Here is a 55882-nt window from a genome sequence, read left to right on the forward strand (position 1 = left end):
TCTCCAGCGCCGGATAGATGTCGCCCGCCGCGATCTGCTGCGGTACGCCGCCGACCTTGGCGATGATCGTGCCGGCAAAGCCGCCGACCCGGAATTTCAGCCCTTTGAGATCGTCGATCGACTTGATCTCCTTCCGGAACCAGCCACCCATCTGCGCGCCGGTGGATCCGGTCGGAATGCCGATGGCGTTGTATTCCTTCAGCAGGTTGTTGATCAGGTCCTGGCCGCCGCCCCACTGCAGCCATGAAATATGCTGGCGCGTGTTCAAGCCGAACGGCAGCGACGTGCCGAACGTGAAGGCGGGGTTCTTGCCCCAGTAATAATACAGCGCGGTGTTGCCCATCTCCACCGTTCCGTTGGCGACGGCGTCGAGCACCTGCAGGCCCGGCACGATCTCGCCGGCGGCGAATGGCTGGATCTGGAAACGATTGTCGGTGATCTCGGCAACGCGCTTGGCGAAATACTCGCAGCCGCCGTAGAGCGTATCCAGCGCCTTCGGCCAGCTCGCGGCGTATCGCCATTTGATCTCGGGCATCGACTGCGCGATCGCCGGCGCAGCGACGGCACTGGCGGCGAGGCCCAATCCGCCTGCCGTCAGGAATTTACGACGTTCCATGCGCTTCCCTCCGTTAAGTCGATGCTTCGACCAGGGACCGATCTTGGTGTCGTCTTGTCTTCGTCGACGCTCGACGTTGTCTGTTGAGACGTTGTGGCGTTTCCGAACGGCCCTTGCGGGCACTCGAAGATGGAATTCCGATCGTTGCGGTTCCGCGGCGAGGATGACCGGGCGCTTCGCCGGAATCAAGTCTCATGGGCGCCTCGCAGGTGCGAACGCCGGCCTGACGCAAGTCGGGCCTGCAAGCGATCTGCTATTCGGTCATTCAAAAACTAGGGAGGCTCGCGCATGACGGGCAAGAAAATCGTGGTCGCCGGAGCGAGCGGTCTCGTCGGCAATGCCGCGTTGCGACACTTCGGCGTCTCGGGCGGGTGCGATGTCATTGCCCTGTCCCGGCGGAAGCCGCGCGACCTCTACGGTGCCCGTCATGTACCGATCGACCTGACCAGCGCAGCGGATTGCGGGCGTGCCGCCTCGGAACTGAGCGGCGCAACGCATCTGATCTACGCCGCGCTCTACGAGGCGCCGCAGCTCGTCGACGGCTGGCGCGACCCGCAGCAAATCAAGACCAACGATTTGATGCTGCGCAATTTGATGGGTGCGCTCGAGCCTGTGGCGCCCGGCCTCAGGCACGTCGCCCTGCTGCAGGGCACCAAGGCCTATGGTGTCCACGTTCGCCCCTTGACCGTGCCGGCCCGCGAAGGCCGCTCCGAAATGTACGAGCAGCCCAACTTCTACTGGGCGCAGGAAAACTTCTTGCGCGACCTCCAAACCGGCAAGGCTTGGCATTGGAGCATCCTGCGGCCGGTGCTGATCGTCGGTCTCGCCATGGGCGGCGCCATGGACCTGATCCCGCCGCTCGGCGTCTATGCCGCGATGCTGCGCGAGCAGGGCAGGCCGCTCGACTACCCCGGCGGCGCTCCGCGGGTGGGGCAGGCCGTCGACGTCGATCTTCTCGCCCGCGCCATCGCCTGGTCGGGCGAGGCCGAGGCCGCGCGCAACGAGGCCTTCAATGTGACCAATGGCGACGTCTTTACCTGGGAGAACATCTGGCCTGCGGTCGCCGATGCACTGGAGATGAAGCCGGGCAGGCCGGTCCCGCTGTCGCTCGCGAGGGAATTCCCGAGCTGGGTCGCTCCCTGGGATGCGCTGCGGCGCAAGCACGACCTAGCATCGCCTGCGCTGGCCGAATTCGTCGGCCTCTCGTTCCAATACGCCGATTACAGCCTGCGCTATGGCCACACCGAATCCGGTCCGCCCTCGATCGTCTCGACCGTGAAGATCAACCGCGCCGGCTTCACCGAGATGATGGATACGGAAGACATGTTCCGGAAGTGGTTCAGGCAGGCAAAGCAAGAGCGACTGCTTCCCTGACCGAGAGCCAAAGCGGATACGTCCGGGATCGTTGCCCAGGTCAGACTGTGACCCGGAGCGGTCCGCTGGCCGAGCCGGTTCGAACGGCTTCAGATCTGGCTTATCTGAGCGTGTGTCGCAACCACCGTGAGGGACGGACATCACCTAGGACGGCGATCCTCTGTAGCGGCGAAAAGTCGACTTTCCACAGATCAAGTTCAAACAACTCGTCGCGCTGGCCGAGGTTCAGCGCGACCGACACCAGCACTCCATCGGCATCGTCGAATTCGCATTCGCCAATACATCGGCCGAAACGCCGATCTGCCGCGCCGACAAAGAGAAGGCTACCCATCCCACCGTCGTTCATTTCCTCGACGAGCCCAAAATGGTCCTGCAAGGGCGAATGCTGACCTAGAATAAAGGCAACCAGATCACGCTCTGCGGGGGTGAGTGGGCGTGGCATCTTCTTTCTCGTAGCGGCTGGCGTGCATTGGCTCTATCACGCTGCGAATCCTTATTGATCCAAGCTAGGTTGGCTCGTTCAACAATGTCAGCAGAGAACGAGCTTTGACTAAATCTGCAGTGGCAAGTCCCTCGGAGAAACGAACGTAAAGGGGCGCTAGCAGCTCCCGTGCCTCACCGATACGCGACTGCTTCTGCATCAGGGATGCCAGAGTTGTCGCCGTCCTGAGCTCCCAGGATATTGCGCCTTGGCGGCGTGACCACTCGAGAGAGTGATTGAGGTGCGCTTCGGCCGACACGAGCGCCTCCGCGCCACCTTGATTGAGCGCCAGGATACCCTTGATGCGCAGCAGTTCAGCGACGAACCAGCGGTCCTCGTTCCTTTCCGATTGAGCCAGCGCCCTTTCGATCGTTGTATTGGCTCCGCGGTGATCGCCGATATCAGACTCACCGAGTGCGAGATTGCCCAGAAGGAATAAATAGCGGCTTTGAAAGCCGGTCGGGGGGAAGCCATTCAAGCCTTCGCGAAGCAGGGCAAGGCCCGCAGCGGTGTGGCCACCCTTCATCTCCAGAATACCCGCATAACAGCGGCCCCATACTCCCATTGCTCTGAACGTCGCTTCTCGATGAAGCATAGTTGAGATGAGCGCTTCCGCAGCATCAAAATTGCCGATCTCAAGCGCTAGAGGGCAAGCGCCGAAGGCAATCGCATAGAGAAGAGAAAAATCGTGTCCAAGTGCCGTCGCATGATCGAAGGCGTGTTTGCCGACCGCGGCTGCCTGGTCCGGAAAACCCAACAACCAAAGCGTTTGGCTGTAGTACGTTCGGGCAGCCACATGTTGATCAAACTGATATCGCAGGGCGTGCATTTGCCATGGCGGCGCGACGTAGCCTGCCAGCATTTTTTCCAGATGTCGCCGGGCGCCGGCTTGGTCCCCTAGAATGTGCCGCGTCACTCCCAAAATCCGCTCTCCGACGAAACGATCAGCGACATCGATAGCGCCATCAGGCAGGTTGACGAATTTTTCGGCGATCTGCAGTGCACCGGGGAAATCGCCTCTTAGGTATCGCCCTATCCAGAGACCCCATAAGCTCCTCAGCTGATATTCGTTGTCGTCCAGTTCTTCAGCCAATCGGGATACACGCAACCACGCATCGTCGATGATCGCAGCGTCCCCGGTCGATTCCATATGCGCAACCGCCAAAGTGAAGAAGAGGCGGAGCTCCCGGCGCGCGTCACGACCCAGCTTTTCGTCGATTTGGAAAACCGCTTGCTCTGTCCGCTCCCGACATTCGTCTATGAGCATATGATGAATCCAGACCGGTGCGGCAGCGGCCGTGAGGTCGAGCGCTAGCAGCGAATCACCAGACTTGCCATGCGCCCAGTCGAGGGCAACGCGGATCTCATCGATCGGCCGACCATTAGTGGCAACCGATGCTTCGGTCAGATTGTTGCTTCCTGCCCCTTTCAGGGACCGAACGAGCTTGGAGGCAGACGCATTTTCGCTCTTCCGGAAACCGGACAGCTCGACCCCAATCCGCTCGAATAAAGTTAAATGATAGACAGCATGACGGCGAGCAACGAGGTTTGCATCATCGCTTCTGGCCAACTTTTCCTGCACATACCCGCGGGTGGTATCCAGCAATCGGTATAGCGGGATGGCGAGACGAGCGTTCGCTGTCAGAAGTGACTTGGCGGCAAGACTGGCAACGGACTCGATCACCTGCGAATCGTCCAAATCATCTCCGGCCGCGATCGCGAAGGCAGCCTCGATCGTAAACGGCCCAACGAAAACAGATAGTCGGCGCAGGATAATCTGCTCAAGCTCCGGCAAAAGATCGTAGCTCCAGTCGAGCGTTGCAGCCAGAGTCTGGTGTCGCGGCAACGCCGTTCGCCGGCCTCGCCAGAGCTCGAACTTGTGGTCGAGGAGCCGCAAAACGTCATGGACTCCGTAAGCGCCCACACGACCAGCTGCGAGTTCGATTGCGAGGGGGATTCCGTCGAGCTTTCGGCAGATCTCGGCCACGACCGGTGCATCGACGTCGTTGAGTATGAACTGAGGCTGACTTGCTGTAACGCGTTCGACAAAAAGCTGTACTGCAGCGTATGCCATCGCCTCTCGTGCATTGGGACCCTCAGGCGGAAACTCGAGGGGAGCTATCCAATGAACGTGCTCGCCTCTGACCCGCAAGGTTTCACGGCTTGTTGCCAAGATGTAAACTTGCGGCGTTTCCTCGAAGATGGTTTCTGCCAGCGCAGAAGCCGCCTCAATCACACGCTCGCAGCTATCGAGCACCAGCAAAACTCGGATGTCTCGCAGTGCGGCCAGAAGGCCGGGGATAGGATCGCGATCGTCAACGGCAAGTCCGAGCGCCGAGCCGATCGTACCCGCCACGAGATGCGGATCAGAAAGTGAGCCCAGGTCAATAAGGTGAACCAGATCGGCAAACTCTGTAGTGAGTTGGTGGCCGACAGATATTGCCAGAGTTGTTTTTCCGATCCCGCCCGGACCGACAATGGACACGAATCGTTCGGCCATAAGATGCGAGGAGATCGCTTGCACGGCGTCGTCCCTGCCAATCATCCTGCCAAGGCGATTCGGAAATGTTGAGCGTCGACCCGATTTTGCGATTTCAGCAACAGGCTTGAGCGTTCGTGAGACAGGCGCCACGAAGCTATACCCTTGTCCTGGCACGGTCGTGACATACGTCGCTCCGGCCTCTCCATCGCCGAGCACCTTGCGCAAGCCCGCCATATGAAATCTAAGGCTACCCTCGTCGACGGTGACGCCGGCCCAAACCCGAGCTAGCAGAGTCTTCTTGCTGACAACTTCGCCAGCATGCTCGACAAGAACTGTAAGGATGTCCAAGCTACGGGCGCCCAACTGAAGTGGTACACCCGATTTTTCTAGACGTCTCCGCTCCGGGATTAATTCAAAGGGCCCAAAAGAAAAACTTTCTTTCGCGAGCCGATCTTCATTGACGACCGAGCCCACCATCATCATGCGTCCAACTGGTTGTGCCGCGCGAGCTACCTTGCCATGGTTGCCACTGAAATCAATGGACTGGTGAAGGCGGCGGAACTCAGCAGAGCATGTTCGCCCCTCTGTCGCGCACATGTGGCGGTCAGCGGACATCGCTCAGTCCGCACCAATAAATCTCGATTTTATGAGTACAGGGCCTACCACTACTTTGGCAGATTGTTGATTTTGCCGCGATTTATAGGATTCCCGAATCAATTGTTCAATGATTCATGGGTGGTCGGCTCTTGGAGGGCTGACCATGCCGGGATGGGAAGACGAACTCGAACGCTGGCTGATGCCGTTCTTGGACCGGCTGGGTCATAAGACCCGACAGCGGATGTGTCCTCTATATGTTGCGGGATTGATCGGTCCTGGCGATCGCAAGAGCGTTCAGCCGATGGCGGAACGCCTTGCCACGAGCAACTACGACCAGTTGCACCATTTCATTGCGGACGGCGTCTGGAACGCGACGCCGCTAGAGACAGAGCTGCTCAACCAGGCGGACCGACTTGTCGGCGGCAGGGATGCGGTGCTGGTTATTGATGACACCTCACTGCCGAAAAAGGGTGAGCGATCGGTCGGTGTTGCGGCTCAATACGCGTCGGCTCTCGGTAAAACTGCAAATTGCCAAACGCTGGTGTCTTTAACGCTTGCGCGCGGGGAAGTGCCCGTGATGGTCGCGTTACGTCTCTTTCTGCCTGACAGCTGGACAAGCGACATGCCTCGCTTGAAGCGCGCTCGCGTGCCAGTCGAACACCGAACGCCGCGGTCCAAGCCGGAGATCGCTTTGGCCGAGATTGACCGCGCGATGGCAGCCAACATACGCTTTGGATGTGTGCTGGCGGATGCAGGATACGGCCTCAGCGCGCCGTTTCGACAAGGGCTAACAGAGCGCGGGCTGGCCTGGGCGGTCGGTATCCCTCGGCACCAGAAAGTGTATCCGGTCGATGTGAAGCTCATTTGGCCGATCACCAAAGCCCGTGGCAAACCACGAAAGCACCACGTGCCCGATATCTTATCGATTGCGGCAGAACAAATGCTGGCCAGCGCCAAATGGAAAACCGTGAGTTGGCGCAGCGGGACGAAAGGTCGGCTCAAAGCCCGATTTGCTGCTCTCCGTGTCCGCACCGCCGACGGCCCTCCGCAGCGGATATGGGATAAAGGTCAGCAGCATCTCCCAGGCGACGAAGCCTGGCTCATTGGCGAGCAACGTGCCTCCGGGGAGAAGAAATACTATCTCGCCAATCTTCCGGCGACGACGGATCTGCGCACGCTGGCCGCCACCATCAAGGCACGGTGGATTTGTGAGCAGGCGCATCAACAGTTGAAGGAGGAACTTGGACTTGATCACTTCGAAGGGCGATCATGGCAAGGTCTTCATCGCCACGCCCTTATGACAATGATTGCCTACGCCTTCCTGCAACATCGTCGCCTCGCAAACGCGGGGCGAAAAAAAAAGAATCAACGGGCCTCCGCCTCAACCGACTATGCCCGCCGTACGTCACGCCATCGTCGATCTCATCCTTCGGCCGCCGCCCCAGCAGTGCCCATATTGCCGAAAGCAAATCCTTGAAAAACAGCGGCGAAAACACATTCTGCCAAAGTAGTGCTACTCTGCGCTAATGAACGCCGCTTCCATGGCCTTCCGCGTCCTGATCGTCTCGTTGCCCGCGTCGAACTCGACATCGCTCCAGCGCACGATCTCGCCATGGGCGACGTCGTGCTTCAGCCTCACGCGATGCGCCAGCCCGATAGGCAGCGCGCCGGCCTTGAGGCTCGCGGCCGCCGGCAACAGCTTGCCCCACACCGTGTAGCCGCCTTCGCCGTCCAACATCTCGCCGGCGCGCAGATTGCGTTTTGCCACGGCGGCGACGTCGCCGCGGAAACCATGGGGCTGCCCGGTCGGCTCGCCCCGCAGCGCGGCCGACAGCACCGAGATGTTCAGCTCGAGGCCGATCAAATGGTAGGGCTTGTACATCGCCGCGTACCGTCCGCTGCCGTCGGTCTTGAGGCCGTATTGCCTGAAGCAGTCGGCGGCGTAGTCGTTCGGCGCCTCCAGCACGACGTAGACGCCCCAGCGCAGATCGCGAAACACCGGCCTTCCATCGCGCTCGAGCGAGGAGACCACCTCCACGACGCCCGATCGCTCCAGCACGCCGCCCTTGCTGCCCGGCCGCATGATATGCGGCAGGTCGTCGACGCCGCAGGGTGGAAACAGCAGGCCCTCCGCAGGCACGTCCAGTCCGCAGGCGTTCGCAATCGCGGCCATCTCGATCGCCGATTTGGTACCGTCGAGGAACGAGTTGAACATCTGCGGATTCATCCCGGCCGATTGCGCCTCGCCCGCGGTCAACCCGTAATGCTGCCAGACGCTGTCGGGCGTCACGTCGTGATAGGCCGGCAGATATTTTGTGCCTTTGCCGGCGGCAACCACATGAAAACCGGTGGCGCGCGCCCAATCCACCATTTCCGCGGTCAGCGCCGGCTGGTCGCCATAGGCGAGCGAGTAGACCACGCCGGCCTTGCGGGCTTCCTGGGCGAGCAGCGGACCGGCAAGCACGTCGGCCTCGACATTGACCATCACGATATGCTTGCCGGCCGCGATCGCCGCGCGGGCGTGTTTGATGCCGACGGCGGGATTGCCGGTCGCCTCCACCACCACGTCCATCGCGCCGCCGGCGATGGCGCGCGCGCCATCATCGGTGAAGACGGTGGCGGCGATCCGCTCGGCGCTCCAGCCCACCGTGCGGCAGGCCTCGCGCGCGCGGTCGCGATCGATGTCGACGATGATGGGTACCTCCAGCCCCGTCGTGTGCGGCACCTGCGCCAGGAACATCGAGCCGAATTTGCCGGCGCCGATCAGCGCCACACGGACGGGCTTGCCGGCGGCAGCGCGGGCCTGGAGGAGGCGGAAGAGGTTCATGTTGTTACCCGATCAAGTATGGTGGTCCGGACGCGGTGCAGCGCCATAAGCGCGTTCACGCGCGTCTTCGACGCACTATGGCGCTACTCCGCAGAGCCGGCACCCAGAAAGAAAACTATCCGTGTGGTATGGGCCCGGCTCTGCAGCGCACCGCTTCGCGCTGCGCTGCGTCCGGGGCACGAGAGTGTCCTACTCCGCCGCCTGCCGCGGCGCACGGGCGAGCCGCACCAGTGCGTCGTCCTCCACCGTCTTGATCGGCGCAAAATCGCGATGCGCGATGTACTCCGGCCGCGTCGGGGTACGGATGTAATTCGAAACCGCGTTCAGCGTCAGGTACACGATCTTGCGCGGATAGGGCGTGATGTTGCCGGCCGAGCCGTGCACGAGATTGCCGTGGAACATCAGCATGCCGCCGGGCTTTCCCGTCGGCGCAACGATGCCGCCCTGCTTGACCAGCCGCGTCACGGTCTCCTCGTCCAGCGTCCACAGCGGATAGGAGGTCGTCGCGAGGTCATGCGAGGCCTTGAGGTCGCCGGCGTTCTGGCTCTGCGGTACCAGCATCAGCGGGCCGTTGATCGGCATCACCTCGTCCAGGAAGATCGCGATGTTCATCGCGCGCGGCTCGGGCATGCCGTCGTCGCGCTTCCAGGTGCCGTAATCCTGGTGCCATTGCCAGACATCGCCGGTGAAGGCGGATTTCGCGTTGATCTTGAACTGGTGCATGTAGACCTGCTCGCCGAACAGCTGCTCGACCGGGCCGATCATGCGCGGATGAGCACCCAGAATGCCGAACGCCTCGTTGTAGAGATGCGCGGCAAAGGCGGTGCGTGGCGCGCCGCTCTTCTCGCGCCAGACTTCCGGCCGGTTCGTGTCATAGATGCCGACCGCCTCGCGCGCGAGGAGATCGACCTCCTCCGGACTGAACAGTTCGGGCAGGAACAGCCAGCCCTCGTGGTGGAAGAACTCCAATTGCTCCTGGGACAGTTTCACGGCGCGTCCTCCTGTTTTGATTTGTTGTCGCTCGTCTTGGCCGGCCATCCACGTCTTGGCAGTGGCGGTCGCTACGCCGCCGCCTCTTCCGTCGCCCTCAATCTCTCCTCAGTCATCCGTCCCGCCGTCTGCGCGTGCGCAAGCGCCGCACGTTCGGCCGCCTTCGCATCTCCTGCGAGAATATGTCCGGCAATGTCGGCATGCTCGGCCCAGGCGCTGCCGCGATAATCGAGCTCCGACAGCACCGTCGCCATCGAGCGGCGCATATGGGGCCATTGCGGCGTAATCGTCTCCTCGATCACGGGATTGCCGGCGAGCCGATAGATCGCGCGATGAAACGCGACGTCGAGCGCGATCAGCTCGGCGAGCGTGGTCTTGCCATCGATCCCGCGTCCGGCGGCGAGCGCCGCCTCCAGCCGCGCGCGTCCCGCCGCATCGCCTGCGCGCTCCGCTGCCAGCCGCGCCGCCAAGGCATCGATTGCGCCGCGCACCTCGTAGAGCTGGCGGATGCGTGCGGGATCGAGCTGGGTGACTTCAAAGCCGCGCCGGCCGCTCTCGGCGACAAGTCCCTGCCGGTGCAACAGGTGCAGCGCATGCGACACCGGCTGGCGCGATACGCCGAGCCTGTCGGCGAGCTCGTTCTGCCGGATGCGCTGGCCGGGCTGCAGCGTGCGGTCGGAGATCGCCTCCAGGATCCGCGCATAGACCTGGTCGATCAAGTTCGGAAGCGGGTCGAGAGGGATCACGCCGGCAGCTCCGAGACCATGAGAGGGAATACGGAATTCTGTATTCAAGGATACGGCGAGGGGATAAGGGCGTCAAGCGCGGCCAAGGGGGCGTCCAGCCTCATTTCGCGCCACCTAAGTCATTGATATTGCTGGGCTCAGCTACTGTGCATGGGGTTGTTTTTGAGGAAAAAAGAGTGTGAGGCCACTTACTCCGCCAAAAACGCGTCCACCGCCTCGCCGAACTCCAGGGGCGCCTGCTCGAACATCCAGTGGCCGGCATTGGGGATCACGGCTGTCTTCGCCCCGGTGATGTGCTCGGCCAGCACACGCCACACCACCGACAGGCTCCCTGTCGTCGCCCCGCCGCCGATCAGGAGTGTCGGGGTCGTGATCGCCTGCGCGTCCGCGAGCGTGTAGGGCCTGCGCTGCTCGTTGATCTGGCCGAGGAAGGTGATCGCGTTGTCGCGCAATTGCTGCTTCGCCGCCGCCGGCACGCGCCGCCACGAGCCGTCGCCTTCGATGCCTTCGTAGAAGTTCTGCAGCGCGCCCTCGATGTCGCCGGCGCGGATCATCTCGACCGAGCGCGCCGTGCGCGCCGCCAGCGGCGGGTGCGCGGGCGTGCCTGCGGGCACCGGCAGGCTCGCATCGAGATCGCCGCCGGGTTCTGCAAGCACCAGCTTTCGCAACAGATCGGGCCGCGCCTGCGCCACGCGAAAGGCGATGTGACCGCCGCGCGAATGGCCCATCAGATCGACCGGCGCGGGTTCGACCTGCTCGATGAAAGCGATCACGTCAGCGACGTGCTGGGCCATCTTGTAATCGTCGCCGACGGCATCCCAATGTTCGGGAAAGAAATGCCGCAGGCTGACCGAGATCACGCGATGCGATTTCGACAGCGGACCGAGCACGGAGTACCAGGTGCGGAAATCGCCGAGCGTGCCGTGCACGCAGACCAGCGGCGGCCCCTCGCCCACTTCGAGATAGGCCATGTCGTAACCATTGACGCGAAGTGTCTGCATGATCAGCCCGCCAGAAAATCCAGCACCAGTTCGGAGAATTTCTGCGGCGCCTGCTCGAACATCGGGTGCGTTGCGTTTGGGATGACCGCCGTCCTGGAATACGGCACATGCGCCGCGAGCGCATGCAGCACTTTCGGCAGCAGGCCCTTGGTCCGCGCGCCCAGGATGAACAGCGTCGGCATCCTGATGGACTCCGCGTCGGCCCTCGAGAACGGCGGGCGGTTGTCGCGGACCTGGCCGATCAGCGTGAAGGCGTTGTCACGCAGATTCTGCTTCACCAGGCCCGGCAGCCGCGGCCAGGTGCCGGGCCCTTCCAGCGTGTCGACGAAGACTGCAAGGCCGCCCGTCGATGTCGCCGGCCGCGATCTTCTCGGCCGAGGCCGTGAACCGCGCCAGCAACGGCGAGGGGCCGCCGGCATAGTCTGGATCGAGGCTCGCGTCGAGCTCCCCGCCGGGCTCGGCCAGCACCAGCCGCCGGAGCAGGTCCGGCCGCCGCTGCGCCACGCGGAAGCAGATGTGCCCGCCGCGGGAATGGCCCATCAAATCAACCGGGCCGAGGTCGAGCTCCTCGATGAAGGCGATGACGTCGTCGACATGCTGGGCGATCGAATAGGTGTCGCCAACGCCATCCCAGCGATCGGGGAAGAAGTGCCGCAGGCTGACGGCCATCAGCCGGTGCCGCTGGGACAGCGGACCGAGCACGCAGCCCCAGACACGAAAGTCGTTGAGCGAACCATGCACGCAGACCAGCGGCGGCCGCCCTCGGTCTTCGCCCACGTCGAGATAGGGCATGTCGTATCCGTTGACGTGGAGGCTTTGCATTCTGGGCTCGCAAACAGGGAAGGCGGAACTCCTGTGCAAGATTCCCGGAAACCGGGTGGATCGCAACTATTTCCAAGTCTAGATTTGAGCTCAGTTCACATTGGGGCATGCGAGGGGAACGCAAGCCAAGGACGAAGTTATGACCGACCAGCATTTTGCCCTCTTCGACAGCAAGATCGGCCTTTGCGCCATTGCCTGGGGTCCGCGCGGCATCAACGGCACGCAACTGCCGATGGGCGGTGAGCAGAAGATCCGCACCCGCATCAGCCAGCGCCATGCCGATGCCAGCGAAGCCGCGCCGACCGCCGAAGTACAGCAGGCGATCGACCGCATCACAAAACTGCTCGCGGGCGAGCCGGATGACCTCACCGACATCCCGCTCGATCTCGATGGCGTGCCCGACTTCAACCGCGGGGTCTACGCGATCGCCCGCACCATTCCGCCGGGCAAGACCGTCACCTATGGCGACATCGCCAAGCAACTCGGCGGTGTCGAGCTGTCGCGCGACGTGGGCCAGGCGCTCGGCCGCAACCCGTGCCCGATCGTCGTGCCCTGCCATCGCGTGCTGGCGGCCGGCAACAAGCCCGGCGGCTTCTCCGCGAATGGCGGCGTGGTGACGAAGCTGAAGATGCTGGAGATCGAAGGCGCGCTGGTGAACCACACGCCGAGCTTGTTTGATTGAGGCGATGACGCCGCTGGCTAGATCTTCGCCGCCGCCATCGGCCAATATTTGTCGCGCAAATGCCGCTTCACCAGCTTCCCAGTGGGCGTGCGCGGCAGCTCGGCTTCGAAATCGATCGAGCGCGGGCATTTGATCGTCGAGAGGCGGCTCCTGCAATAGGCGATCAGGTCGGCCTCGAGCTCCTTGCCGGCGCGCTTGGGATCGTGCGGCTGCACCACCGCCTTGACCTCTTCGCCCATCTCCTCGTTCGGCACACCGAACACGGCGACGTCGGCGACCTCGGGGTGGGTGATGAGCACGTCCTCGGTCTCCTGCGGGTAAATGTTCACGCCGCCCGAGATGATCATGTAGGACTTGCGGTCGGTGAGAAAGAGAAAGCCATCCCTGTCGAGATAGCCGACGTCGCCGAGCGTCGACCAGCCTTTTGCGTTATAGGCCTTCTTCGTCTTCTCGGGATCGTTGTGATAGGCGAAAACCGGCGCATCGGCGAAATAGACCGTGCCGATCTCGCCCGTCGGCAGCTCCTCATCGTTCTCGTCCAGAATCTTGATCTTGCCGACCACGGCGCGGCCGACGCTGCCGCGGTGCTCCAGCCATTCTTTCGAGTTGCAGACGGTGACGCCGTTGCCTTCGGAGCCCGCGTAATATTCGATCAGGATCGGCCCCCACCATTCGATCATCTTGGCCTTGACCTCGACCGGGCAGGGGGCGGCGGCGTGGATCGCGCCCTTCAGTGTCGAGACTTCGTAGCGGTTACGGACCTCGTTCGGCAGCTTCAGCATGCGCACGAACATGGTCGGCACCAGCTGCGCCTGGGTCACCTTGTACTTTTCGACCAGTTTCAGGAAATCTTCGGCGTCAAAGTGCTCCATGATGATGGAGGTGCCGCCGAGCAGGACAGCCATCATGTTGAAGCGCAAGGGAGCGGCGTGATAGAGCGGTGCCGGTGAGAGATAAATAGTCTCGGCGTTCATGCCGCACATGCTGGCGCAGAGCACGCGCAGAAACGCGTTCGGCTCGTCGATCGGCTTGCCCTCGAAAGCCTTCTTGATACCCTTGGGCCGGCCCGTGGTGCCCGACGAATACAGCATGTCATAGCCGGCAACCTCGTCGGCAATCGGGGTTGTCGGCTGTGCGGCGGCTTCCTTGTCGTAGGAGCGGAAGCCGGCTTGCGGCTCGTCCATCATGTAGAAGACCGGCTCGCCGGGCGCACCCTTGATCAGCGTCTTGATCTGGTCGGCACATTTCGGTGTCGTGATCACGACCTTGGCGCCGCAATCGGCGATGATGTAGTCGATCTCGTCCTGCTTTAAATAGCGGCTGATCGCGGTGTAATAGAGCCCGCTGCGTTGCGCAGCCCAGCAGATCTCCATAAAGGCGAGGCGGTTCTCCATCAGCAGCGCGATGTGGTCGCCGGCCTTCAGCCCGAGCGAGCGGAACAGGTGCGCGCCCTGGTTCGAGAGCTCGTCGAGCTCGCGATAGGTAATCGCCTTGCCGGTCCCGGCCATTTGATAGGCGATCTTGTCGGGTGTGGCGCGGGCGTGGATGGAGGGGTGTGTCATGTCTCTGTTTACGCGGCTGGGAGTAACGTTCCCCGGATATCCGGGGTCCATTGTGAGGCATGGGTCCCGGCTCTGCGCCGCAGCGTTTCACGCTGCAGCGCGTCCGGGACACGAGAGGGCTTACAGCCGCTCCACGATCGTCACATTCGCCATGCCGCCGCCTTCGCACATGGTCTGCAGGCCATAGCGTTTGCCGCGCTGATGCAAGGCATGCACCAGCGTCGTCATCAGCTTGGTGCCGGAGCCGCCGAGCGGATGGCCGAGCGCGATGGCGCCGCCATTGACATTGAGACGTTCCGAATCGGCGCCGGTGGTCTTCAGCCACGCGGTCGGCACCGAGGCAAAGGCCTCGTTGACCTCGAACAGGTCGATGTCGTCGATCGCCATGCCGGCCTTCTCCAGCGCGCGCTTGGTGGCGTGCAGCGGTGCGTCGAGCATGATCACGGGATCGCCACCCATCATGGTCATGTGGTGGACGCGCGCCAGCGGCTTCACGCCGAGCTGCTTCAGGCCACGCTCGTTCACCACCATCACGCCGGAAGCGCCGTCGCAGATCTGGCTGGCGCTGGCCGCGGAGAGCTTGCCATTCTCGGCGATCAGCTTGACGCCCTTGATGCCGTCGAGTGTGGCGTCGAAGCGGATGCCCTCGTCGATGTGGTGGGTGTCCTTGGAGCCGTCGGCGCGGGTGATCTCAAGCGGCACGATCTCCGTCTTGAAACGGCCGGCCTGCGTCGCCGCGATCGCGCGCTGATGACTGTTGTAGGAGTACTCGTCGAGCTCATCCTTGGAGAGGCCGTACTTCTCGGCCATCATCTCGGCGCCGGTGAACTGGCTGAACACGATGTTGGGATAACGCTGCTCGATACCCGGGCTCTTGTAATTGCCAAAGCCGTTCTTGGCGGGAAGCTGCGACGACAGGCCCATCGGCACGCGCGTCATCGATTCCACGCCGGCGGCGATCACCACGTCCATCGCGCCCGACATAACGGCCTGCGCAGCAAAATGCAGCGCCTGCTGCGACGAGCCGCATTGGCGGTCGATCGAGGTGCCCGGCACGCTCTCCGGCAGTTTCGAGGCCATGATGGCGTTGCGCGCCACGTTGTTGGACTGCTCGCCGACCTGCATGACGCAGCCCATGATCACATCCTCGACCAGCGCGGGATCGACCTTGGTGCGGTCGACCAACTCGTCCAGCACCTTCGCGGCGAGATCGGCCGGATGCCATCCGGCGAGGCGGCCCCCCTTGCGCCCACCGGCGGTACGCGCAGCGGCGACGATATAAGCCTCGGCCATGTCGGTTTCTCCCTGGATTATTTTGAACGGTTGGTTGTCGGGGCGGGATTTAAGGGGCGACCGGTTGTTTAGTCAATCGATCAATTAACTCTTGTGGGGAGGCGCTGCTTGGGCTTATCTGCGGCCGCTCTTCCGCCAAAATCAGGGATCTCCGTGACTACCAGCGTACCGAACAGGCTCCCCAGCGGAAAGAATTCCACGGCAGAGAAATTGCTCGTGGCCGCGAGCGAGCTGATGATCGAACGCTCCTCGATCGAGATTTCCCTGAGCGACATCGCCCAGAAGTCCGGCGCCAACGCCGCGCTGGTCAAATATCACTTCGGCAACAAGGACGGCCTGCTGCTGGCGCTGCTCGAGCGCGACGCAGGAACGGAACTGTCCAACCTGGAATATCTGCTGGCGCAGCCGATCACGCCGACCGCGAAGCTGAAGCTGCACATCGGCGGCATCATCCGCGCCTATCACCGGTTTCCCTACATGAACCGGTTGATTCACTATCTGCTGCACGAGAGCGTCGCGGGCTCCGCGGACGAAGTCTCGAAATTCTTCGTCGCACCGCTGCTGGATTTCCATCGCCGCCTGCTCGCCGAAGGTGTCAGTCAGGGCGAATTCCGCGCCACCGATCCCGTGCTGTTCTACACCAGCCTGATCGGCGCCTGCGATCATTTGTTCTTCGGCCGGCACGCGATGTCACGCGCGACCGGCGTCGGCCCGGTCACCGACGACGTCTGCCGGCAATATATCAAGCACATGGAAACGCTGATCTGCGGCGGCATTCTCACGAATATCGAGGAAGCCGCCGCGGCCGGATGATCCGGCCAGAACGCAGAAGTCTAGAGAAGAAACGCCCAAGGAAAAGGTTCGAGGAAAGGTACAAGCGATGCAGTTGAAAGACGTAGCCGTTCTCATCACCGGCGGCGGGTCGGGCCTTGGTGCCGCGACCGCCCGCGCCATGGCCGCCAAGGGCGCCAAGATCGGCGTGATCGACCAGAGCAAGGAAAACGCCGAGAAGGTCGCCGCCGAAGTGAAGGGCATCGCGCTTCATGCCGACGTCACCAGCGAGGAGCAGATCAAGGCGGCGATCGCCAATGCGGAAGCCGCGCACGGCGTCGCGCGCGTGCTGATGAACTGCGCCGGCATCGGCGGCTCGCAGCGCATCGTCGGCCGCGATGGAGTCTACCCGCTGGAAAAGTTCGCGCGCATCATCAACGTCAATTTGATCGGCACGTTCAACTGCCTGCGTCTGTTCGCCGAGCGCTTGGTCACGATCGAGCCGGTCGGTGAAGAGCGCGGCGTCATCGTCAACACTGCTTCGGTCGCGGCTTACGAAGGCCAGATCGGCCAGATCGCCTATGCAGCGTCGAAGGGCGGCGTCGTCGGTCTCACGCTGCCGGCCGCGCGCGACCTCGCGAGCCAGAAGATCCGCGTCAACACCATCGCCCCCGGGCTATTCCTGACGCCGCTGCTGATGGGCTTGAACGAAGAGGCCCGCAAGAGCCTCGGTGCCCAGGTGCCGCATCCCGCGCGTCTCGGCGACGCCAATGAATACGGGTCGCTGGCCGTGCACATCGTCGAGAACCCAATGCTCAATGGCGAAACCATTCGCCTCGACGGCGCGATCCGCATGGCGCCGCGGTAGAGCTCTTTTTCCTTCTCCCCTTGTGGGAGAAGGTGGCGCGCTCCTGAGCGCGCCGGATGAGGGGTTCTCTCCACGATCTCACCTGTGGAGGCAGACCCCTCACCCGAGCGAATGCGCGGCGCGTGACGTACATGCCCTCTCCCACAAGGGAGAGGGCGCAGTAATCGGCACCATCGTTGCGGATGAAGGAAGTCGCGCGCATGTCCCAACCGCTGCTGATCGAGCACAATGACGGCGTCGACACCGTGACGCTCAATCGTCCTGAACACCTCAACGCGCTCGATCCTGCGTTGATCGACGCGCTCAACGTCTACTTCCAAGGCCTTCAGCGCAACCGCGACACGCGCGTCGTGGTGTTGAAGGGCGCCGGCAAGAATTTCTGTGCGGGCCTCGACCTCAAGGCGGCGATGGCGCGCCGTGCCGGCCAGCAGGAGCCGCCTGATGTCACCGAGTCGCTGGATTCGCAGCGGCGCATCGCCGACATCGTGATGCTGATGCGGCGCTGTCCGCAGCCGATCCTCGCGCTGGTACAGGGCGCGGCGGCCGGCGGCGGCTTTGGGCTGGCGCTCGCCTCCGACATCCGCATTGCGACGAGATCGGCGCGGATGAACTGCGCCTTCATCAAGCTCGGCCTTGGCGGCTGCGACATTGGCACCAGTTATTTTCTTCCACGCCTTGTCGGTGTCACCGTGGCATCGGAGCTGATCCTCACGGGACGCTTCATCGGCGCCGAGCGGGCGCTCGCGGTCGGGCTGGTCTCCGAGGTCGTCGACGAGGACAAGCTCGATGAGGCCGCCGAACCCTATGTCGACGCGATGATCACGGCCTCGCCCGTGGGCCTACGCCTGTCCAAAGAATGTCTCAACATGAGCGTCGATGCCGGATCGCTGGAAGCCGTAATCGCGATGGAGGATCACAACCAGGTCCTGTGCAGCCGCTCCGAGGAATTTTCGGAAGGCATCAGGGCCTTCCTTGAGAAGCGAAAGCCTGTCTATATCAGGCGCTGACAATGAAGATCCGTAAAGGACGAGAAATTCCGGGAGACGCACTATGAGTGGAAGCGCGGCGGCGGTGATGACGAAACCCGCCTTTCGCAAGGTCAAGTGGCTTGGGCGCGACATCGACGTCGAGCGCCGCGACGACGGCACGGTGGTGCTGAAGTCGCGCATCCCGCTGCAGACCTACGAGAAGCATATTCCGGCTTCGCTGGCAAAATGGGCGAAGGAAGCGCCAGAGCGGATCTGGCTTGCCCAGCGCGGTGGCCCGAACCGCGAATGGCGCAAATTGTCCTATGGCGAAGCCAAGCGCATCGTGGATGCGCTGACGCAAGGCCTGCTTAACCTTGCGCTCGACGGCCGCCCGGTCACAATCCTCTCCGGCAATTCGATCGAGCACGCGCTGATGACGCAGGCCGCGATGCAGGCGCGCGTGCCGGCCGCGCCGGTCTCGCCGGCCTACTCCTTGATGAGCCATGATCACGTCAAGCTGAAATACCTGTTCGACCTGATCAAGCCCGGCGTGGTGATGGTGCAGGACGGCCCGACCTTCGAGAAGGCGCTGAAAGCGCTCGATCTCACCGGCGTCACCATCGTTCACGTCTTGCGGCCCTGCGATGGCATCGAGAGCGTCAGTTTTGCCGAGCTCGCGGCGACAGCTGTGACTGCCGATGTCGAAGCGTCGATCGCGAAGATCACGCCTGAGACCGTCGGCAAACTGCTGTTCACGTCAGGCTCGACCGGCATGCCCAAGGCCGTCATCAACACGCAAGCGATGATGTGCGCCAATGCGGCCATGATGATGCAGGTGCGGCCACGCGATCCCGGCGGTCCGATCTCGACCATGCTGGACTGGATGCCCTGGAACCACACCATGGGCGGCAATGCGGCGTTCCACCCGATCCTGGTCGATGGCGGCACGCTCTATATCGATGACGGCCGTCCGATGCCGGGGCAGTTCGAGGAGACTCTCCGGAATCTGCGCGAGATCTCGCCGACCTATTACGCCAACGTCCCCGCCGGCTATGCCGCGCTCGCCGCCGCCATGGAGAAGGACGAGGCGCTGTGCCGCTCCTTCTTCAAGAATCTCTCGATCATGGCCTATGGCGGCGCGCGGCTGCCTGATGACCTCTACGACCGCATGCAGGCTCTCGCCGTGAAGACCACCGGCGAGCGCATCGTGTTCTACACCGGCTGGGGCTCGACCGAGACCGCGCCGACATCGACCGGTACCTATTGGGACACCGAGCGCGTCGGCCTGATCGGCCTGCCGTTCCCCGGCGTCGAGTTGAAGATGGTGCCGTTCGGCTCGAAATACGAGCTGCGTCTGCGCGGCGTCAACGTCACGCCGGGCTATTTCGGCCAGCCTGACCTGACGAAGAAGATGTTCGACGAGGAAGGTTTTTATTGCATCGGCGACGCCGGAATCTTCGTCGACGACACCGATCCGGTGAAGGGCATCATCTTTGCCGGCCGGGTGGTCGAAGATTTCAAGCTGACCACCGGCACCTTCGTCCATGTCGGCTCGCTGCGCACCGATGCGATCGCCGCCGCGACGCCCGTCGTGCATGATGCCCTGGTCGCGGGGCAGGATCGCGCCTTCATCGGCTTGCTGGCCTGGCCGAACCTGCATGCCTGCCGTCAACTCGTCGGCAAGCCTGATCTCAGCTTCGAGGATGCAGTGACGCATCCCGAGGTGATCGCTTGCTTCAGGCGCGGGCTGGAAGCTCACAACCGGGAGTGCGAAGGCGCCAGCAGCCGCATCATCGCGCGCGCCATGCTGATGGCGGAACCGCCTTCGATCGACGGCAACGAGCTCACCGACAAGGGCTACATCAACCAGCGCGCCGGCCTGGAACGTCGTGCCGCGCTGGTGGGGCGGCTCTATGCTGACAAGCCTGACCAGGACGTCATCATTCTCAAGTAATCGACATCAGCAACACGGATACGCGCCATGAATTTCGATTTCTCCGACGACCAGAAGCAGCTCCGCGATCAGGCGCGCAAATTCCTCACCGAGAAGTGCCCACCCAAGGCAGTGCGCGCAGTCCTCGACGGCAAGGTGCCGTACGACAAGGAGCTGTGGAAAGGCCTCGCCGAGATGGGTTTTCTCGGCGTCGCCATTCCCGAGGATTTTGGTGGCGCCGGCGCCGGTCATCTCGAACTTTGCGTGATCGCCGAAGAGATGGGCCGGGCGAACGCACCGGTGCCGTTCTCCTCGACTGTTTACCTGGCTGCCGAAGCGCTGCTGATCGCGGGCAGTGACGCGCAGAAGAAAAAATGGTTGCCGGCCATTGCCTCGGGCGAGGCGATCGGCACGCTGGCGCTGTTCGAGGGCAAGGGCAATCCGTCACCGAAGAACGTCAAGCTCACGGCTGCGAATGGCGTGCTCAACGGGGTCAAGAAGCCGGTCGCCGATGGTACGATCGCCGACTTCGCGGTGGTGGCGGCACGCACGGGATCGAGCGGACGCGACGGCGACATCTCCTTGTTCATTGTCGATCTCAGGGCCGGCGGAGTCGAGGTGAAAAGCCTGACCAATCTCGATCCGACCCGCGGGCAGGCGGAGATCACTTTCAGGGATTGCAAGGCCGAGCCCCTGGGCGCGGCCGGCGAAGGCTGGAGCATCTTGACTCAAGTGCTCGATCGCGCTGCGGTGCTCTGCGCATTCGAGCAGGTGGGCGGCTCCGACCGCGCGCTGGAGATGGGCCGCGACTACGCGCTCGACCGCATCGCCTTCGGGCGACAGATCGGCTCGTTCCAGGCCGTCAAGCACATGCTGGCGGACATGTACGTGTCGGCAACGCTGGCGCGTTCCAACAGCTATTACGGCGCCTGGGCGCTCTCGACCAACGCCGCGGAGCTGCCGGAAGCCGCCGCCGCGGCCCGCATCAGCGCGACGCAGGCGTTCCAGCACTGCGCCAAGAACAACATCCAGGTTCACGGCGGCATGGGTTTCACCTGGGAGTTCGACTGCCACATGTACTACCGCCGCGCCAACGCGATGGCGCTCGGGCTCGGCAGCCTGTCCTATTGGGAAGACCAGTTGATCGACCGCATGCGCAAGAAGAACGCGGCGTAGGCGAAAGGCAACGTCATGAACTTCGACGACACTCTGCAAGAAGCCGAATTTCGCGCCACGGCTCGCGCCTGGATCGCGGCAAATGCGCCCAAGCAGTACGAGGAGGAGCTTCGCAAGTCCTCGCTCGGCCGCACGCAATTGAAGAACGCCAACATTCTGGAAGTGGCAAAGGCCTGGCAGAAGAAGAAGGCAGATGCCGGCTGGGCCTGCCTGCATTGGCCGAAGGAGTATGGTGGCCGCGGTTCGTCGCCGATCGAACGTGTGATCTGGCAGCAGGAAGAAGGGCCGTTCGGCCAGCTATCCCGCATGTTCATCATCGGCCACGGCATGTGCGGGCCGACCATGATGGCGTTCGCGCGCGAGGAGCATAAGCGCGCCTATTTGCCGCCACTCGCCTCCGGCGAAAAGGTCTGGTGCCAGCTGTTCTCCGAGCCCGCCGGCGGCTCCGACGTTGCGGGCCTACGCACGCGCGCCGAGAAGGATGGCGATGACTGGGTGATCAACGGCCAGAAGATCTGGACGTCGGGCGCGCACTATTCCGATTACGGCATTCTGCTCACCCGCACCGATCCGACCGTGCCCAAGCACAAGGGCCTTACCATGTTCTTCCTGGACATGAAGAGCCCTGGCGTCGAGGTGCGGCCGATCAAGCAGGCGAGCGGCGCTTCCGACTTCAACGAAGTCTATTTCACCAACGTCCGCATTCCCGATCACCAGCGCCTCGGCGAGGTCGGTGACGGCTGGAACGTCTCGCTGACCACGCTGATGAACGAGCGCAGCGCGATCGGCGCGGCCGTCTCGACCGGCTTCCCCGAGCTGTTCGAATATTGCTCCAGCCTGATGCTGGACGATGGCCCGGCAATCGAGGACCGCGCGGTGCGCGCGAAGCTGGCGAGCTGGGCGGCGAAAGCGAGCGGACTGAAATACACCAGCATGCGCGCGATCTCGGCGCTGTCGAAGGGCGAGCGTCCGGGACCGGAGAACTCCATTGGCAAGCTGGTCGCGGGCTCCATGATCCAGGATGTCGCGACCTATGCGCTGGATCTGCAAGGCGCTGCCGGTGTGATCAGCGGTGCCGAAGATTCCGAACTCGCCGGCCGCTTCCAGGCGATGCTGCTGCGCGCGCCGGGAACCCGTGTCGAAGGCGGCACTGACGAGATCATGCGCAACATCATCGCCGAGCGGGTGCTGGGCCTGCCCGGCGACATCCGTGTCGACAAGGACGTGCCGTTCAACAGGATCCTGACGAAGGGAAGAGGCTGATGATCCTCATCCTGAGGAGCCGCGGAGCGCGGCGTCTCGAAGGATGCAGGCCCAACGGGGGCCTCGTGGGTCGAGACGGCGCTGCGCGCCACTCACCATGAGGGACTAAGACAGAGCAAGAACGAAGAGGTCCGCCATGAATTTCGACGACACCCCGCAGGAAGCCGCCTTCCGCGAGACCGCGCGCAAATGGGTCGAGGCCAACGCGCCGAAGGAGTTTTTGGCTGAGCTGTCAAAATCCTCGCTCGGCCGCATCCGGCTGGCCAACCACGACATCGTCGATGTCGGCAAGGCCTGGCAGAAGAAGAAGGCCGAAGGCAATTGGGCCTGCCTGCATTGGCCCAAGGAATATGGCGGCCGCGGTGCGACGCCGATCGAGCGCGTGATCTGGCAGCAGGAGGAAGGCGTCTATGGCAAGCTGACGCAGCCGTTCCAGATCGGCGAGGGCATGTGCGGGCCAACCGTGATGGCTTTTGGCAGCGAGGAGGCCAAGCGGCGCCATTTGCCGAAGCTGGCCGCGGGCGAGGAGATCTGGTGCCAGCTGTTCTCCGAGCCATCAGCGGGCTCTGACGTCGCGGGCTTGCGCACGCGCGCGGAGAAGAAGGGCGACAATTGGGTCGTCAACGGCCAGAAGATCTGGACCTCGGGTGCGCACTATTCCGACTACGGACTTTTGATCGCGCGCACCGATCCCAATGTGCCCAAGCACAAAGGTCTCACCATGTTCTTCCTGGACATGAAGAGCCCCGGCGTCGAGGTGCGCCCGATCAAGCAGGCCAACGGCATGCAGGAGTTCAACGAGGTCTATTTCACCGACGTCGTCATTCCCGACAGCCAGCGTCTTGGCGCCATCGGCGAGGGCTGGAGCGTGTCGCTGACCACGCTGATGAACGAGCGCATGTCGATCGGCTCGCGGCTTGCGACCGGCGTCCCGGAGATGTTCGAGTTCTGCTCCAACCTGATGCTGGAGGATGGCCTCGCCATCGACGATCCCGCCGTGCGCTCAAAACTCGCGAGCTGGGCGGTGAAGTCGAGCGGGCTGAAATACACCAGCTACCGCGCGATCTCGGCGCTGTCCAAGGGCGAGCGGCCGGGACCGGAAAATTCGATCGGCAAGCTCGTCTCCGGCATGATGCTACAGGACATCGCAACCTATGCCATGGACCTCCAGGGCGCGGCCGGCGTTCTCACCGGCACGGACGAGGAGACCGTGCAGGGCCAGTTCCAGCAGATGCTGCTGTCCTCGCCTTCGATGCGCATCGCGGGCGGCACCGACGAGATCTTGCGCAACATCATCGCCGAGCGCGTGCTGGGATTGCCGGGCGACATCCGCGTGGACAAGGACGTGCCGTACAACAAGATTCCGACCAAGGGGCGTTGACATCTCGTGTCCCGGACGCGCGAAGCGCGAGCCGGGACCCAAGAGCCATAATAGACAGGCCACAATGGGCCCCGCCTCAGCGCCGCATCACTTCGTGCTGCGTCGCGTCCGGGGCACGAAAGCGAGCTTAAGCAATGGACGCTGCAGTCAATCATAACAACCGCATCGGCGTGCTCGAAGAGCTGCTCAACGAGCGCTACTCGGTGCGCGCCTTCCTGGCCAAGGAAGTCGATCGCGCGACGATCGAGCACGTGCTGACCACCGCCCAGCGCACGGCGTCCTGGTGCAACAGCCAGCCCTGGCAGGTCGTCATCGCCAGCGGCGAGGCCAAGGAGCGTTTCCGCAAGCTGATCTACAAGGAGGCTTCGGGCGGGCTCGGGGACGACTATGATTTCACGCCGCCGCGCGAATATCTCGGCGCTTATCTCGAACGCCGCCGCGAGAGCGGTTTTCAGCTCTACAACACGCTCGGCATCGCGCGCGGAGACAAGATGGCCTATGCCAAGCAGGCGCTGGAGAACTACAATTTCTTCGGCGCGCCGCATGTGGCCATCATCCATACCGACGAGCCGCTCGGCATCTACGGTGCGATCGATTGCGGCGCCTATGTCTCGAACTTCATGCTGGTCGCGCAGGCGCTCGGGCTCGGCACAATTCCGCAGGCGGCGCTCGCGCGCCACTCCGGCCTGATCCGCCGCCATTTCAATTTGCCTGATGATCGCCGCATCGTTTGCGGTATCTCGTTCGGCTATGCCGACAATGCCCACAAGGTCAACAGCTACCGGACGTCGCGTGCGAGCCTGGCCGAGACCGTGACCTTCGTGGACGAGTGATCGAGGCGATGCACGCTTCGTATTGGACGTGATCCCGTTCGCGCGAAAAGACGGCCGCGGATGCGGCCGCCTTCATCGCGGTCTCAGTTCGATTGACGCCGGCCGTCAGCCGCCGCTGCCGCCGATCACGGCGCGAATGGTCTCGTCGGGCCCGAAATCCTCGGCGCCGTCGACATAGAGCAGCGCCGCGAGCTTGGAGCGCGCACGGTTGACGCGGCTCTTGATCGTGCCGACTGCGCAGCCGCAGATCGAAGCCGCGTCCTCATAGGAGAAGCCGGAGGCGCCGACGAGGATCAGCGCTTCACGCTGGTCCTGCGGAAGCTTGTCGAGCGCCGTGCGGAATTCCTCGAACTCAAGATGGGCGTTCTGCGAGGGCTGCGTCTTCAGCGTCTTAGCATAATTGCCTTCGGCATCCTCGACTTCCCGCCGCCGCTTGCGATAGTCGGAGCGGAACAGGTTGCGCAGGATCGTGAACAGCCATGCCGGCAGATTGGAGCCGGGCTGGAACGAGTCGATGTTGGCGAGCGCCCGCAACAGCGTCTCCTGGACCAAATCGTCGGCGCGGTCCGCATTGCCGCTGAGCGAGATGGCAAACGCGCGCAGACTGGGCACGGCCGCCAGGATGTCGTTACGCAGGGAATCCGTGAGAGGCATCAATCCCTCCCATTGTTGTCGTTAGAGCCGCCACCATTTTCCACTTGGGGGGTCGCTCCCGGCGCATCAAGTTTCTTGATCAGTTCCGCGAACCGGTCCGGAACCCCCTGCCGCACCACGTCGTCGTACATGGCGCGCAGCTGGTGCCCGATCCGGGACTGGATCTCCGGAGTGAGCCCTCCCTTGCCGGGGGTCGTGCTTTTGCTGGCTTGAGACTTGAGATCTTTCATGACCTGTTCCACGTTTCCCCGAGTTAAGTAGCTGTAAAATCGAGAAGTTCTCTCAACCGGGAGCCGTTCCCTGGATAGGCTCAATGCGAGCTGCGAGAAAAAGTTCCGCCCCCATGCGGAACTTTTCTTGGTCTGAGGCGTAATCAGCCCAGCAGGGGAACCCGGGCCCCCCGCCTAACGCCTGCACGTCAAGGTCGGCCCGAAGATGATATGGAGTGGGGATGTCCCGTTCACAGCTCGTTGCTGAACACTTGCCGTTGTTGCGCCGGTACGCACGCGCCCTGACGGGCAGCCAGTCCTCCGGTGACGCCTATGTCGCAGCCATGTTGGAAGCCATGCTGGGAGATCCGTCGGTGCTCGACGAGAGCCACGGGCCGCGCGCCGGCCTGTTCCGGCTGTTCACCCAAATCTGGAATTCCGTTTCCGTCAACGACGATTCCGAGGTGACGAACCTGCCGATGCCGCCGGAGCGGCGGCTGTCCAACATCACGCCCTTGCCGCGGCAAGCCTTCCTGCTGCTCTCGCTCGAGGGATTTTCGGAAGAAGAGGTCGGCTACATTCTCGGCACCGACGTCGGTGAGACGCGCCGGCTTGCGGATGCCGCAGGGCGTGAGATGGCAGCCGAGATCGCCACTGACGTGCTGATCATCGAGGATGAGACCTTCATCGCCATGGATCTCGAGAGCCTGGTGAAGAACCTCGGCCACAATGTCGTCGGCGTCGCCCGCACCCACGCCGATGCGGTCGCGCTGGCAAAGAACAAGCGACCGGGCCTGATCCTCGCCGACATCCAGCTCGCCGACGGCTCGTCCGGCCTCGACGCCGTCAACGAGCTGCTCCGCACCTTCGAAGTGCCGGTGGTGTTCATCACCGCATACCCCGAGCGCTTCCTCACCGGCGAGCGACCGGAGCCGGCCTTCCTGATCTCGAAACCGTTCCAGCCGGCGATGGTGTCGGCGGTGGCGAGCCAGGCGCTGTTCTTCCAGCGCAACTCCCGCAACCGCGCGCCGAAGGTACCGGCGGCGTAACGAAGGCGCCAGCGCCCGGCATTTTGACGAAATCCGATCCGGCGTGCCGCAAGGTGCGCCGGATTTTTGTTGATCCGGTTGTCACGCTTGACGGCCATCGAATTCGCCGCTCATACCTCGCGCAGCGGCCGTTGCAGCCGCGGTGCCATCGGAGACGTGTTCATGGACCAGCAACTCCTCGATCGCCTCGCCATCCGCGACCTCGTCGAGCACTGGGCGGTGTGGCGCGATGCCGGCGATTGGGAGCGTTTTGCCACCGTCTGGCACGAGGAAGGCTGGATGTCCGCCACCTGGTTTCAGGGGCCGGCGCGGGATTTCATGCGGGTCAGCCAGGAGGGGTTCGCCAAGGGCGTGCGCATCCTGCATTTCCTCGGTGGCTGCAGCATCGATCTCGAGGGGGCGCGCGCCATCGCGCAGACCAAGATGACCATCTCGCAGCGCGCACCGGTGCACGACGTGCCCTGCGACGTCGTCTGCACCGGGCGCTTCTACGATTTCCTGGAGAAGCGGCAGGGAAAATGGGGCATCTTCCGCCGCCAGCCGATCTACGAGAAGGACCGGATCGACCCGGTTGATCCCTCCGCGACGCTTCAGCTCGACCAGAAAGCCCTTGCCGCGCTGCCCGAAGGCTACCGCCACCTCGCCTACATGCAGGAGCTGATCGGCTACAAGGTCAAGCGCGACATGCCAGGCCTCACCGGGCCCGAGGTTGAGAAGCTCTATGCGGAGGGGCGGGAGTGGCTTGCGGGGAAGGCGAACTGAACGCCAGACAAAAGTAAGGCGCGACTGGCATCACCACAGTCGCGCCCTACGTCGCCGGCTTATGGGGCAGGGGGGAATAGCCGGCTGTTGATACCACTCCCGTCCCTGAAAGTCGTTCCAGGGGGTTGCAAAATTTTTCGTGGGGCCATCCTTTTCGCACCCTGCCTTTTCGCACACGGTTAAGTGATCTTAACGCCTGAGAACTCTGGGTCCTCTCCTCGCGTTGTTCCCGCGATCGCCATGGGGCGAGGGACCGACAGCCATGTCACAGATTCAAAAGGTATTTTTAGGCGCCGTCGCGATCGCCGCGACGCTTGGCGCCGTCCAGGTCGGCGCCGTGCAGCTGGCCTCCGGCCATGATCCGGCCGACCGCTGGCAGGCGGTCGCTGACAAGCCGGGCCATAACGTCAATCGCTCCAGCAAAGCGGACCGGCTGGCCGACATCAAGCAGGCTGAGGTTCCGACCCGCACCGTGTCGATGCGGCTGAACGATCTGGCCGACACGTCGGTGCTGCTGCGGGTCCCCGCGGTGATCGAGACCGGCAACGCCAAGCCGCCGGTGTTGCTCCCGGACCAGAAGCAGAGCCGCAAAAAGCCGACGATCGCCTGCGAGCCGATGGTCAGCTCCCTGACCGAGGTCGCAAAGCTGCTCCAACCCGGCCGCTGTGTGACTTGATCGGCTTTGGCCACGGACAAGTCGCCCTCCGCCCGGAGGGCGATTGCTGACGTCTACTTGATCCCCTGCCCCCTCGCGTTATATCCCGGGTTTCTTCCTCTTTGGATTGACCGGGTAAACGCATGACGACGTCAGACACGGCTGTGCATACGCAGCCCTTCCAGGCCGAGGTTTCCGAGCTTCTGCACCTGATGGTGCATTCCGTCTATTCCGAGACCGATATCTTCCTGCGCGAGCTCGTCTCCAATGCCTCTGACGCCTGCGACAAGCTGCGCTATGAGGCCATCGCGAATCCGGCGCTGCTGGGCGAAGGCGACGCGCTCAAGATCCGGATCATTCCGAACAAGACGGCCGGAACGCTTGCGATCGCCGACAATGGCATTGGCATGGAGCGGCAGGAGCTGATCGACCACCTCGGCACCATCGCCCGCTCGGGCACCAAGGCCTTCGTATCGAAGCTCAAGGAGGCCAAGGATGGTCTCGGCCTGATCGGCCAGTTCGGCGTCGGCTTCTATTCCGCCTTCATGGTAGCCGACAAGATCGTCGTGGTGAGCCGCCGCGCCGGCGAGAGCGACGTCTGGACCTGGACGTCCTCGGGCGGCTCGGGCTTCGAGATCGCGCGTGCCAGCGAGGAGGATGCGGGCCGCGTGCAGCGCGGCACCGAGATCGTCCTGCATCTCAAGGACGATGCGAAGAAATATCTCGAAGCTTACGAGATCGAACGTATCGTCGGCGCTTATTCCGACAACATCCTCTTCCCCATCGAGCTCGTGCCTGAAGGGGGCGAACCGCGTCAGATCAATTCTGCGAGCGCGCTGTGGCAGCGCTCGAAATCCGAGCTCACGCCGGAAGACTACAAGAAGGCCTATCAGCAGATCGCCTCCGCCTTCGACGATCCCGCGATGACGCTGCATTATCGCGCGGAGGGACGTTACTCCTACGCCGTGCTGCTGTTCGCGCCCTCGACGAAGCCGTTCGACCTGTTCGAACCGAACCGCAAGGGGCGCGTCAAGCTCTATGTCCGCCGCGTGTTCATCACTGACGATGCCGATCTGCTGCCGGGCTATCTCCGCTTCATCCGCGGCGTCGTCGACAGCGAGGATCTCCCGCTCAACATTTCCCGCGAGATGCTTCAGAACAATCCGCAGCTCGCGCAGATCCGCAAGGCCGTGGCGACCCGCGTGCTGTCCGAGCTCGAAAGCCTGGCGGAGAAGGATCCGGAGAACTTCGCGAAGATCTGGGAGGCCTTCGGCGCGGTGCTGAAGGAAGGCATCTACGAGGATTTCGAACGCCGAGAAAAGCTGCTCGCGCTGTCGCGTTTCACCACGACCTCGGGCGAGAAGCGCTCGCTCAAGGACGTCGTCGCCGGTTTCAAGCCGAACCAGACCGAGATCTATTATCTCGTCGGCGACAGCATCGACCGGCTGAAGTCGAACCCCCGGCTCGAGGCGGCGACTGCGCGCGGCATCGAAGTTCTGCTGCTGTCCGATCCCGTCGACGCCTTCTGGACCTCGATGCCCTCGGAGTTTGACGGCAAGCCGCTGAAGTCGCTGAGCCAAGGCGATCTCAATCTCGACCTGATCCCGCGCGTCGACGAAGCCGACGAGGCGAAAAAGGACGAGCCGCCCGCCGACGAGGCCGCCACCATCGCGGTGATCAAGGCCGCGCTCGGCGAGCGCGTCAGCGACGTCAAGGCCTCGACGCGTCTTACCAGCTCCGCGTCCTGCCTCGTCGCCGACAGCCAGGGCCCGAGCCGCGAGCTCGAGCGCATCCTGTCTCAGCAGAACCGTGGCATGCGCACCAAGCCGATCCTTGAGATCAACCTGCGCCATCCGCTGGTGACGGCGATCACGAAGGCTCAGGCCGGCTCCAAGATGGTTGACGATCTCAGCCTGCTCCTGCTCGAACAGGCGCAGATCCTAGACGGCGAGCTGCCGGAGGACCCTGCGGCGTTTGCGGCAAGGTTGAACCGGCTGGTGTTGCAAGGGCTCGGCGCGTAGCGGGCGCAGTGCACCGCACTCACCTTGCCGTCATCTGCGCGCAGGAACGGTCGCCTCTGCCATGGTGTTATGCCATACGAGGTGGCCGGCATCCGGGCCGCCGACATGGCCGACATGACAGATTCGAGGATTTCTCCATGCGTTTGCCGATCCTGACCCTGACCGCAATTGCCACGCTGTTCGTGGCGGCAGATGCCAGCGCCCAGACCTACGATCCGCGTTACCCGGTGTGCATGCACGTCTATACGCCCGGTAGTTTTGGCGGGGGCGGTGGCGATTATTTCGATTGCTCCTTCACCTCGCTGCCGCAGTGCCGCGCCACGGCCTCGGGCCGCTCGGCAAGCTGCGACGTCAATCCCTACTATGCGTTCGACCAACCCCCGCCGCCGCCGCGCCGGCGCCACAAGAACGTGCACTAGCGATCCGCAACGGCCTTCAGGGGGAATTTTCATGCATCGCTTGTTCGGCCTGATCATGACCGTCGGTGCCCTGCTCACGGCCGCGCCGTCGCATGCACAGACCTTCGATCCGCGCTATCCCGTCTGCATGCACGTCTATTCCGGTGCAAACGGCGGTGGCGGGGAGTGGTACGATTGCTCCTTCACCTCAGTGCCGCAGTGCCGAGCTACGGCTTCCGGCCGCTCCGCCAGCTGCGATCTCAATCCGTATTATCCGTTCAACGCACCGCCGCAGCGCTTGCGCCATCAGCGAGGCGGCTAGGGCTCACCGCCCGTTCGGCCGTCAATCAGACGGAGTATGCAGGGCTAGCTGCCGTGGGGCGCCTCGTTGGCCGCGGTGACGATCGCGTCGGTCAACTGCCAGGTCATCTTGTCCGTGGTCCAGTCGCTTGCGTGCAGCCTGCTGTCGTCGCCCGGGTCGACCATGCGGTCGAACGAAATTCTTGCAACGTCGTGCCAGCCCTTCATCAGCGCGAAGCGGCGAAAGACGTTGACCCGCTTTGCATGCGCGATCTCGCTGATCGCTGCGACCATCGCGTTCGCCTTGTCGGCCTTGGCCGGCGTCAGCACCGCCGGCACATATTGCAGATCCATTAGGATGACGTCGATCCCTCCGTCCACAAGCAGCTGATCGACGCCGTCAGCGATGGCCCTCCTGGTTTCGTCGAAGGTCGGTGGATTCTGATCGGCCGATTGCCACACCGCATTGGTGCCGACCTGCCAGATCACGAGATCCGGCTTCTGGTCGAAGACGTCGTGCTTGAACCGCAAAAGCTCCTTGGGAGCCTCTTCGCCGCCGACGCCCCGGTTGATGACATCGATCCCGGGCTTCGGAAATATGCTCCGAAGGTCCGCCAGCAATCGTTGCGGATAGGGCGCGATGCCTCCTTCGCCCGCCGTGGTCGACGAGCCGATCGCGACCACCTTGACCTGTCCGCGCCTCAGGCCATTGGCAAAATTGGTCAGCGGCTGCTCGAACGGCGCGGCCTGGACGGGAAATTCAGACGAGCCGAGAGCCACAGGTCGTCTCCCTTTCGCAACCGGGACAATGCAGGGTCAAAAAGACTAACCCGTTTGCCCGGAGCCGCCTAGCCTCACGCCCCGACAACTGGCTTTGCTATTGCAAGAACTGCCAGGCGGCGCACCTCGATCGCCTCCGGTTTGGTAAAGGATCACTAGAGTTAATCGTGCACTAACCCGGTTTTACCTTGTCTCTTAACATCTGGGCAGGGCGTGCGAGCTAAGCTGCCGGAAACCCGCAGACACGTAAAGAATGAACGGCATGACAACCGGCGTCATCGAGCAACCGAAAGCCGCGCGCGCACCTTCGGCTTCGAAAATCTGGCTGAAGGCGATCGAGCTCACCGCACGGATCGAGACGTTGCCGGGCCGGCTGTTCGCCGATGTCGTCGACGATTGGGCGCAGCGCCAGCCAGATCGCGTTGCGCTGACCACCGATGACGCGAGCCTCGACTATGAGGGACTTTCGAAACGCATCAATCGTTATGCGCGCTGGGCGCGCTCGGCCGGTGTGGCCAAGGGCGGCACTGTCGCGCTGATCATGCCGAACGGCATCGATTATGTCGCGGCCTGGCTCGGCATCAGCCGCGTCGGCGGCGTGGTCGCGCTGATCAACACCAAGCTCGTCGGGCACTCGCTCGCGCATTGCGTCGGAGTCGCAAAGCCCGCTCACATCATTGTTGCGCATGAGCTTGCAGCGGAGCTGTCCGGCGCGTTGCCGCACTTGAAGACGGAAGCAAAGGTCTGGACCCACGGCGATGCCCGCAGCGAGCGTCCGATCGATGTCGCGCTCGACGCCCTCGATGACCGGCCGCTTTCGCCGGACGAGCGTGGTGACGTCACCATCGACGACCGGGCCCTGCTGATCTACACGTCCGGGACGACCGGCCTGCCGAAAGCCGCAAGCATCAGCCACCGCCGCATCCTCAATTGGGGCTTTTGGTTCGCCGGCCTCACCGGCGCGACGCCGCAGGACCGGCTCTACGATTGCCTGCCGCTGTTCCACTCGGTTGGCGGCATCGTGGCACCATGCAGCATGCTCGCTGCCGGGGGCTCGGTTGTGATCGCAGATAAATTCTCAGCCTCGAATTTCTGGCCCGACATCGTGCGCCACGACTGTACGCTGTTCCAGTATATCGGCGAGCTCTGCCGCTATCTGCTCAAGGCGCCGCCGTCGGAATACGAGAACCGGCATCGCCTGCGGCTCGTCTGCGGCAACGGCCTACGCGGTGACATCTGGGACGATTTTCAGGCGCGTTTCGCCATTCCGCGCATCCTCGAATTCTACGCGGCGACGGAAGGCAATTTCTCGCTGTTCAACGTCGAGGGCCAGCCCGGCGCGATCGGCCGCGTTCCGCCGTTGCTTGCGCATCGTTTCCCTGCCGGTCTCGTCAAGCTCGAGCCCGATAACGGCGCCCCGCTGCGCAATGCGGAGGGGTTTTGTATCCCCTGCGCGCGCGGCGAGGCCGGCGAAGCCATAGGCCGCATCGGCACGGCGGATGAGGGCGGCGGCCGCTTCGAGGGCTACACCGAGGCGAGCGAGACCGAGAAGAAGATCCTGCGCGATGTCTTTGCCAAGGGCGATTCCTGGTTCCGCACCGGCGACCTGATGCGGCTCGACGAGAAGGGCTTCTTCCACTTCGTCGACCGCATCGGCGACACCTTTCGCTGGAAGGGCGAGAACGTCGCGACTTCGGAGGTCAACGACGCCATGCGGGGTTTCACTGGCGTGATCGACGCCACCACCTACGGCGTCGGCATTCCCGGCACCGACGGCCGCGCCGGCATGAGTGCGATCGTGGTGAACGAAGGCTTCGCCGTCGAGGCACTGCCCGCCCATCTCGCACAGCGCCTGCCCGCCTATGCTCATCCCGTCTTCATACGCATCTCGCGCGAGCTCGATGCGACCGAGACGTTCAAGCAGAAGAAGGGCGAGCTCGCGCGCGAGGGATTTGATCCCGGCGCGGTCTCCGATCCGCTGTTCATGCTGGACCCGAAGACCGGCGCCTATGTCGCGCTGGACGCGGAGACGTATGCGCAAATCAACCAGGGTACGATCCGGCTCTAGCCGCGCGAAAATCCGCCAGATAGGTCCAATTTTATCCGAATTGTCCAAGAAGCCATTTACTTCTGTCGGGTAAACAAACGGGCAAGGGAGGCGGTCATCAAGAACCGCCGCAACACGAACGACAACAGAAGCGAGCCAGCCATGTCGGTACGGTCTAAGGTCATTGAAGCGATCCAGCAGATCGCCAAAGAGCAGCACGTCGCGCTTCCCGCACTCTCGGACGAGCTGTCCCTGCACGAGACGGGCTTCGACTCGCTCGCCTTCGCCATCCTGGTGGCGCGCCTCGAGGACGAGACCGGCGTCGACCCTTTCACCATTTCCGAGGACGCAGCGTTCCCCGCCACCGTGGGCGATTTCGTGCGGGCCTACGAAAATGTCCCCGCGTGAGATCTTTGCGCTCCGCGACCATCTCGGCGCGGAGCTGACCGGCCGCACGCTGTCGGACGCGCACGATGTCGTGTCGTTGACGGATATCCTGTCGCAGACGGTCCTGGGTGGCCGCCTGGGCGAGCTGTCCGGCCGCGCGGTGCTGCTGAAATTGTCCGACCAGCTCCGATCGGGTCTTGCCATGATCGAGCTCGACGGTATTGCCCGCCGCATGCTGCTGTGCCCGCCGGATCTCAACCCGGCGCATCTCGACGCGCTGATGGCGAATGCCGGGATCGATGCCGTTGTCACCGACGAGCCCGATCGCTGGGCCGAGACTGGCGTGCCGCTGGTCGTCACCGCACAACTGCCGCTTCAAGCCACAGCGCCGGCCAGGACCGAACGCGCCACGGAATGGCTGATGCTCACCTCGGGCACGTCGGGCGTGCCGAAAATCGTCGGCCATACGCTGGAAGCACTCACCGGCGCCATCGTCGCCGAAGGCCCGGCGCGCGGACCCGCGCCGGTATGGGCGACGTTCTACGACATCCGCCGCTATGGCGGCCTGCAGATATTCCTCCGCGCCGTCCTCTCGGGCGGCTCGATGGTGCTGTCCGATCCGCATGAGGCGCTCGCCGATCACGTCACGCGGCTGAACGCGCGGGGCGTCTCCCACATCTCCGGCACGCCCTCGCACTGGCGCAAGCTGTTGATGAGCGGCTCGGCCGCGCAGTTCGCGCCGCGCTATGTCCGCCTCTCCGGCGAGATCGCCGACCAGGCGGTGCTGGACGGCCTGAAAGCGGCGTTCCCGAATTCCTCCGTCGGCCATGCCTATGCGTCAACCGAGGCCGGCGTCGGCTTTGCCGTCAATGACGGGCTGGAAGGCTTTCCGGCGGACTACCTCGGCAACCGCAACGGCGTCGAAATGAAGGTCGTCGACGGCTCGCTACGTATCCGTTCGACGCGCACGGCGCACGCCTATATCGGCCGCGACGCGGCTGCGCTCACCGATGCAGACGGGTATGTCGATAGCGGCGATATCGTCGAATTGCGCGGCGACCGCTACTATTTCGTTGGCCGCCGCGGCGGCATCATCAATATCGGTGGGCTGAAGGTTCACCCCGAAGAGATCGAGGCGGTGATCAACCGTCATCTCGATGTGCGGATGTCGCGGGCGAAGTCACGCAAGAGCCCGATCACCGGCGGCATCGTCGTCGCCGACGTGATCCTCGCCGACGGCACCGATCCGGCGCGCGCGAAAGAGATCCGCGACCAGATTCTGGATCAGTGCCGCGCTCAGCTCGCCTCCCACAAGGTGCCGGCGGTGATCCGCTTCGTCGAGGCGCTCGACGTCACCCCGGCCGGCAAACTGGCGCGCACCGATGCATAATGTTCTCGTCACCGGCGGTAGCCGCGGTATCGGCCTTGCGATCGGCCAGCGGCTTGTTAATGGCGGCTACAACGTGATCGCGGCGGCGCGGCGCGAGAGCGACGAGCTCAAGGCGGCGATTGCCGGGTCGGAGGGGCGCCTGCATTTTCGCGCTTGCGACCTCGCCGTGATCGACGCGATCCCCGCCTACGCAAAACTCGTGCGCGATGAATTCGGCCCGATCTACGGCCTCGTCAACAATGCCGGCCTCGGCACCGAAGGCTTGCTCGCGACCATGCACAATTCCGAGATCGAGGCGCTGGTGCAGCTCAACGTGCTGTCGCCGATCATTCTCACCAAATATGTCGCGCGCCAGATGATGGCCGACGGCGCCGGCCGCATCATCAACATCTCCTCGATTATCGCGACGACCGGCTATAATGGCCTCTCGGTTTACGGTGCGACCAAGGCCGCCGCCACCGGCTTCACCCGTTCGCTCGCGCGCGAGGTCGGCAAGCTCGGCATCACCGTGAACGCGATCGCGCCCGGTTTCATCGACACCGAGCTGACGCACAACCTGTCTGACGACAGCCGCAAGCGCATCGCCGGCCGCAGCGCGCTGCGCCGCCTGCCGGAGACCGACGACGTCGCGCGGATGGTGGAGTATTTGCTGGGAGAGGGCGGTCGCAATGTGACGGGTACCGTGTTTACGGTCGACGCGGGCAACACGGCGTAGGTGGAACTCATCGCCACAATTGCATTGATCCGGCGCAATGACATCGTCCGGATTTGGTCGTAAGATCCCGCGCAATCGATTGGGTTACGTCAATCGATCTGCCCTAATCGATAGGGAGCAGTCCATGACCGCTTCGAGCCCGGACAAGGCGTCGGTAAAGCCATCTTGCGCAGAGCAAAGCGACGTTCACTGCGAGCCCGTTCACTGCGAGCCGATGTCTCACCAAAATTCCGGTGACCACGGTTACGAAATGTATCCGCAGAAATTCGTGCGTCTTGTCGGCTGCCATGACGTTCCCGCCTCCGCGCTACGCAAGCGCGTGGGCGAGAAGCTGCACTAGACATTCAGGTCCGATGCTTCGGCAGGTCAATCCGTTCGTGTGAGAACTCCGGCGGGCCCTCGGTCAGGCGGCGGATCCGGCGCTCGCGTTCGTCTTCAGACAGCGCAGGATCGAGCAGTCCCTCGAGTTCACGCACCGCAAGCTCTTCGATCCTGGTGGCATCCGAAGCGAGCGGGTGCCCTGGCGGGAGTGCCGGGGGCGCGACCTTCAGGCCGAGCTCGACCAGCTTACCGATGGCTTCCGAGCGCTACAGGTGATGGGTTTCGGCCCAGCTATCCACGGCCGCGGTCAGGCTTTCCGGCGTCTTCACCGCGCTGATCGGATCACGCCCAGTGCGCCGGCTTGCCGGAGCGATGGAGTCCTTCCTGTCGAAGTCGGACACGTCGATGTTCCCGCGCAACCATGTCAGATCATCGAGACTAGACGCCATTTACGGTCAACCGTTTAATGACCTTCTGTGGCATTGCAGTGCGCCCTCATCTTGTTGTCCGGGTCCATTTCGGCCAATGGTTGCAAGGGCGCGCGCCTGGCGAACCGAATCGATTCTTCTACGTATGTCCCTTTGGACGTGCGTCCCAACCATCCGGCATCATCCGATGACATCAGCGTTCTATAGCGGCATTCCGGTCTTTCGCGGCTTCACCAGTCTGATGGACCCCGCTTTGTATTCGCCGCTGCCCGACGACTGGAGCGTCGGCGTTGCCGACATCGTGGATTCGACCAAGGCCATCGCGGCGCAGCGCTACAAGGCGGTGAACATGGCCGGTGCCGCCGTGATCGCAGCCGTGACGAATGCATTGGAGGGACGCGAATTTCCCTTCGTGTTCGGCGGCGACGGCGCGAGTTTTGCGGTCGCGCCTAATGATCTCGAACTGGCCCGCGAGGCTTTGGCTGCGACCGCGACCTGGGTGCGGGAAGATCTCGACTTGCGGATGCGCGTCGCGCTGGTGCCGGTGAGCGCCATTCGCGCGCATGGCCTAGACGTGCGCGTCGCGCGCTTCGGACCGTCGGCCAATTTGTCCTATGCGATGTTTTCTGGCGGCGGGCTCGCCTGGGCGGACGCAGCGATGAAGCGCGGCGAGTTTGCGATCACCGAAGCGCCCGCGGGGACGCAGCCCGATCTCTCCGGCCTGTCCTGCCGCTTCGAGGTGATTCCGGCTGCGCGCGGCCTGATCCTGTCCGTGCTGGTCATGCCGGCCCAAGGCGCCGATCCCTCGGCATTCCGCAACGTGATCGAGGACATCATCCATCTCGTCGAGCGCAGCCCGGATGCCGGTCGTCCCGTGCCGCCACAAGGGCCGCCGCTGACATGGCCGCCGCAAGGGCTGGAATATGAGGCGCGCACCAAGCGCGGAGGTCCGTTGCTCGCACGCCGCGCCAGCGTGCTGGCCTACACCCTTTTCGTCTATCTGATCATGCGCTTCGATCTCAAGGTCGGCGGCTTCGTGCCGAAGCTCTATACACGGCAGGTCGTGGAGAACTCCGACTTCCGAAAATATGACGACGGCCTGCGCATGATCCTCGACTGTACGCCGGAGCTCGAACGCGCCCTCAGCGATCGCCTCGCGATTGCCGCGCGCGACGGCATCGTGCGTTACGGCCTCTATCAGCAGGACGCTGCGATGATGACCTGCTTCACCCCGTCGGCGTTGCGCAGCGATCACGTCCATTTTATCGACGGCGCGCGGGGCGGCTACGCCTCGGCGGCGACGGCGCTGAAGGCGATGACGGCGTGAAGCGCTAGCGCCCCGCCCGCGTCCAGGTTTCGCCGCCGCAGAGCGCGCCGACGCAGCCTTCGACCCGCAGCGAATCCGGATGGAATCACATTCCCGCGTTTATTTGCCTGCGTGCAATGACCTGCGCTTATTTGACCCAGCGCACGAAGGCGACCGAGGCCGCGGTCGACAGCCCGAATACCGCCATGGCGCCGCCGACCAGCGCGAACAGGGTCCAGGCCGGAGCCTGCACCATCATGAGGCCGCCGCCGCCGATCGCGACGATCAGAAGCCGTGCGGTGGAGGCGAGCACGGCACCGCCGACCCGCGCCGCGCCTTGCGAGGAGAAATACAGCGACACGCCCACGCCGAAGAACACGAAGGTTGGGCCTGCCCAGTGGAAGTAGCTGTGCGCGGCGGCGGCAACGCCGGGATCCCTGGTGAAGAGCGAAACCCACAGGGATGGATCGAGCGCGATGATGAGGCCGATCAGGCCGACGGTAAGTCCCGAGGCCCCGGCCGCGGTCCAGGCCACGCGCCGCGCGCGCTTCACCTGTCCGGCGCCCATCGCCATGCCGACCATCGGCACCGATGCGATGCCGAAGGCGAAGGTGATCGGGATCAGCAAGAATTCCAGTCGCGAGCCGATGCCGTAACCGGCGAGCATCTCGGTGCCGAAGGTCGCCAGGATCTTGGTGAAGATCAAAATGGTGAGCACGGTCTGGAGCGGCGACAGGCAGGCGACCGCGCCGACCTTGAGGATGTCGAAGAACAACGCGCGATCGAAATGGAAGGCGCCGAAATCCAGCGGCAGCCGGCTGCGGCCGGACCAGAGGTACCAGAGGAAGAAGATCGCAGCGCAGGTGAATGCGATCAACTGACCGGCGGCCACTCCGGGCATGCCGAATTGCGGCACGCCGAACAGGCCGAGCCCCAGCGTGCCGCCGAGCGCGATCTGGAGCACGCTCGTCCCGATCAGCGCCATCGAGGGCAGACGCATGTCGCCGGTGCCGCGGATCACCGACGCCAACGTGTTGACGAGCCAGATCGCGACCGCGCCGGAGAACAGCATTTGCGAATAGCCGCTGGCTTCCTCGAGCACACGCTCGCGCCCGCCCAGCAGCGCGAAGAACGAGCGGCCGAAGACGAGCATCGTCACCGTGAAGAAAAGCCCGCCGCAGAGGCCGATGATGGCGGCATGCAGCGCCAGCGTCGCCGCACGGTTCCGGTCGCCTGCGCCGAGCGCGCGGCTGATCGCAGACGAGACGCCGCCGCCCATCGCGCCTGCGCTCATCATCTGCGTCAGCATGGCGAATGGGAACACCAGCGCGATCGCGGCGAGCGGAATGGTGCCGAGCCGGCCGATATAGGAGGTCTCGGCGACCGCGACCAGCGTGCTGCCCACCATCGCGATCATGTTGGGGATCGCGAGCCGCAGCAGCGTCGGCAGGATCGGGGCCGTCAGCAAGCCGGCGATGGGGGAGGCGACCGGGGCAGGCAGCGGCACGGCGTCTATCGAGGCGTCGATCGTCATGTGTCACCGCGCGGAATATTGGATGATGATCGACATATTATATGGCGGGCAGCCCCGGCACCAGCCGCGCCTCACGCAGGGCTCACCAGGGCAGGCCGCAGAGGTCGATAGTGCCGAGTGTCGGCGCGCTGACGATGTTGCAGACATAGGGCGCCATGTGAGTGAAGCGGATCCGCCCCTCCGGCTGCTCGCAATAGACCTCGCCCTTGAAGGGGAGCCAGCTGCGGGCTTCGTAGAACGCGACATTGTGCGGCTCGCAGAACAGCAGCGCGAAGCGGACCGCCTCGTTGGCGCGCATGGTATGCACCGCGGCATCGATCGCCATGGTCGCATAGCCGCGGCCGCGTCGATCCTCCCGCGTGCAGACGCCGCCGATGCCGCCGATGTGAACCTTCTGCCCATTCCAAGTGACGGTGCGGAAGTAGATGCCGACGTGGCAGACGAGACCATCCTCGGGCGTCTCGATGAGGACGCGCAGGTCGGCATTGGCCCATTTGACGTGAGCCCAGGGCTGCTTCGCGACGATATCAGGTCCGAAGACCGCCTGGTGCAGTGGCTCCGCCATCCGCCAGGAGGCGTCGCCGTTCAAAATGTCGATCTCGATGCTCATCGCTCTCACCTTCGCATCTCCGCGCCGTCGGTGCGTTTCGTTCTGCCATAAGCACCTCAAAGGCAATGATATTTTATGGCCTGGTTGAAACGCCCTACATCCTTGCGACGATTTTATGCAATCCGGCCAAGCCGCCGCACCATGCCTTTTGGAAAATTCACGGTATTTAACAGCCGCGGAACCTTCTATAAGGGGTGACCGTTAAGTCTCGTTCCCCCATCAGTCGCGGACAACACCCATGACCTTTACGCTGCCCCCACTCCCCTACGCCTATGACGCCCTCGGACAATTCATGTCGAAGGAAACGCTCGAATTCCACCACGACAAGCATCATCAGGCCTATGTCACCAACGGCAACAACGCGCTCAAGGGCACCGAATGGGAAGGCAAGTCCCTTGAGGAGATCGTCAAGGGCTCGTTCGGCAAGAACCCCGCGGTGTTCAACAATGCCGGCCAGCACTACAACCACATCCATTTCTGGAGCTGGATGAAGCCCAATGGCGGCGGCACCAAGCTGCCGGGCAAGATCGAGAAGAAGATCAACGAGGACCTCGGCGGCTTCGAGAAGTTCAAGACGGACTTCCAGGCGGCCGGCGTCGGCCAGTTCGGCTCCGGCTGGTGCTGGCTCCAGGTCAAGAACGGCAAGCTCGAGATTTCCAAGACCCCGAACGGCGAGAATCCGCTGGTGCACGGCGCCACCCCGATCCTCGGCTGCGACGTCTGGGAGCACTCCTACTACATCGACTACCGCAACCGCCGTCCCGACTATCTGAAGGCGTTTGTCGAGAACCTCGTGAACTGGGAATACGTCGAGTCGCTGTTCGACAAGGCCTGAGTTCGACGAGGCCTGGGCTTCACGCATTCCGGGGCCGGCTTTGCCGCTCCGGAATGACGGAATTGAAAGGCGGTCGAGGCGCGGCCGCCTTTTTGTTGTGCGGAATTCGCACTTCGCCTCGCATGGCCCTGCGCGAGGTGCGCATCGCTCCCGTCATCGTACTGTTTGCATCGCATCTGCGGCGCCCTTAAGCAGGACGGGCATCGCCCTCGAGCCGAACGCGCCCGTTGTCAGATCCTTCCTCGAAAGACCCGGCATCCGCCGAGGACGCGGAATCCGAGCCGCGGCCGGGTCGCGTGCGCAAGCCGATCGGCTGGTCGACCATCATCATCGCAGCCCTTGTGGCGGTGAGCGCAGGTCTGGTCTGGCGGCGTGATGGCACCGACGGTGTTCTCGAGATACTGACCCACGATCTCTCGCTGTTCGGCGGCATCCTGCCCCGCGTGCTGGCCGGCTGCCTGCTCGGTGCGTTCATCTCCGAGATCCTGCCGCACGAAAAAGTCTCGCGCGCGCTCGGGCCGAAATCGGGCCTGAAAGGCCTTCTGATCGGCACCGCCTTCGGCGCGATCCTGCCCGGCGGTCCCTTCACCGCCTATCCCGTGGCGAGTGCGCTGCTGGCGGTCGGCGCCGATTTCGGTGCCACCATCGCCATGGTCGTGAGTTGGACCTTGATCGGCTATGGCCGGGCGGTCGCCTGGGAAATCCCGATTATGGGCACCGACTTCACGCTGTGGCGCATCGTCATCTCGCTGCCGTTGCCGGTGCTCGCAGGCGCGCTCGGCCGCTTCGTCTATGTCCGGCTTTATCCGAAGCCGGCCATGAAGGACGACGAGACATGAGCGCCGCGCTCCTGATCGACATCCTGTTGTGGGGTTCGGTGTTCGGCGTCGGCCTGATCGCCTTTCGCCGCGGCCCACCAGTGTTCAAGGCCTCGCTGCGCGAAGGCTCGATGGACTTCATCAACATCGTGCCGCGGATCGCGCTGGGGGTGATCGGCTCCGGCTACATCGCCGCTATCATCCCACAGGAGGTGATCAGCGGCTGGCTCGGCCCGGACAGCGGCTGGCTCGGGGTCGCGACTGCCGTGGTCGCCGGGGCCGCGACGCCCGGTGGCCCGGTGATCGGGTTCTCGATCGGGACGGTGGCCCTGAAATCGGGTGGTGGGGTGCCGCAGGTGGTCGCCTATGTCGTCGCTTGGGCGCTATTTGCCTTCCAACGGGTGATTTTGTGGGAAATTCCGTTCATGCCGGCCCGTTTCGTCTGGTTCCGCTGCGCGGTTTCGGTGCCGTTCCCGTTCGTCGCCGCCGCCATCGCCATGCTGATCGGCAAACCCTGAGCCCGGCATGGACAGCTGTAATGTTATAATATAACATCCAGGAATGGTTCCCGCCGCGTCCCAAGCCCATCATAGCGATCATGCTCATAGCCATTCCCATGACGACGGGCATTCGCATGGACACGATCACACCCACGCACATGTCCACGGTGCGGCCTCTCCGCATCCGGCTCAGGCGGCGCACTGGTCGATCCTGCGCATGACGATGGCCGCCCGTCTCGCGGCCGCGCTCGCGGTCTGCGCCGTGCTTTGGGGCGTGGTCTTCCTGGCGATGAGGTGACCATGGCGGCGCTGCATTTCCACAACGTTACGCTCGGCTATGACCGCCATCCGGCCGTGCACCACCTCAATGGGGAGGTCGCGCCGGGCGCGCTGCTGGCCGTGATCGGCCCGAACGGCGCCGGCAAGTCGACGCTGCTGCGGGGCATCGTCGGCATCCTCAGGCCGCTCGACGGCAGCATCCATCTCGGCGGGCTCGACAGCCGCGATATCGCCTATCTGCCGCAGAGTGCGGAGATCGACCGCAGCTTCCCGATCTCGGTGCTGGACTTCGTCGCCACCGGGCTGTGGCGTGGGACCGGCCTGTTCGGCGGCATCGGCAAGGCGGCGCGCGAAAAGATCCTCCGCGCGATCGCTTCCGTTGGCCTTAACGGTTTCGAAAACCGCCCAATCGGCACGCTCTCGGGCGGCCAGATGCAGCGCGTGCTGTTCGCGCGCGTACTGCTCCAGGACGCGCGGCTGATCGTGCTGGACGAGCCCTTCAACGCCATCGACAGCAAGACCACGGCTGATCTGCTGACGCTGGTGAAGCACTGGCATGGCGAGGGCCGCACAGTGCTCGCCGCACTGCACGACATGGAGATGGTGCGCACCCATTTCAGCGAGACGCTGGTGCTGGCGCGCGGTCCCGTGGTGTGGGGGCCGACGGCGGAGGTGCTGACGCCGGAAAACCTGCTGGTCGCAATGCGGATGTGCGAAGCCTTCGACGACAGCGCCGCCACCTGCTCGGCCGATGATGCCCGCTCACGGGCGGCTTGATATCCGATGCTCTATGACGCGTTGATCGGCCCGTTCACCGAATTCGAGTTCATGCGACGTGCGCTCGCGGCCGTTATCGCGCTGTCGCTCGCGGGTGCGCCGATCGGCGCGTTCCTGATGTTGCGGCGGATGAGCCTGGTCGGCGACGCCATGGCACATGCAATCCTCCCCGGCGCCGCTGTCGGTTTCCTGCTCTCCGGCCTCAATCTGTTCGCGATGACGGCCGGAGGCCTGATCGCAGGTTTTGCCGTCGCAATCCTCGCAGGCCTCGTCGCGCGCTCGACCGGGTTGAAGGAGGATGCCTCGCTCGCGACCTTCTATCTGGCCTCGCTGGCGCTCGGCGTCACCATCGTCTCGATCAAGGGCACCAATATCGACCTGCTGCACGTGCTGTTCGGCAATATTCTCGCGATGGACGACCAGACGCTGCTGGTCGTCGCATTCAACGCCACGGTCACGCTGCTGGTGCTCGCCGTGATCTACCGTCCGCTGGTGATCGAAAGCGTCGATCCGCTGTTTTTGCGCACCGTCAGCCGGGCCGGCGGGCCTGCGCATCTCGCTTTCCTCGCGCTGGTCGTGATCAACCTCGTCAACGGCTTTCAGGCGCTCGGCACGCTGCTCGCGGTCGGCCTGATGATCCTGCCGGCCGGCATCGCGCGGTTCTGGTCGCGCGATCTCACCGTCATGATCTGCATCGCGGTCGTCGCTGCCGCCGTGTCCGGCTATGCAGGTCTCGTGCTGTCGTTCCAGACCCGTGTGCCGTCGGGTCCTGCGATCATTCTGGTGGCAAGCGCGCTCTACACCGTCTCCGTCCTGTTCGGCCGGGTCGGCGGCGTCGTTAGGCAGCTGTTTCCCGGCCGGCATTTGGAAGCGTGATAGCGATGCGGCGCATCCTGCTTTGTGTGCTTATGCTGATCGCCTCGCCGCTGCACGCCGCTGAGCAACTGAAAGTCGTCGCGAGCTTCTCGATCCTGGCCGACTTCGTCCGTAATGTCGGCGGCGACCGGATCAATCTGACGACGTTGGTCGGGGCCGACAGCGACGTCCATGTCTACGCGCCCGCGCCAAGCGATGCGAAGCGGATCGCGGACGCAAAGCTGGTCATCGTCAACGGGCTTGGTCTCGAGGGCTGGCTGCCACGGCTCGTGCAGTCCTCGGGCAGCAAGGCGCAGGTGGTTATCGTGAGCGCCGGCATCGCGCCGCTCAAGCTCGGCTCGGCCGCAGATCCGCATGGCTGGCAGTCGGTCCCCAACGCCAAAATCTACGTCACCGACATCGCCAATGCGCTGGCCGCGGTCGACCCTGACGATGCGGAGTTCTTCCGCGCCCGGGCCAAGGCCTATTTGGAAAAGCTCGAAACGCTCGACCGCGAGGTCCGCGCAGCCGTGGCCAAGATCCCGCAGGAGCGTCGCAAGGTGATTTCGACCCATGACGCTTTCGGCTATTTCGCCGCCGAATACGGCGTCCAGTTCATCGCGCCGCTCGGCGTCTCCACGGAAACCGAGCCCAGCGCGCGGGACATCGCCACCATCATCGGCCAGATCAAGGCCCAAAAAATCCCAGCCGTGTTCCTGGAAAATATCAGCGACGACCGGCTGATCCGGCGGATCGCGGCGGAGACCGGCTCAAAAGTCGGCGGGACCCTGATTTCGGACGGTTTGACCGGCGAAAAGGGGCCTGCACCCACTTACATTGATATGGTCAGGCACAATATAAAGGCCCTGACCAGTGCGCTTGACCACTAGGGCAGGGGCCACCCCGCCTCGCGTCGCGCGAAAAGCCCGAAGTCCGGAGTTGTTATGTCTGAAGCGACCGCCCCAAAAATTCCCGTGACCGTCCTGACCGGCTATCTCGGTGCGGGCAAGACCACGCTGTTGAACCGCATCCTGTCGGAAAACCACGGCAAGAAATACGCCGTCATCGTCAACGAATTCGGCGAGATCGGCATCGACAACGACCTCATCATCGGTGCCGATGAGGAAGTGTTCGAAATGAACAACGGCTGCATCTGCTGCACCGTGCGCGGCGATCTCGTGCGCATCATGGAAGGCCTGATGAAGCGCAAGGGCAAGTTCGACGCCATCATCGTCGAGACCACCGGTCTTGCCGATCCGGCCCCCGTCGCCCAGACCTTCTTCGTCGACGAGGACGTGCAGAAGAGCGCGCGCCTCGATGCGGTGGTCACGGTTGCGGACGCCAAATGGCTATCCGACCGCCTCAAGGATGCACCTGAGGCCAAGAACCAGATCGCCTTTGCCGACGTCATCGTGCTGAACAAGATCGATCTCGTTTCCAAGGGAGAACTTGCCGAGGTCGAGGCCCGCATCCGCGCCATCAATCCCTATGCGAAACTGCATCGCACCGAGCGCTGCTCGGTGGCTTTGGCGGACGTGCTCGACCGCGGCGCTTTCGACCTCGACCGCATCCTCGACATCGAGCCGGACTTCCTGAATGCCGAGGATCATGACCACGACCATGATCATCACCATCACGACCATCATCACAATCATGATCACAGCCACGGCCTGAAGCACTATCACGACGAGGACATGCAGTCGCTGTCACTCAAGACCGACAAGCCGCTCGATCCGAACGTGTTCATGCCCTGGCTTCAGAACCTGGTGCAGGTGGAGGGCGGCAAGATCCTGCGCTCCAAGGGCATCCTTGCTTTCCACGACGATGATGACCGCTACGTCTTTCAGGGTGTCCACATGATGCTGGAGGGCAACCACCAGCGCAAATGGAAGGACGGCGAGCCGCGCGAGAGCCGCCTCGTCTTCATCGGTCGCGAATTGCCGCAAGACCTCATTCGCCAGGGTTTTGAGAGCTGCATCGTCTCGTGATGAAAGAGTTTACGCCACCCGCCGATTCCGCCTCGATCGTCTCCGTCACCGAGCGCGTCAAACCGCTCGCGCTCGGCATGGTCGTGACCTCCGTGCATTTCCTTGGCAACCGCGCCGCCTTCGTCGGCGGCGAGGAGAATGTCGCGCTCGTGGATAGCCAGGGTGAGATCAGCAAGATCGCCGTGCACAGCGGCGGCATTCTCTCGGCCGCCTCCGACGGCAAGCGCCTCGTGATGGGCGGCGACGATGGAAAAGTCGTGTCGCTCGAGGCCAAAGGCGAAGTGACGCTGCTTGCGACCGACCCGAAACGGCGCTGGATCGATGCGGTGGCGCTGCATCCGGACGGTGCCTACGCCTGGTCGGCTGGCAAGACTGCTTTCTTCAAGAGCGGCAAGAGCGAGGAGAAGTCGCTCGAGGTGCCCTCGACCGTCGGCGGCCTCGCGTTTGCGCCGAAGGGCCAGCGTCTCGCGATCGCCCATTACAACGGCGCGACGCTGTGGTTTCCCAACATGGCGGGGTCGGCCGAATTCCTGCCTTGGGCCGGCTCGCATCTCGGCGTCACCTTCAGCCCGGACAACAAATTCCTGGTCACCACGATGCACGAATCGGCGCTGCACGGCTGGCGGCTTGCCGACAACAGGCACATGCGCATGACCGGCTATCCCAGCCGCGTCCGCTCGATGTCGTGGAGCGCGGGCGGCAAGGCGCTGGCGACCTCGGGCGCCGACACGGTGATCCTGTGGCCGTTCGCTAGCAAGGATGGCCCGATGGGCAAGGAGCCAGCGATGCTCGCGCCGCTGCAGGCGCGCGTGTCGGTCGTCGCCTGCCACCCCAGGAACGACATCTTCGCCGCCGGCTACAGCGACGGCACCGTGCTGATGGTCCGTCTGGAGGACGGCGCCGAGATCCTCGTCCGCCGCAACGGCACGCCCGCAGTCGCCGCGCTCGCCTGGAACGCGAAGGGGACGCTGTTGGCGTTCGCCGACGAAAATGGTGATGGCGGCCTGCTCGAGCTTTAATCTGTCATCGTTCCGACCGTGGATGGGGCCATGTGGCGCGCAGCCGTCGAGTTCCGGCCGCCACGGGCGGGAACCGCAGAGCGGCAATTTCGTTGATCCCGCAGACAAAGGCGGTGATCGACATGCCCGGCCAATATGACAAGCGCAGACTGAAGCTCGACTTGATGGTCGCCTGCTCGCTGTTCGCGGCAGGCGTCGTGGTGTCAGGCATGTCGCTGGCGCAAATCCGCGCCGAGACCCGGATGCAGACAGCCCAAGCGACGCAACCCCTTCAGGGCACGCCGTCCGACGATCAGAATAAGCCCGCGGAAGCCAAGCCCGGCGGCGACCGGCCGACCACGCCCGCCCCAGAGCCCGCGCGGCCCGAACCGCAGACGCAGGGCGCTGCCGGCGCGGCGAAACCAGCATTGCCGCCAGCCCCAGCCGAGAAGATCGCGCCGCCGATCGAGAGGAAGTAGGTTCTGCATCTACGCGGGTGCTGTCATCGTCCGCGAAGGCGGACGATCCAGTATTCCAGAGGCTGTGCGTGGATACGGAGATGCTGCGGCGTACTGGATGCCCCGCCTGCCGCTTACGCTAAAGCTTCGGCGCGCCTGGACCTCAACCTCGGCTAAGCCTTGGCGTAGCCGGGTCGCGGGGCATGACAGCAGTGGCCGTGGCGCGACGCCGCCTCACCGCACCAGAACATTCCGGAACTGCCAGGGATCGCTCGTGTCGATGTCCTCCGGGAACAGTCCCGGACGATCCGTCAGCGGCGTCCAGTCGGTATAAAAACCCTTCACCGGGCCGAGATACGGCAGCTGAATTTCCAGCAGACGATCGAAATCCATCTCGTCGGCTTCGACGATGCCCTCGTTCGGGTTTTCTAGCGCCCACACCATGCCGCCGAGCACGGCGGAGGTCACTTGCAGACCGGTGGCGTTCTGATAGGGCGCGAGCTTGCGGGTCTCTTCGATCGAGAGCTGCGAGCCGTACCAGTAGGCATTGTTGTCATGGCCGAACAGCAGCACGCCGAGTTCGTCGATGCCGTCGACGATTTCGTTCTCGTCGAGGATGTGGTGCTTTTCCTGCATCTTCGCGGCGCGGCCGAACATTTCATGCAGCGACAGCACGGCATCGTCAGCCGGATGATAGGCGTAGTGGCAGGTCGGCCGATAGACCGCCGTGCCCGATGCGTCGCGCACGGTGAAATAGTCGGCAATCGAGATCGACTCGTTGTGGGTGACGAGGAAGCCATATTGCGCGCCGCGGGTCGGGCACCAGGTGCGCACGCGCGTGTTGGCGCCGGGCTGCATCAGATAGATGGCAGCGCCGCAGCCGGCTTCGTGAGTCCGCGCATTCTCGGGCATCCATTTTTCGTGGGTGCCCCAGCCGAGCTCGGAGGGCTGCACGCCTTCCGACAGGAAACCTTCCACCGACCAGGTGTTGACGAAGACATCGGGCTCTTTCGGCTTCTTGGAGCGCTGGGTGTCGCGTTCGGCGATATGGATGCCCTTGATACCGGCCTGTCGCATCAAGTCCGCCCATTCGGCTTTGGTCTTCGGCTTGGGGGCATTGAGCTTCAGATCGGCGGCGACGTTGAGCAACGCCTGCTTGACGAAAAACGAGACCATGCCGGGATTGGCGCCACAGCAGGAGACGGCCGTCGTCGACCCCGCGGGGCGCGCCTTCTTGGCGGCCAGCGTCGCTTCGCGAAGGGCGTAGTTGGAGCGCGCCTCCGGGCCCTTCGACGAATCGAAATAGAAGCCGAGCCAGGGCTCGTTGACGGTGTCGATATAGAGAGCGCCGAGCTCGTTGCAGAGCTCCATGATGTCGGTGGAGCCGGTGTCGACCGAGAGATTGACGCAAAAGCCCTGGCCGCCGCCTTCGGTGAGCAGCGGGGTCAGCAACTCGCGGTAATTGTCCTTGGTCACACCCTTCTGGATGAAGCGCACATTGTGCTTCTCGCAATGCGCCTTGCGACCCTCGTCCTTGGGATCGATCACGGTGATGCGCGATTTGTCGTAATCGAGATGCCGCTCGATCAGCGGCAGCGTGCCTTTGCCGATGGAGCCGAAGCCGACCATGACGATGGGGCCAGTGATCTTCGCGTAGATCTGCGAGGCGGGGCTCATAGGATGGTTTCTCCGGAACGTGCTGGCGAGCAAATGGTGAGGGATGGCTCAGGTGCTGCGGCGCTTGGCAGTGGCTTCGATCTCGACTTTCATCTCGGGCTTGTAGAGCGCCGAGACGACGAGAAGCGTGGCGGCCGGGCGGATCTCGCCGAGGACTTCGCCGCAGACCGCGAAATGCGCGTCTGCGTTCTTGGCGTCGGTGAGGTAATAGGTGACGCGGACAATGTCGGCCATCTCGAAGCCGCCCTCCTTCAGGGCAGCTTCGATGGTCTTGAAGCAGTTGCGTGACTGGCTCGTGACATCGGCCGGCATCGTCATGGTGGTGTAGTCGTAGCCGGTGGTACCCGCGACGAAGGCGAACTCGCCGTCGATCACGGCGCGGCTGTAGCCGGCGGTCTTCTCGAACGGGGAGCCGGTGGAAATCAGGCGGCGGGACATGGTCGTAGGCCTCGACTGAAGAGGAATTTCGTGGGGTTTACGCAATTTGCCGGCCTGCGCAACCCCAAAGGAATGGAGCTTAACGCAGGCACAGCCGGGCGTTGCCGCTTAACGCGGCTAGGTCGTCGCCATCATGGCGATCCCTTAAGCCGCGCGCGCCTGGAGGGCGCGAACTACCCTCCGTTTGGGCAGGGCCGCACCAGTCGGGACGATCATCCCGGCGGCGCCGTCCAGCGCGCCTGTCGTGAATTCGATCGCCAGCAGGCGGTCGCGCTCGAACGGACCGGGCAGCGACAGCTCGCCGGTGTTGGCGGCCGAGAAGCCGAAGCGGGCGTAATAGGGGGCATCGCCGAGCAGGATCACGGCGGCATGCCCGCGCGCCCGGGCGGCAGCCAGCGCTTGTTGCATCAGCGCGGCGCCGATCCCGAGCTCGCGGCAGGCAGGGTCCACCGCCAGCGGTCCGAGGACCAGAGCGGGCCTGCCTCCGGCGCTGACGTGCCACAGCCGCACGGTTCCCACGAGCTTCCCCTCGCGCATCGCGGCCAGCGCAAGGCCGGCAGCGGGGGCGCGTCCGTCACGCAGGCGCTGACAGGTACGGCCATGGCGGTTCTCGCCAAAGGACGCATCGAGCAGCGCTTCACGCATCGCAACGTCGACAGCACGCTCCGCACGGATCGCGAACGGAGCGGCTTTCGAAGTGGGGTCAATTTGTGTCTTCCGAAGAGCAGTCATGGCGCGTCAGTCCCCGCTTGAAACTGACGTGCGCAAAGCACGCCGGTTCAAGGCGTCGTCAGAAATCGAAATGTCAGGGAGGGAGCCGGCAAGCCGGTTCCCGGGTTCGTCAGGCCTCAGACGCGAGGCGGATCAGATGTGGTAGGTTTTCAGCGGCGGGATGCCGTTGAAAGCCACCGCCGAGTAGGTCGACGTATAGGCCCCGGTGCCTTCGATCAGCAGCTTGTCGCCGATCTCGAGCGTCACCGGAAGCGGATACGGGTTCTTCTCGTACAGCACGTCGGCGCTGTCACAGGTCGGGCCCGCGAGCACGCACGGCGTCATGTCCGCGCCGTCATGCGGGGTGCGGATGGCGTAACGGATCGACTCGTCCATGGTCTCGGCGAGACCGCCGAACTTGCCGATGTCCAGATAGACCCAGCGCACCTCGTCCTCGTCGCTCTTCTTCGAGATGAGCACGACTTCGGACTCGATGATGCCGGCGTTGCCCACCATGCCGCGGCCCGGCTCGATGATGGTCTCCGGAATCTGGTTGCCGAAGTGCTTGCGCAGCGCGCGGAAGATCGAGCGCCCGTAGGTCACCACCGGCGGTACGTCCTTCAGGTACTTGGTCGGGAAACCGCCGCCCATGTTGACCATGGTCAGGTTGATGCCGCGCTCGGCGCAGTCGCGGAACACCTGCGAGGCCATTGCCAGCGCACGGTCCCACGCCTTCACCTTGCGCTGCTGCGAGCCGACATGGAAGGAGATGCCGCACGGCTCCAGGCCCAGACGCTTGGCAACGTCGAGCACGTCGACGGCCATCTCCGGGTCGCAGCCGAACTTGCGCGACAGCGGCCATTCGGCGCCGGCGCAGTCATAGAGGATGCGGCAGAACACCTTTGCGCCGGGCGCGGCACGGGCGACCTTCTCGACTTCGGCGGCGCAATCGACCGCGAACAGCCGAATGCCGAGCGCGAAGGCGCGCGCGATGTCGCGCTCCTTCTTGATCGTGTTGCCGAAGGAGATGCGGTCGGGCGTCGCACCGGCGGCCAGCGCCATCTCGATCTCGGCGACCGTCGCGGTGTCGAAGCAGGAGCCCATGGAGGCGAGCAAAGCCAGCACTTCCGGCGCCGGGTTCGCCTTGACGGCATAGAACACGCGGCTGTCGGGCAGCGCCTTGGCAAAGGTCTGGTAATTGTCGCGCACGACTTCGAGGTCGACGACGAGGCACGGCTCGGTGTCGAGGCCCTCGCTGCGGCGGTTGCGCAGGAATTCCTGGATACGGTCGGTCATAGCACTCTCCCAAACGGCCCAGCGACGGGGATCCGTTCAAAAAATGACGTCGGATAAGAGCGCTCCGGCCAGATCGCGCGATGGAGGCGCGACGAGCCAAAGACTCACATCAGACTGTGCTGCCGTGGATTGGTTGGGAATGTTCCCGCCCGCACACCTGGCAATGAAGGACAAGCCTTTTCAGTAGCCCGCGCCGGCGTTGGACTGCCGGTAGAGACCAAAAAAGCCCGATCCGTCGTTGCTTTAAGTCGCGTCCCCCGTTGAGAGCGGGGTGCGCCGGTTCGCCTCCGGCTGCCAGTCACGGTTGCAAAGAGCAAAGTCACCTTCGACAAGGCATCTCTTTGAGAGAGATGCTGGACGCTCCGGGTTTGCTTTCGTCTTCCGGCGATGAGCCTTCCGACTTCCACACTTCCGAAGAGCCCCTCGGCTTCTTCACCCCTTGGCGGCTGTCCGGCCTCTTGTCCGGATACCTACCGACTGACACACGACCACAGGCACGTGCGAAATTGGGCAATCCGCACATAAGTGTTTTGACTCTGCTTCGCAAGAGATTTTTTAGGCTGCGAACAGAATTGCCTAACATCTGCTTGCGCAGTGTTGCGCGCGCGACGCGAAAGATGAACGCGCGTTAAGTTTTCTGCGCGGCGCGCGTCACTCGCGAGCGTCCGCGCTTCAGCCGCGCTTCGTGAACGGCTCGACGCGTTGAGCGGCGCGGATGAAGGCCGTCATCACGAGCACGCCGAGCGCAAACAGCGTGGCCTGAAGGATGTGCGTGCCTTGCTCGCCCAGCCCGAACAGGATCGCGAGCGCCCAGCCGCCGGCAAACGCCGCGCCGAACACCTCGGCGCCGATCAGGATGGCGGCGCTGACGACGGTGATGACGCTCGGCCAGACGATCCGACGGGAAGACGAGGAGGTCGCGTTCATGAGCTCAGGGGTCCTAGGCTTGGAGGGCCGCAATCTCACCGAAAAGGCAGCCGGGAGCAAGGGCAAACGGCCCAAAAAAGCCCTATCGCGTGCTATAGCTGGCCGCAACAATCGAGCCACAAATCGGGACTTGTAATGTCAGAACCCCGCCAAACTACGGACTCCGAGACCAACCCGCTGCTGAAGGCGTGGGTGACGCCGTTTGCGACCCCGCCCTTCGACGAAATCAAGCCGGAGCACTTCCTCCCGGCCTTCGAGCAGGCCTTCGCCGACCACTCCGCCGAGATCGCAGCGATCACCAACGACCCGACCGCGCCCGACTTCGCCAACACCATCACGGCGCTGGAGCGCTCGGGCAAGCTGCTCAGCAAGGTCGCGTCGGTCTTCTACGACCTCGTCTCGGCGCATTCCAACCCGGCCATTCTGGAGATCGACAAGGAGGTTTCCTTGCGGATGGCGCGGCACTGGAATCCGATCATGATGAACGCCGTGCTGTTTGGCCGCATTGCCCAGCTACACGAGAACCGCGCCAATCTCGGTCTGACACCGGAACAGCTCCGCCTGCTCGAGCGCACCTACACCCGCTTCCACCGCTCCGGCGCCGGCCTCTCCGAAGAGGCCAAGACGCGGATGGCGGAGATCAACGAGAGACTCGCCCAGCTCGGCACCAGCTTCAGTCATCATCTGCTCGGCGACGAGCAGGAATGGTTCATGGAGCTCGGCGAAGCCGACCGCCAGGGCCTGCCGGAGAGTTTTGTCGCCAGCGCCAAGGCTGCGGCGGAAGAACGCGGCATGGCCGGCAAGGCCATCGTCACCCTGTCGCGCTCCTCGGTCGAACAGTTCCTGAAGAGCTCGGCCCGGCGTGACCTGCGCGAGAAGGTCTACAAGGCCTTCACCGCGCGGGGCGACAACGGCAATGCCAACGACAACAACGCGACCATCGTCGAGGTCCTGAAGCTGCGCGAGGAGAGCGCCAATCTCCTGGGTTATCCGACCTTCGCGGCCTACCGGCTCGAGGATTCCATGGCCAAGACGCCGGAAGCGGTGCGCGGCCTTCTGGAGCGGGTCTGGAAGCCGGCCCGGGCGCGGGCGCTCGCCGACCGCGACGACATGCAGGCGCTGATCACGGAGGAGGGCGGCAATTTCAAGCTCGCCCCCTGGGACTGGCGCTTCTATGCCGAAAAGCTGCGCCTTCAGCGCGCCAATTTCGACGACGCCGCGATCAAGCCGTATCTCGCGCTCGATCACATGATCGCCGCCGCCTTCGACTGTGCCACGCGCCTGTTCGGCGTCACTTTCGAGGAGCGCAAGAACGTGCCGGTCTGGCATCCGGACGTCCGGGTCTGGGAGATGAAGGGGCGGGACGGCAAGCACAAGGCGCTGTTCTATGGCGATTACTTCGCCCGGCCGTCGAAGCGCTCCGGCGCCTGGATGACCTCGCTGCGCGACCAGCAGAAGCTCGACGGCGAGGTCGCGCCGCTGATCCTCAACATCTGCAACTTCTCCAAGGGCGCGGACGGGGAACCCTCGCTGCTGTCGCCCGACGATGCCCGCACCCTGTTCCACGAGTTCGGCCATGGCCTGCACGGCATGCTCTCCAACGTGACCTATCCGTCGCTGTCGGGCACCTCCGTGTTCACCGACTTCGTCGAATTGCCCTCCCAGCTGTACGAGCATTGGCAGGAGCGGCCCGAGGTGCTGCAAAAGTTTGCCCGCCACTACCAGACCGGCGAGCCGCTGCCGGACGATCTGCTGCAACGGTTCCTGGCCGCGCGAAAATTCAACCAGGGTTTCGCCACGGTCGAGTTCGTCTCCTCGGCGCTGATCGATCTCGAATTCCACACCCAGCCGGCCTCCGCCGCGCAGGACGTCCGCGCCTTCGAGAGACGCGAGCTGGAGAAGATCGGCATGCCCGAGGAGATCTCGCTGCGTCACCGTCCGACGCAATTCGGTCACATCTTCACCGGCGATCATTATGCCGCCGGCTATTACAGCTACATGTGGTCGGAGGTGATGGACGCCGACGCCTTCGGCGCATTCGAGGAAGCCGGCGACATCTTCGATCCCGCCGTCGCAAAACGCCTGCACGACGACATCTACTCGAGCGGCGGATCGGTCGATCCGGAAGCCGCCTATGAGGCCTTCCGCGGCCGCCCGCCGGAGCCCGATGCGCTGCTGCGTCGCCGAGGTCTGCTTGACGCCCCGAAGGCGGCCTGATGGGCGTGCGCGCCCTGCTCGGGCTGCTGCTCGCCGCTGGCCTCACCTTTGTGGCCGGGGCGGCGCAGGCGCACCCGCATGTCTGGATCACCGCGACCAGCGAGTTGCTCTATGCCGCGGACGGCACCATCACCGGCGTGCGCCACGCCTGGACGTTTGACGACATGTTCTCGGCCTATGCCGTGCAGGGGCTCGAGAGCAAGACCAAGGGCGTCTATACCCGCGAGGAGCTCGGACCGCTGGCGCAGACCAATGTCGAGTCGCTGAAGGAATATGCCTACTTCACCTTCGCGCGAGCCGACGGCAAGAAGGAGCGATTCCAGGAGCCGGTCGACTACTTCCTCGACTACAAGGATACGGTCCTGACCCTGCACTTCACGCTGCCGCTGAAGAATCCGGTCAGGTCCAAGCAATTGATGCTCGAAGTGTTCGACCGCTCCTTCTTCATTGACTTCCAGATGGCCAAGGACAACCCGATCAAGCTGGTCGGCGCGCCCGCCGGCTGCCAGATGAAACTTGAGCGGCCGAGCGACGGCACCGCGAGTGCGCAGAAGCTCAACGAGCAGACCTTCATGAACGGCGAGAACTCCAATTTCGGCATGATGTTCGCCAACAAGATCACGGTGGATTGCCCTTGAAGTCGAAACTCTCCCCGCTCGCACGTGGGCTGCTCACCTGTGCCGCCGTTCTGCTGGTTGCGGGCGTGGCCGACGCGGCCCTCCACGAACTCGTCGCGCAGAACCCGTTTGGCGCACCAAGACCCGCGCGGGCGGCTGAGCCTGAGGCCAGTGGCCTCATCGGCTGGCTCTTGGCAAAACAATCGGAATTTTATCGCCAGATGTCGGCGACCATTCGCGCCGCCAAGTCCGACGGCTC

55 protein-coding genes and 3 pseudogenes (2 of these 58 cut by a window edge) are annotated in these 55882 nt (G+C 63.8%); 36 read left to right on the plus strand and 22 right to left on the minus strand.

Annotated features, from left to right (window positions below; genetic code table 11):
- Nucleotides 1-616, minus strand: partial view of an ABC transporter substrate-binding protein gene (locus IVB07_RS04250; protein WP_018453275.1) — the 5' portion only. 473 nt of this gene lie to the left of the window's left edge; 616 of the gene's 1089 nt are visible here — the first part of the coding sequence; it begins with the start codon at nt 614-616; the stop codon falls past the left edge of the window.
- Between the two features lie 288 nt (nt 617-904).
- Between IVB07_RS04250 and IVB07_RS04255 the strand changes: the two genes are divergently transcribed.
- Nucleotides 905-1990: an NAD-dependent epimerase/dehydratase family protein gene (locus IVB07_RS04255; RefSeq protein ID WP_018453276.1), complete on the plus strand. Its 1086-nt coding sequence runs from the start codon at nt 905-907 to the stop codon at nt 1988-1990.
- Between the two features lie 100 nt (nt 1991-2090).
- Here the strand turns inward: IVB07_RS04255 and IVB07_RS04260 are convergent, their stop codons facing one another.
- Complete coding sequence (locus IVB07_RS04260) at nt 2091-2432, minus strand: hypothetical protein (RefSeq protein WP_026232500.1); 342 nt, start codon at nt 2430-2432, stop codon at nt 2091-2093.
- 64 nt (nt 2433-2496) lie between these two features.
- Entirely contained in the window at nt 2497-5568 is a 3072-nt protein-coding gene (locus IVB07_RS04265) for a winged helix-turn-helix domain-containing protein (protein WP_247767495.1), read from the minus strand.
- 109 nt (nt 5569-5677) lie between these two features.
- Between IVB07_RS04265 and IVB07_RS04270 the strand changes: the two genes are divergently transcribed.
- Nucleotides 5678-7027, plus strand: a complete 1350-nt coding sequence (locus IVB07_RS04270; protein WP_247284244.1) for an IS701 family transposase — start codon at nt 5678-5680, stop codon at nt 7025-7027.
- Nucleotides 7028-7063: 36 nt separating this feature from the next.
- Here the strand turns inward: IVB07_RS04270 and IVB07_RS04275 are convergent, their stop codons facing one another.
- From IVB07_RS04275 to IVB07_RS04295, 5 genes and pseudogenes are all read right to left on the minus strand, one after another.
- A complete protein-coding gene (locus IVB07_RS04275) occupies nt 7064-8377 on the minus strand; it encodes a Gfo/Idh/MocA family oxidoreductase (RefSeq protein WP_018453279.1) in 1314 nt (437 codons plus the stop codon).
- Between the two features lie 189 nt (nt 8378-8566).
- Entirely contained in the window at nt 8567-9367 is an 801-nt protein-coding gene (locus IVB07_RS04280; RefSeq protein ID WP_018453280.1) for a phytanoyl-CoA dioxygenase family protein, read from the minus strand.
- 71 nt (nt 9368-9438) lie between these two features.
- Nucleotides 9439-10113, minus strand: coding sequence for a GntR family transcriptional regulator (locus IVB07_RS04285; protein ID WP_018453281.1), 675 nt, complete (start codon nt 10111-10113; stop codon nt 9439-9441).
- Nucleotides 10114-10301: 188 nt separating this feature from the next.
- Nucleotides 10302-11114 (minus strand): alpha/beta hydrolase, encoded by an 813-nt coding sequence (locus IVB07_RS04290; RefSeq protein WP_247767496.1) that lies wholly within the window; start codon nt 11112-11114, stop codon nt 10302-10304.
- A 2-nt stretch (nt 11115-11116) separates the two neighbouring features.
- A pseudogene (locus tag IVB07_RS04295) lies at nt 11117-11936 on the minus strand (alpha/beta hydrolase).
- 139 nt (nt 11937-12075) lie between these two features.
- On the opposite strand from IVB07_RS04295, the gene IVB07_RS04300 reads away from it, so the two are divergent.
- The gene (locus IVB07_RS04300) at nt 12076-12618 is read left to right on the plus strand and encodes a methylated-DNA--[protein]-cysteine S-methyltransferase (RefSeq protein WP_018453282.1); all 543 of its coding nucleotides are present in this window, start codon (nt 12076-12078) and stop codon (nt 12616-12618) included.
- Nucleotides 12619-12635: 17 nt separating this feature from the next.
- Here the strand turns inward: IVB07_RS04300 and IVB07_RS04305 are convergent, their stop codons facing one another.
- Together IVB07_RS04305 and IVB07_RS04310 are read right to left on the minus strand one after the other, a co-directional pair.
- A complete protein-coding gene (locus IVB07_RS04305) occupies nt 12636-14180 on the minus strand; it encodes an acyl-CoA synthetase (protein ID WP_026232503.1) in 1545 nt (514 codons plus the stop codon).
- A 120-nt stretch (nt 14181-14300) separates the two neighbouring features.
- Nucleotides 14301-15473: an acetyl-CoA C-acetyltransferase gene (locus IVB07_RS04310; RefSeq protein WP_018453284.1), complete on the minus strand. Its 1173-nt coding sequence runs from the start codon at nt 15471-15473 to the stop codon at nt 14301-14303.
- A 210-nt stretch (nt 15474-15683) separates the two neighbouring features.
- Here IVB07_RS04310 and IVB07_RS04315 point away from each other — a divergent pair, with 210 nt between their 5' ends.
- The 8 genes from IVB07_RS04315 (at nt 15684) to IVB07_RS04350 (ending at nt 24666) form a co-directional block, all read left to right on the plus strand.
- Nucleotides 15684-16286, plus strand: a complete 603-nt coding sequence (locus tag IVB07_RS04315) for a TetR family transcriptional regulator (protein ID WP_018453285.1) — start codon at nt 15684-15686, stop codon at nt 16284-16286.
- 67 nt (nt 16287-16353) lie between these two features.
- Complete coding sequence (locus IVB07_RS04320) at nt 16354-17112, plus strand: SDR family NAD(P)-dependent oxidoreductase (protein ID WP_018453286.1); 759 nt, start codon at nt 16354-16356, stop codon at nt 17110-17112.
- Between the two features lie 200 nt (nt 17113-17312).
- The gene (locus IVB07_RS04325; RefSeq protein WP_247767497.1) at nt 17313-18119 is read left to right on the plus strand and encodes an enoyl-CoA hydratase/isomerase family protein; all 807 of its coding nucleotides are present in this window, start codon (nt 17313-17315) and stop codon (nt 18117-18119) included.
- Between the two features lie 43 nt (nt 18120-18162).
- Nucleotides 18163-20034, plus strand: a complete 1872-nt coding sequence (locus tag IVB07_RS04330) for an AMP-binding protein (protein WP_018453288.1) — start codon at nt 18163-18165, stop codon at nt 20032-20034.
- 27 nt (nt 20035-20061) lie between these two features.
- Entirely contained in the window at nt 20062-21189 is a 1128-nt protein-coding gene (locus IVB07_RS04335) for an acyl-CoA dehydrogenase family protein (protein WP_018453289.1), read from the plus strand.
- A gap of 15 nt (nt 21190-21204) precedes the next feature.
- Nucleotides 21205-22452, plus strand: coding sequence for an acyl-CoA dehydrogenase (locus IVB07_RS04340; RefSeq protein WP_018453290.1), 1248 nt, complete (start codon nt 21205-21207; stop codon nt 22450-22452).
- A gap of 136 nt (nt 22453-22588) precedes the next feature.
- Nucleotides 22589-23833 (plus strand): acyl-CoA dehydrogenase, encoded by a 1245-nt coding sequence (locus IVB07_RS04345; RefSeq protein ID WP_018453291.1) that lies wholly within the window; start codon nt 22589-22591, stop codon nt 23831-23833.
- A gap of 134 nt (nt 23834-23967) precedes the next feature.
- The gene (locus IVB07_RS04350) at nt 23968-24666 is read left to right on the plus strand and encodes a nitroreductase (protein WP_018453292.1); all 699 of its coding nucleotides are present in this window, start codon (nt 23968-23970) and stop codon (nt 24664-24666) included.
- Nucleotides 24667-24771: 105 nt separating this feature from the next.
- Here the strand turns inward: IVB07_RS04350 and IVB07_RS04355 are convergent, their stop codons facing one another.
- Nucleotides 24772-25320, minus strand: coding sequence for a sigma-70 family RNA polymerase sigma factor (locus tag IVB07_RS04355; protein ID WP_007597240.1), 549 nt, complete (start codon nt 25318-25320; stop codon nt 24772-24774).
- Nucleotides 25320-25550, minus strand: a complete 231-nt coding sequence (locus tag IVB07_RS04360; RefSeq protein WP_026232505.1) for a NepR family anti-sigma factor — start codon at nt 25548-25550, stop codon at nt 25320-25322. Before IVB07_RS04360 ends, IVB07_RS04355 begins: the two co-directional genes overlap by 1 nt.
- A 221-nt stretch (nt 25551-25771) precedes the next feature.
- Here IVB07_RS04360 and IVB07_RS04365 point away from each other — a divergent pair, with 221 nt between their 5' ends.
- The 6 genes from IVB07_RS04365 to IVB07_RS04390 all read left to right on the plus strand — a co-directional run bounded on the left by IVB07_RS04365 (nt 25772) and on the right by IVB07_RS04390 (nt 30736).
- Nucleotides 25772-26578, plus strand: coding sequence for a response regulator (locus IVB07_RS04365; RefSeq protein WP_007597237.1), 807 nt, complete (start codon nt 25772-25774; stop codon nt 26576-26578).
- Between the two features lie 162 nt (nt 26579-26740).
- Nucleotides 26741-27340: a nuclear transport factor 2 family protein gene (locus IVB07_RS04370; RefSeq protein WP_247767498.1), complete on the plus strand. Its 600-nt coding sequence runs from the start codon at nt 26741-26743 to the stop codon at nt 27338-27340.
- 262 nt (nt 27341-27602) lie between these two features.
- Nucleotides 27603-28016: a hypothetical protein gene (locus IVB07_RS04375; protein WP_018453296.1), complete on the plus strand. Its 414-nt coding sequence runs from the start codon at nt 27603-27605 to the stop codon at nt 28014-28016.
- Nucleotides 28017-28138: 122 nt separating this feature from the next.
- Nucleotides 28139-30016, plus strand: a complete 1878-nt coding sequence (gene htpG / locus IVB07_RS04380) for a molecular chaperone HtpG (RefSeq protein ID WP_247299309.1) — start codon at nt 28139-28141, stop codon at nt 30014-30016.
- Nucleotides 30017-30153: 137 nt separating this feature from the next.
- The gene (locus tag IVB07_RS04385; RefSeq protein WP_018453298.1) at nt 30154-30435 is read left to right on the plus strand and encodes a DUF3551 domain-containing protein; all 282 of its coding nucleotides are present in this window, start codon (nt 30154-30156) and stop codon (nt 30433-30435) included.
- 31 nt (nt 30436-30466) lie between these two features.
- Nucleotides 30467-30736 carry a DUF3551 domain-containing protein gene (locus IVB07_RS04390; protein ID WP_007597230.1) on the plus strand — a complete coding sequence of 90 codons (270 nt, stop codon included), beginning with the start codon at nt 30467-30469 and terminating at the stop codon, nt 30734-30736.
- 44 nt (nt 30737-30780) lie between these two features.
- Here the strand turns inward: IVB07_RS04390 and IVB07_RS04395 are convergent, their stop codons facing one another.
- On the minus strand, nt 30781-31494 hold the full coding sequence (locus IVB07_RS04395) for an SGNH/GDSL hydrolase family protein (RefSeq protein WP_018453299.1): 714 nt from the start codon (nt 31492-31494) through the stop codon (nt 30781-30783).
- A 253-nt stretch (nt 31495-31747) separates the two neighbouring features.
- On the opposite strand from IVB07_RS04395, the gene IVB07_RS04400 reads away from it, so the two are divergent.
- The 5 genes from IVB07_RS04400 (at nt 31748) to IVB07_RS04420 (ending at nt 36373) form a co-directional block, all read left to right on the plus strand.
- Nucleotides 31748-33562, plus strand: a complete 1815-nt coding sequence (locus IVB07_RS04400) for a long-chain-acyl-CoA synthetase (RefSeq protein ID WP_018453300.1) — start codon at nt 31748-31750, stop codon at nt 33560-33562.
- Nucleotides 33563-33703: 141 nt separating this feature from the next.
- Nucleotides 33704-33949 (plus strand): acyl carrier protein, encoded by a 246-nt coding sequence (locus IVB07_RS04405; RefSeq protein ID WP_018453301.1) that lies wholly within the window; start codon nt 33704-33706, stop codon nt 33947-33949.
- Entirely contained in the window at nt 33936-35318 is a 1383-nt protein-coding gene (locus tag IVB07_RS04410; RefSeq protein WP_018453302.1) for a fatty acid--CoA ligase family protein, read from the plus strand. The genes IVB07_RS04405 and IVB07_RS04410 overlap by 14 nt, the downstream gene beginning before the upstream one ends.
- Nucleotides 35311-36033, plus strand: a complete 723-nt coding sequence (locus IVB07_RS04415; protein WP_247299310.1) for an SDR family NAD(P)-dependent oxidoreductase — start codon at nt 35311-35313, stop codon at nt 36031-36033. The genes IVB07_RS04410 and IVB07_RS04415 overlap by 8 nt, the downstream gene beginning before the upstream one ends.
- A 124-nt stretch (nt 36034-36157) precedes the next feature.
- On the plus strand, nt 36158-36373 hold the full coding sequence (locus IVB07_RS04420; protein WP_026232507.1) for a hypothetical protein: 216 nt from the start codon (nt 36158-36160) through the stop codon (nt 36371-36373).
- A gap of 4 nt (nt 36374-36377) precedes the next feature.
- On the opposite strand, the pseudogene IVB07_RS04425 reads toward IVB07_RS04420, so the two are convergent.
- Nucleotides 36378-36803, minus strand: a pseudogene (locus IVB07_RS04425) (hypothetical protein).
- 166 nt (nt 36804-36969) lie between these two features.
- On the opposite strand from IVB07_RS04425, the gene IVB07_RS04430 reads away from it, so the two are divergent.
- A complete protein-coding gene (locus IVB07_RS04430) occupies nt 36970-38109 on the plus strand; it encodes a DUF3095 domain-containing protein (RefSeq protein ID WP_018453307.1) in 1140 nt (379 codons plus the stop codon).
- A 4-nt stretch (nt 38110-38113) separates the two neighbouring features.
- On the opposite strand, the pseudogene IVB07_RS04435 reads toward IVB07_RS04430, so the two are convergent.
- From IVB07_RS04435 to IVB07_RS04445, 3 genes and pseudogenes are all read right to left on the minus strand, one after another.
- A pseudogene (locus IVB07_RS04435) lies at nt 38114-38185 on the minus strand (DUF2147 domain-containing protein); the annotation flags it as partial.
- A gap of 51 nt (nt 38186-38236) precedes the next feature.
- Nucleotides 38237-39622 (minus strand): MATE family efflux transporter, encoded by a 1386-nt coding sequence (locus IVB07_RS04440; RefSeq protein WP_018453308.1) that lies wholly within the window; start codon nt 39620-39622, stop codon nt 38237-38239.
- Between the two features lie 82 nt (nt 39623-39704).
- A complete protein-coding gene (locus IVB07_RS04445) occupies nt 39705-40232 on the minus strand; it encodes a GNAT family N-acetyltransferase (RefSeq protein WP_018453309.1) in 528 nt (175 codons plus the stop codon).
- Between the two features lie 238 nt (nt 40233-40470).
- On the opposite strand from IVB07_RS04445, the gene IVB07_RS04450 reads away from it, so the two are divergent.
- The 10 genes from IVB07_RS04450 (at nt 40471) to IVB07_RS04495 (ending at nt 47761) form a co-directional block, all read left to right on the plus strand.
- On the plus strand, nt 40471-41067 hold the full coding sequence (locus IVB07_RS04450) for a superoxide dismutase (protein WP_007597204.1): 597 nt from the start codon (nt 40471-40473) through the stop codon (nt 41065-41067).
- A 227-nt stretch (nt 41068-41294) separates the two neighbouring features.
- Nucleotides 41295-41906 carry a permease gene (locus IVB07_RS04455; protein ID WP_018453310.1) on the plus strand — a complete coding sequence of 204 codons (612 nt, stop codon included), beginning with the start codon at nt 41295-41297 and terminating at the stop codon, nt 41904-41906.
- Nucleotides 41903-42403, plus strand: coding sequence for a hypothetical protein (locus IVB07_RS04460; protein ID WP_018453311.1), 501 nt, complete (start codon nt 41903-41905; stop codon nt 42401-42403). Before IVB07_RS04455 ends, IVB07_RS04460 begins: the two co-directional genes overlap by 4 nt.
- Nucleotides 42404-42446: 43 nt before the next feature.
- Complete coding sequence (locus tag IVB07_RS04465; protein WP_039798633.1) at nt 42447-42683, plus strand: hypothetical protein; 237 nt, start codon at nt 42447-42449, stop codon at nt 42681-42683.
- A 2-nt stretch (nt 42684-42685) separates the two neighbouring features.
- A complete protein-coding gene (locus tag IVB07_RS04470; protein WP_018453313.1) occupies nt 42686-43441 on the plus strand; it encodes an ABC transporter ATP-binding protein in 756 nt (251 codons plus the stop codon).
- A 6-nt stretch (nt 43442-43447) separates the two neighbouring features.
- Nucleotides 43448-44317, plus strand: a complete 870-nt coding sequence (locus IVB07_RS04475) for a metal ABC transporter permease (protein WP_247360919.1) — start codon at nt 43448-43450, stop codon at nt 44315-44317.
- 5 nt (nt 44318-44322) lie between these two features.
- Nucleotides 44323-45186, plus strand: coding sequence for a metal ABC transporter substrate-binding protein (locus tag IVB07_RS04480; protein ID WP_018453314.1), 864 nt, complete (start codon nt 44323-44325; stop codon nt 45184-45186).
- Between the two features lie 54 nt (nt 45187-45240).
- Nucleotides 45241-46284: a GTP-binding protein gene (locus IVB07_RS04485; RefSeq protein WP_026232508.1), complete on the plus strand. Its 1044-nt coding sequence runs from the start codon at nt 45241-45243 to the stop codon at nt 46282-46284.
- Nucleotides 46284-47303: a WD40 repeat domain-containing protein gene (locus tag IVB07_RS04490; protein WP_018453316.1), complete on the plus strand. Its 1020-nt coding sequence runs from the start codon at nt 46284-46286 to the stop codon at nt 47301-47303. Before IVB07_RS04485 ends, IVB07_RS04490 begins: the two co-directional genes overlap by 1 nt.
- A 122-nt stretch (nt 47304-47425) precedes the next feature.
- The gene (locus tag IVB07_RS04495) at nt 47426-47761 is read left to right on the plus strand and encodes a hypothetical protein (RefSeq protein ID WP_026232509.1); all 336 of its coding nucleotides are present in this window, start codon (nt 47426-47428) and stop codon (nt 47759-47761) included.
- Between the two features lie 213 nt (nt 47762-47974).
- Here the strand turns inward: IVB07_RS04495 and IVB07_RS04500 are convergent, their stop codons facing one another.
- The 5 genes from IVB07_RS04500 to IVB07_RS04520 form a co-directional block, all read right to left on the minus strand.
- Nucleotides 47975-49417 (minus strand): homospermidine synthase, encoded by a 1443-nt coding sequence (locus tag IVB07_RS04500; protein WP_018453318.1) that lies wholly within the window; start codon nt 49415-49417, stop codon nt 47975-47977.
- 48 nt (nt 49418-49465) lie between these two features.
- Entirely contained in the window at nt 49466-49855 is a 390-nt protein-coding gene (locus IVB07_RS04505; RefSeq protein WP_018453319.1) for a RidA family protein, read from the minus strand.
- 144 nt (nt 49856-49999) lie between these two features.
- The gene (locus IVB07_RS04510; RefSeq protein WP_026232510.1) at nt 50000-50587 is read right to left on the minus strand and encodes an N-acetyltransferase; all 588 of its coding nucleotides are present in this window, start codon (nt 50585-50587) and stop codon (nt 50000-50002) included.
- 132 nt (nt 50588-50719) lie between these two features.
- Entirely contained in the window at nt 50720-51862 is a 1143-nt protein-coding gene (locus tag IVB07_RS04515; protein ID WP_018453321.1) for a type III PLP-dependent enzyme, read from the minus strand.
- A 672-nt stretch (nt 51863-52534) separates the two neighbouring features.
- Nucleotides 52535-52789 carry a hypothetical protein gene (locus tag IVB07_RS04520; protein WP_018453322.1) on the minus strand — a complete coding sequence of 85 codons (255 nt, stop codon included), beginning with the start codon at nt 52787-52789 and terminating at the stop codon, nt 52535-52537.
- A 135-nt stretch (nt 52790-52924) separates the two neighbouring features.
- Between IVB07_RS04520 and IVB07_RS04525 the strand changes: the two genes are divergently transcribed.
- The 3 genes in view from IVB07_RS04525 to IVB07_RS04535 are tightly spaced (each overlapping or abutting the next) and all read left to right on the plus strand, a layout consistent with a single transcriptional unit that may run on beyond the window.
- Nucleotides 52925-55006 carry a M3 family metallopeptidase gene (locus tag IVB07_RS04525; RefSeq protein ID WP_018453323.1) on the plus strand — a complete coding sequence of 694 codons (2082 nt, stop codon included), beginning with the start codon at nt 52925-52927 and terminating at the stop codon, nt 55004-55006.
- Nucleotides 55006-55644, plus strand: a complete 639-nt coding sequence (locus IVB07_RS04530) for a DUF1007 family protein (protein ID WP_247299312.1) — start codon at nt 55006-55008, stop codon at nt 55642-55644. Before IVB07_RS04525 ends, IVB07_RS04530 begins: the two co-directional genes overlap by 1 nt.
- Nucleotides 55641-55882, plus strand: the beginning of a protein-coding gene (locus IVB07_RS04535) for a nickel/cobalt transporter (RefSeq protein WP_247360922.1). 859 nt of this gene lie beyond the right edge of the window; 242 of the gene's 1101 nt are visible here — the first part of the coding sequence; its start codon is at nt 55641-55643; its stop codon lies off the right edge, out of view. Before IVB07_RS04530 ends, IVB07_RS04535 begins: the two co-directional genes overlap by 4 nt.

The sequence above is a fragment of the Bradyrhizobium sp. 172 genome (genome assembly GCF_023101065.1).
GTDB lineage: Bacteria > Pseudomonadota > Alphaproteobacteria > Rhizobiales > Xanthobacteraceae > Bradyrhizobium > Bradyrhizobium canariense_D.

Excerpts from the sequence above, each read along its gene's own strand:
- IVB07_RS04470 (WP_018453313.1), top strand. The coding sequence starts at position 42,686 with ATGGCGGCGCTGCATTTCCACAACGTTACGCTCGGCTATGACCGCCAT.
- IVB07_RS04490 (WP_018453316.1), top strand. The coding sequence starts at position 46,284 with ATGAAAGAGTTTACGCCACCCGCCGATTCCGCCTCGATCGTCTCCGTC.
- IVB07_RS04390 (WP_007597230.1), top strand. The coding sequence starts at position 30,467 with ATGCATCGCTTGTTCGGCCTGATCATGACCGTCGGTGCCCTGCTCACG.
- IVB07_RS04310 (WP_018453284.1), bottom strand. The coding sequence starts at position 15,473 with ATGGCCGAGGCTTATATCGTCGCCGCTGCGCGTACCGCCGGTGGGCGC.
- IVB07_RS04530 (WP_247299312.1), top strand. The coding sequence starts at position 55,006 with ATGGGCGTGCGCGCCCTGCTCGGGCTGCTGCTCGCCGCTGGCCTCACC.
- IVB07_RS04420 (WP_026232507.1), top strand. The coding sequence starts at position 36,158 with ATGACCGCTTCGAGCCCGGACAAGGCGTCGGTAAAGCCATCTTGCGCA.
- IVB07_RS04440 (WP_018453308.1), bottom strand. The coding sequence starts at position 39,622 with ATGACGATCGACGCCTCGATAGACGCCGTGCCGCTGCCTGCCCCGGTC.
- IVB07_RS04415 (WP_247299310.1), top strand. The coding sequence starts at position 35,311 with ATGCATAATGTTCTCGTCACCGGCGGTAGCCGCGGTATCGGCCTTGCG.
- htpG (WP_247299309.1), top strand. The coding sequence starts at position 28,139 with ATGACGACGTCAGACACGGCTGTGCATACGCAGCCCTTCCAGGCCGAG.
- IVB07_RS04445 (WP_018453309.1), bottom strand. The coding sequence starts at position 40,232 with ATGAGCATCGAGATCGACATTTTGAACGGCGACGCCTCCTGGCGGATG.
- IVB07_RS04335 (WP_018453289.1), top strand. The coding sequence starts at position 20,062 with ATGAATTTCGATTTCTCCGACGACCAGAAGCAGCTCCGCGATCAGGCG.
- IVB07_RS04525 (WP_018453323.1), top strand. The coding sequence starts at position 52,925 with ATGTCAGAACCCCGCCAAACTACGGACTCCGAGACCAACCCGCTGCTG.
- IVB07_RS04290 (WP_247767496.1), bottom strand. The coding sequence starts at position 11,114 with ATGCAGACACTTCGCGTCAATGGTTACGACATGGCCTATCTCGAAGTG.
- IVB07_RS04325 (WP_247767497.1), top strand. The coding sequence starts at position 17,313 with ATGTCCCAACCGCTGCTGATCGAGCACAATGACGGCGTCGACACCGTG.
- IVB07_RS04270 (WP_247284244.1), top strand. The coding sequence starts at position 5,678 with ATGATTCATGGGTGGTCGGCTCTTGGAGGGCTGACCATGCCGGGATGG.
- IVB07_RS04370 (WP_247767498.1), top strand. The coding sequence starts at position 26,741 with ATGGACCAGCAACTCCTCGATCGCCTCGCCATCCGCGACCTCGTCGAG.
- IVB07_RS04460 (WP_018453311.1), top strand. The coding sequence starts at position 41,903 with ATGAGCGCCGCGCTCCTGATCGACATCCTGTTGTGGGGTTCGGTGTTC.
- IVB07_RS04505 (WP_018453319.1), bottom strand. The coding sequence starts at position 49,855 with ATGTCCCGCCGCCTGATTTCCACCGGCTCCCCGTTCGAGAAGACCGCC.
- IVB07_RS04515 (WP_018453321.1), bottom strand. The coding sequence starts at position 51,862 with ATGACCGACCGTATCCAGGAATTCCTGCGCAACCGCCGCAGCGAGGGC.
- IVB07_RS04450 (WP_007597204.1), top strand. The coding sequence starts at position 40,471 with ATGACCTTTACGCTGCCCCCACTCCCCTACGCCTATGACGCCCTCGGA.
- IVB07_RS04375 (WP_018453296.1), top strand. The coding sequence starts at position 27,603 with ATGTCACAGATTCAAAAGGTATTTTTAGGCGCCGTCGCGATCGCCGCG.
- IVB07_RS04360 (WP_026232505.1), bottom strand. The coding sequence starts at position 25,550 with ATGAAAGATCTCAAGTCTCAAGCCAGCAAAAGCACGACCCCCGGCAAG.
- IVB07_RS04305 (WP_026232503.1), bottom strand. The coding sequence starts at position 14,180 with ATGACACACCCCTCCATCCACGCCCGCGCCACACCCGACAAGATCGCC.
- IVB07_RS04500 (WP_018453318.1), bottom strand. The coding sequence starts at position 49,417 with ATGAGCCCCGCCTCGCAGATCTACGCGAAGATCACTGGCCCCATCGTC.
- IVB07_RS04430 (WP_018453307.1), top strand. The coding sequence starts at position 36,970 with ATGACATCAGCGTTCTATAGCGGCATTCCGGTCTTTCGCGGCTTCACC.
- IVB07_RS04350 (WP_018453292.1), top strand. The coding sequence starts at position 23,968 with ATGGACGCTGCAGTCAATCATAACAACCGCATCGGCGTGCTCGAAGAG.
- IVB07_RS04320 (WP_018453286.1), top strand. The coding sequence starts at position 16,354 with ATGCAGTTGAAAGACGTAGCCGTTCTCATCACCGGCGGCGGGTCGGGC.
- IVB07_RS04510 (WP_026232510.1), bottom strand. The coding sequence starts at position 50,587 with ATGACTGCTCTTCGGAAGACACAAATTGACCCCACTTCGAAAGCCGCT.
- IVB07_RS04345 (WP_018453291.1), top strand. The coding sequence starts at position 22,589 with ATGAATTTCGACGACACCCCGCAGGAAGCCGCCTTCCGCGAGACCGCG.
- IVB07_RS04485 (WP_026232508.1), top strand. The coding sequence starts at position 45,241 with ATGTCTGAAGCGACCGCCCCAAAAATTCCCGTGACCGTCCTGACCGGC.
- IVB07_RS04400 (WP_018453300.1), top strand. The coding sequence starts at position 31,748 with ATGAACGGCATGACAACCGGCGTCATCGAGCAACCGAAAGCCGCGCGC.
- IVB07_RS04300 (WP_018453282.1), top strand. The coding sequence starts at position 12,076 with ATGACCGACCAGCATTTTGCCCTCTTCGACAGCAAGATCGGCCTTTGC.
- IVB07_RS04475 (WP_247360919.1), top strand. The coding sequence starts at position 43,448 with ATGCTCTATGACGCGTTGATCGGCCCGTTCACCGAATTCGAGTTCATG.
- IVB07_RS04330 (WP_018453288.1), top strand. The coding sequence starts at position 18,163 with ATGAGTGGAAGCGCGGCGGCGGTGATGACGAAACCCGCCTTTCGCAAG.
- IVB07_RS04340 (WP_018453290.1), top strand. The coding sequence starts at position 21,205 with ATGAACTTCGACGACACTCTGCAAGAAGCCGAATTTCGCGCCACGGCT.
- IVB07_RS04365 (WP_007597237.1), top strand. The coding sequence starts at position 25,772 with ATGTCCCGTTCACAGCTCGTTGCTGAACACTTGCCGTTGTTGCGCCGG.
- IVB07_RS04465 (WP_039798633.1), top strand. The coding sequence starts at position 42,447 with ATGGTTCCCGCCGCGTCCCAAGCCCATCATAGCGATCATGCTCATAGC.
- IVB07_RS04520 (WP_018453322.1), bottom strand. The coding sequence starts at position 52,789 with ATGAACGCGACCTCCTCGTCTTCCCGTCGGATCGTCTGGCCGAGCGTC.
- IVB07_RS04385 (WP_018453298.1), top strand. The coding sequence starts at position 30,154 with ATGCGTTTGCCGATCCTGACCCTGACCGCAATTGCCACGCTGTTCGTG.
- IVB07_RS04355 (WP_007597240.1), bottom strand. The coding sequence starts at position 25,320 with ATGCCTCTCACGGATTCCCTGCGTAACGACATCCTGGCGGCCGTGCCC.
- IVB07_RS04410 (WP_018453302.1), top strand. The coding sequence starts at position 33,936 with ATGTCCCCGCGTGAGATCTTTGCGCTCCGCGACCATCTCGGCGCGGAG.
- IVB07_RS04255 (WP_018453276.1), top strand. The coding sequence starts at position 905 with ATGACGGGCAAGAAAATCGTGGTCGCCGGAGCGAGCGGTCTCGTCGGC.
- IVB07_RS04480 (WP_018453314.1), top strand. The coding sequence starts at position 44,323 with ATGCGGCGCATCCTGCTTTGTGTGCTTATGCTGATCGCCTCGCCGCTG.
- IVB07_RS04405 (WP_018453301.1), top strand. The coding sequence starts at position 33,704 with ATGTCGGTACGGTCTAAGGTCATTGAAGCGATCCAGCAGATCGCCAAA.
- IVB07_RS04275 (WP_018453279.1), bottom strand. The coding sequence starts at position 8,377 with ATGAACCTCTTCCGCCTCCTCCAGGCCCGCGCTGCCGCCGGCAAGCCC.
- IVB07_RS04260 (WP_026232500.1), bottom strand. The coding sequence starts at position 2,432 with ATGCCACGCCCACTCACCCCCGCAGAGCGTGATCTGGTTGCCTTTATT.
- IVB07_RS04495 (WP_026232509.1), top strand. The coding sequence starts at position 47,426 with ATGCCCGGCCAATATGACAAGCGCAGACTGAAGCTCGACTTGATGGTC.
- IVB07_RS04265 (WP_247767495.1), bottom strand. The coding sequence starts at position 5,568 with ATGTCCGCTGACCGCCACATGTGCGCGACAGAGGGGCGAACATGCTCT.